This window comes from Pseudarthrobacter sp. 902506025 (assembly GCF_040702325.1).
Lineage (GTDB): Bacteria > Actinomycetota > Actinomycetes > Actinomycetales > Micrococcaceae > Arthrobacter.
This window is the reverse complement of record NZ_JBFBKW010000013.1, coordinates 55,530-112,239: the sequence shown is the minus strand read 5'-3', so window position 1 is coordinate 112,239 and position 56,710 is coordinate 55,530. Positions and strand designations below refer to the sequence as shown.

The 56,710-nt window shown below is 65.8% G+C and carries 55 protein-coding genes (2 of these 55 only partly in view); 21 read left to right on the top strand and 34 right to left on the bottom strand.

Going from position 1 to position 56,710, the window contains the following annotated elements:
- Together AB0280_RS19580 and AB0280_RS19575 are read right to left on the bottom strand one after the other, a co-directional pair.
- Positions 1-228, bottom strand: the start of a protein-coding gene (locus AB0280_RS19580; RefSeq protein WP_366368447.1) for an alpha-hydroxy acid oxidase. The gene continues 558 nt to the left of window position 1, outside the view; the window shows 228 of its 786 coding nt (coding positions 1-228); it begins with the start codon at positions 226-228; the stop codon falls past the left edge of the window.
- Between the two features lie 54 nt (positions 229-282).
- A complete protein-coding gene (locus tag AB0280_RS19575; RefSeq protein WP_366368446.1) occupies positions 283-504 on the bottom strand; it encodes a hypothetical protein in 222 nt (73 codons plus the stop codon).
- Between AB0280_RS19575 and AB0280_RS19570 the strand changes: the two genes are divergently transcribed.
- A complete protein-coding gene (locus AB0280_RS19570) occupies positions 496-822 on the top strand; it encodes an FCD domain-containing protein (RefSeq protein ID WP_366368445.1) in 327 nt (108 codons plus the stop codon). The two genes, AB0280_RS19575 and AB0280_RS19570, sit on opposite strands and share 9 nt — an antisense overlap.
- 1,474 nt (positions 823-2,296) lie before the next feature.
- Here the strand turns inward: AB0280_RS19570 and AB0280_RS19565 are convergent.
- A complete protein-coding gene (locus tag AB0280_RS19565) occupies positions 2,297-3,010 on the bottom strand; it encodes a hypothetical protein (RefSeq protein ID WP_366368443.1) in 714 nt (237 codons plus the stop codon).
- Positions 3,011-3,191: 181 nt separating this feature from the next.
- Here AB0280_RS19565 and AB0280_RS19560 point away from each other — a divergent pair, with 181 nt between their 5' ends.
- Complete coding sequence (locus AB0280_RS19560; RefSeq protein ID WP_366368442.1) at positions 3,192-3,542, top strand: hypothetical protein; 351 nt, start codon at positions 3,192-3,194, stop codon at positions 3,540-3,542.
- Here AB0280_RS19560 and AB0280_RS19555 read toward each other — a convergent pair whose 3' ends face one another.
- From AB0280_RS19555 to AB0280_RS19545, 3 genes are all read right to left on the bottom strand, one after another.
- Positions 3,543-3,683: a hypothetical protein gene (locus tag AB0280_RS19555; protein WP_364396873.1), complete on the bottom strand. Its 141-nt coding sequence runs from the start codon at positions 3,681-3,683 to the stop codon at positions 3,543-3,545. It abuts the gene before it with no gap.
- Positions 3,684-3,827: 144 nt separating this feature from the next.
- A complete protein-coding gene (locus tag AB0280_RS19550; protein ID WP_366368441.1) occupies positions 3,828-3,959 on the bottom strand; it encodes a hypothetical protein in 132 nt (43 codons plus the stop codon).
- A gap of 368 nt (positions 3,960-4,327) precedes the next feature.
- A complete protein-coding gene (locus AB0280_RS19545; protein ID WP_159630997.1) occupies positions 4,328-5,488 on the bottom strand; it encodes an acyltransferase family protein in 1,161 nt (386 codons plus the stop codon).
- Positions 5,489-5,721: 233 nt separating this feature from the next.
- On the opposite strand from AB0280_RS19545, the gene AB0280_RS19540 reads away from it, so the two are divergent.
- Complete coding sequence (locus AB0280_RS19540; protein WP_366368439.1) at positions 5,722-7,122, top strand: glutamate decarboxylase; 1,401 nt, start codon at positions 5,722-5,724, stop codon at positions 7,120-7,122.
- Positions 7,123-7,138: 16 nt separating this feature from the next.
- Positions 7,139-8,008, top strand: coding sequence for a class II glutamine amidotransferase (locus tag AB0280_RS19535; RefSeq protein WP_366368437.1), 870 nt, complete (start codon positions 7,139-7,141; stop codon positions 8,006-8,008).
- A 19-nt stretch (positions 8,009-8,027) separates the two neighbouring features.
- On the opposite strand, the gene AB0280_RS19530 is transcribed toward AB0280_RS19535, so the two are convergent.
- Positions 8,028-9,092 (bottom strand): sodium:calcium antiporter, encoded by a 1,065-nt coding sequence (locus AB0280_RS19530; protein WP_366368435.1) that lies wholly within the window; start codon positions 9,090-9,092, stop codon positions 8,028-8,030.
- A 183-nt stretch (positions 9,093-9,275) separates the two neighbouring features.
- On the opposite strand from AB0280_RS19530, the gene AB0280_RS19525 reads away from it, so the two are divergent.
- Positions 9,276-9,788, top strand: coding sequence for a hemerythrin domain-containing protein (locus AB0280_RS19525; protein WP_366368434.1), 513 nt, complete (start codon positions 9,276-9,278; stop codon positions 9,786-9,788).
- Positions 9,789-10,136: 348 nt separating this feature from the next.
- On the opposite strand, the gene AB0280_RS19520 is transcribed toward AB0280_RS19525, so the two are convergent.
- Positions 10,137-10,880: a glycoside hydrolase family 16 protein gene (locus tag AB0280_RS19520; protein WP_366368433.1), complete on the bottom strand. Its 744-nt coding sequence runs from the start codon at positions 10,878-10,880 to the stop codon at positions 10,137-10,139.
- A gap of 312 nt (positions 10,881-11,192) precedes the next feature.
- Between AB0280_RS19520 and galE (AB0280_RS19515) the strand changes: the two genes are divergently transcribed.
- Entirely contained in the window at positions 11,193-12,218 is a 1,026-nt protein-coding gene (gene galE / locus AB0280_RS19515) for a UDP-glucose 4-epimerase GalE (protein ID WP_366368431.1), read from the top strand.
- 76 nt (positions 12,219-12,294) lie between these two features.
- Here the strand turns inward: galE (AB0280_RS19515) and AB0280_RS19510 are convergent, their stop codons facing one another.
- From AB0280_RS19510 to AB0280_RS19485, 6 genes are all read right to left on the bottom strand, one after another.
- On the bottom strand, positions 12,295-13,200 hold the full coding sequence (locus AB0280_RS19510; RefSeq protein ID WP_366368429.1) for a multidrug DMT transporter permease: 906 nt from the start codon (positions 13,198-13,200) through the stop codon (positions 12,295-12,297).
- Positions 13,201-13,241: 41 nt separating this feature from the next.
- Positions 13,242-14,009: a VOC family protein gene (locus AB0280_RS19505; protein WP_366368427.1), complete on the bottom strand. Its 768-nt coding sequence runs from the start codon at positions 14,007-14,009 to the stop codon at positions 13,242-13,244.
- 124 nt (positions 14,010-14,133) lie between these two features.
- A complete protein-coding gene (locus tag AB0280_RS19500; RefSeq protein ID WP_366368426.1) occupies positions 14,134-14,697 on the bottom strand; it encodes a copper resistance CopC family protein in 564 nt (187 codons plus the stop codon).
- Between the two features lie 13 nt (positions 14,698-14,710).
- Positions 14,711-15,445 carry a YcnI family protein gene (locus tag AB0280_RS19495; RefSeq protein ID WP_366368425.1) on the bottom strand — a complete coding sequence of 245 codons (735 nt, stop codon included), beginning with the start codon at positions 15,443-15,445 and terminating at the stop codon, positions 14,711-14,713.
- 128 nt (positions 15,446-15,573) lie between these two features.
- Entirely contained in the window at positions 15,574-16,164 is a 591-nt protein-coding gene (locus tag AB0280_RS19490) for a hypothetical protein (RefSeq protein ID WP_366368424.1), read from the bottom strand.
- Between the two features lie 173 nt (positions 16,165-16,337).
- A complete protein-coding gene (locus AB0280_RS19485) occupies positions 16,338-16,544 on the bottom strand; it encodes a hypothetical protein (protein WP_159631017.1) in 207 nt (68 codons plus the stop codon).
- A 695-nt stretch (positions 16,545-17,239) separates the two neighbouring features.
- Here AB0280_RS19485 and AB0280_RS19480 point away from each other — a divergent pair.
- The 6 genes from AB0280_RS19480 (at position 17,240) to AB0280_RS19455 (ending at position 22,306) form a co-directional block, all read left to right on the top strand.
- Positions 17,240-17,824 (top strand): response regulator transcription factor, encoded by a 585-nt coding sequence (locus AB0280_RS19480; RefSeq protein WP_366368423.1) that lies wholly within the window; start codon positions 17,240-17,242, stop codon positions 17,822-17,824.
- 143 nt (positions 17,825-17,967) lie between these two features.
- Positions 17,968-18,792 (top strand): diacylglycerol/lipid kinase family protein, encoded by an 825-nt coding sequence (locus tag AB0280_RS19475; protein ID WP_224027205.1) that lies wholly within the window; start codon positions 17,968-17,970, stop codon positions 18,790-18,792.
- 420 nt (positions 18,793-19,212) lie between these two features.
- Positions 19,213-19,653 carry a hypothetical protein gene (locus AB0280_RS19470; protein ID WP_224026822.1) on the top strand — a complete coding sequence of 147 codons (441 nt, stop codon included), beginning with the start codon at positions 19,213-19,215 and terminating at the stop codon, positions 19,651-19,653.
- Between the two features lie 96 nt (positions 19,654-19,749).
- The gene (locus AB0280_RS19465) at positions 19,750-20,016 is read left to right on the top strand and encodes a hypothetical protein (RefSeq protein ID WP_224026821.1); all 267 of its coding nucleotides are present in this window, start codon (positions 19,750-19,752) and stop codon (positions 20,014-20,016) included.
- Between the two features lie 104 nt (positions 20,017-20,120).
- A complete protein-coding gene (locus AB0280_RS19460; protein WP_159631023.1) occupies positions 20,121-20,612 on the top strand; it encodes a hypothetical protein in 492 nt (163 codons plus the stop codon).
- A gap of 212 nt (positions 20,613-20,824) precedes the next feature.
- A complete protein-coding gene (locus AB0280_RS19455; protein ID WP_366368422.1) occupies positions 20,825-22,306 on the top strand; it encodes a DUF4832 domain-containing protein in 1,482 nt (493 codons plus the stop codon).
- A 34-nt stretch (positions 22,307-22,340) separates the two neighbouring features.
- Here the strand turns inward: AB0280_RS19455 and galE (AB0280_RS19450) are convergent, their stop codons facing one another.
- From galE (AB0280_RS19450) to AB0280_RS19430, 5 genes are all read right to left on the bottom strand, one after another.
- Positions 22,341-23,369 carry a UDP-glucose 4-epimerase GalE gene (galE, locus tag AB0280_RS19450; protein WP_366368454.1) on the bottom strand — a complete coding sequence of 343 codons (1,029 nt, stop codon included), beginning with the start codon at positions 23,367-23,369 and terminating at the stop codon, positions 22,341-22,343.
- Complete coding sequence (locus AB0280_RS19445) at positions 23,365-24,447, bottom strand: putative glycoside hydrolase (RefSeq protein ID WP_224026819.1); 1,083 nt, start codon at positions 24,445-24,447, stop codon at positions 23,365-23,367. Before AB0280_RS19445 ends, galE (AB0280_RS19450) begins: the two co-directional genes overlap by 5 nt.
- Positions 24,444-26,186, bottom strand: a complete 1,743-nt coding sequence (pelF, locus tag AB0280_RS19440; protein WP_366368420.1) for a GT4 family glycosyltransferase PelF — start codon at positions 26,184-26,186, stop codon at positions 24,444-24,446. Before pelF ends, AB0280_RS19445 begins: the two co-directional genes overlap by 4 nt.
- Positions 26,187-26,263: 77 nt before the next feature.
- Positions 26,264-27,724 carry a hypothetical protein gene (locus AB0280_RS19435; protein WP_366368418.1) on the bottom strand — a complete coding sequence of 487 codons (1,461 nt, stop codon included), beginning with the start codon at positions 27,722-27,724 and terminating at the stop codon, positions 26,264-26,266.
- A gap of 467 nt (positions 27,725-28,191) precedes the next feature.
- The gene (locus AB0280_RS19430) at positions 28,192-28,707 is read right to left on the bottom strand and encodes a DedA family protein (protein WP_366368417.1); all 516 of its coding nucleotides are present in this window, start codon (positions 28,705-28,707) and stop codon (positions 28,192-28,194) included.
- Between the two features lie 270 nt (positions 28,708-28,977).
- Here AB0280_RS19430 and AB0280_RS19425 point away from each other — a divergent pair, with 270 nt between their 5' ends.
- Together AB0280_RS19425 and AB0280_RS19420 are read left to right on the top strand one after the other, a co-directional pair.
- A complete protein-coding gene (locus AB0280_RS19425; protein ID WP_224026816.1) occupies positions 28,978-29,649 on the top strand; it encodes a peptidoglycan-binding protein in 672 nt (223 codons plus the stop codon).
- A 6-nt stretch (positions 29,650-29,655) separates the two neighbouring features.
- Complete coding sequence (locus tag AB0280_RS19420) at positions 29,656-32,118, top strand: hypothetical protein (protein WP_366368416.1); 2,463 nt, start codon at positions 29,656-29,658, stop codon at positions 32,116-32,118.
- Between the two features lie 564 nt (positions 32,119-32,682).
- Here the strand turns inward: AB0280_RS19420 and AB0280_RS19415 are convergent.
- From AB0280_RS19415 to AB0280_RS19395, 5 genes are all read right to left on the bottom strand, one after another.
- Positions 32,683-34,803, bottom strand: a complete 2,121-nt coding sequence (locus AB0280_RS19415) for a beta strand repeat-containing protein (RefSeq protein ID WP_307488863.1) — start codon at positions 34,801-34,803, stop codon at positions 32,683-32,685.
- The gene (locus AB0280_RS19410) at positions 34,800-35,291 is read right to left on the bottom strand and encodes a hypothetical protein (protein ID WP_307488861.1); all 492 of its coding nucleotides are present in this window, start codon (positions 35,289-35,291) and stop codon (positions 34,800-34,802) included. The genes AB0280_RS19415 and AB0280_RS19410 overlap by 4 nt, the downstream gene beginning before the upstream one ends.
- A gap of 1 nt (position 35,292) precedes the next feature.
- Positions 35,293-36,429 carry a hypothetical protein gene (locus AB0280_RS19405; protein ID WP_366368415.1) on the bottom strand — a complete coding sequence of 379 codons (1,137 nt, stop codon included), beginning with the start codon at positions 36,427-36,429 and terminating at the stop codon, positions 35,293-35,295.
- Between the two features lie 77 nt (positions 36,430-36,506).
- Positions 36,507-36,959, bottom strand: coding sequence for a hypothetical protein (locus AB0280_RS19400; RefSeq protein ID WP_366368414.1), 453 nt, complete (start codon positions 36,957-36,959; stop codon positions 36,507-36,509).
- 370 nt (positions 36,960-37,329) lie between these two features.
- Positions 37,330-37,791 (bottom strand): Lrp/AsnC family transcriptional regulator, encoded by a 462-nt coding sequence (locus AB0280_RS19395; protein ID WP_366368452.1) that lies wholly within the window; start codon positions 37,789-37,791, stop codon positions 37,330-37,332.
- A 160-nt stretch (positions 37,792-37,951) separates the two neighbouring features.
- Between AB0280_RS19395 and AB0280_RS19390 the strand changes: the two genes are divergently transcribed.
- From AB0280_RS19390 to AB0280_RS19375, 4 genes are all read left to right on the top strand, one after another.
- A complete protein-coding gene (locus AB0280_RS19390) occupies positions 37,952-39,178 on the top strand; it encodes a thiamine pyrophosphate-dependent dehydrogenase E1 component subunit alpha (protein WP_366368412.1) in 1,227 nt (408 codons plus the stop codon).
- Complete coding sequence (locus AB0280_RS19385) at positions 39,175-40,287, top strand: alpha-ketoacid dehydrogenase subunit beta (RefSeq protein ID WP_366368410.1); 1,113 nt, start codon at positions 39,175-39,177, stop codon at positions 40,285-40,287. Before AB0280_RS19390 ends, AB0280_RS19385 begins: the two co-directional genes overlap by 4 nt.
- Positions 40,288-40,289: 2 nt before the next feature.
- Complete coding sequence (locus AB0280_RS19380) at positions 40,290-41,780, top strand: dihydrolipoamide acetyltransferase family protein (protein WP_366368408.1); 1,491 nt, start codon at positions 40,290-40,292, stop codon at positions 41,778-41,780.
- Between the two features lie 126 nt (positions 41,781-41,906).
- Positions 41,907-42,836 (top strand): lipid kinase, encoded by a 930-nt coding sequence (locus tag AB0280_RS19375; RefSeq protein WP_366368407.1) that lies wholly within the window; start codon positions 41,907-41,909, stop codon positions 42,834-42,836.
- A gap of 18 nt (positions 42,837-42,854) precedes the next feature.
- On the opposite strand, the gene AB0280_RS19370 is transcribed toward AB0280_RS19375, so the two are convergent.
- The 6 genes from AB0280_RS19370 to AB0280_RS19345 all read right to left on the bottom strand — a co-directional run bounded on the left by AB0280_RS19370 (position 42,855) and on the right by AB0280_RS19345 (position 49,642).
- Complete coding sequence (locus AB0280_RS19370) at positions 42,855-43,937, bottom strand: DUF1648 domain-containing protein (protein WP_366368405.1); 1,083 nt, start codon at positions 43,935-43,937, stop codon at positions 42,855-42,857.
- A complete protein-coding gene (locus AB0280_RS19365) occupies positions 43,934-44,326 on the bottom strand; it encodes a GntR family transcriptional regulator (protein WP_224026805.1) in 393 nt (130 codons plus the stop codon). Before AB0280_RS19365 ends, AB0280_RS19370 begins: the two co-directional genes overlap by 4 nt.
- Before the next feature lie 302 nt (positions 44,327-44,628).
- Positions 44,629-46,188 carry an ArnT family glycosyltransferase gene (locus AB0280_RS19360; protein WP_366368403.1) on the bottom strand — a complete coding sequence of 520 codons (1,560 nt, stop codon included), beginning with the start codon at positions 46,186-46,188 and terminating at the stop codon, positions 44,629-44,631.
- Positions 46,185-47,831, bottom strand: a complete 1,647-nt coding sequence (locus AB0280_RS19355) for a glycosyltransferase family 2 protein (RefSeq protein WP_366368401.1) — start codon at positions 47,829-47,831, stop codon at positions 46,185-46,187. The genes AB0280_RS19360 and AB0280_RS19355 overlap by 4 nt, the downstream gene beginning before the upstream one ends.
- A gap of 222 nt (positions 47,832-48,053) precedes the next feature.
- On the bottom strand, positions 48,054-49,331 hold the full coding sequence (locus AB0280_RS19350) for an RNA polymerase sigma factor (protein WP_366368400.1): 1,278 nt from the start codon (positions 49,329-49,331) through the stop codon (positions 48,054-48,056).
- Positions 49,307-49,642 carry a YciI family protein gene (locus AB0280_RS19345; RefSeq protein WP_366368399.1) on the bottom strand — a complete coding sequence of 112 codons (336 nt, stop codon included), beginning with the start codon at positions 49,640-49,642 and terminating at the stop codon, positions 49,307-49,309. Before AB0280_RS19345 ends, AB0280_RS19350 begins: the two co-directional genes overlap by 25 nt.
- A 187-nt stretch (positions 49,643-49,829) precedes the next feature.
- Between AB0280_RS19345 and AB0280_RS19340 the strand changes: the two genes are divergently transcribed.
- Positions 49,830-51,284 (top strand): FAD-dependent monooxygenase, encoded by a 1,455-nt coding sequence (locus AB0280_RS19340; protein WP_307488828.1) that lies wholly within the window; start codon positions 49,830-49,832, stop codon positions 51,282-51,284.
- Positions 51,285-51,612: 328 nt separating this feature from the next.
- Here the strand turns inward: AB0280_RS19340 and AB0280_RS19335 are convergent, their stop codons facing one another.
- A complete protein-coding gene (locus AB0280_RS19335; RefSeq protein ID WP_366368397.1) occupies positions 51,613-52,350 on the bottom strand; it encodes a GAF and ANTAR domain-containing protein in 738 nt (245 codons plus the stop codon).
- 143 nt (positions 52,351-52,493) lie between these two features.
- Between AB0280_RS19335 and AB0280_RS19330 the strand changes: the two genes are divergently transcribed.
- Positions 52,494-53,672: an acyltransferase family protein gene (locus AB0280_RS19330; RefSeq protein ID WP_366368396.1), complete on the top strand. Its 1,179-nt coding sequence runs from the start codon at positions 52,494-52,496 to the stop codon at positions 53,670-53,672.
- Here AB0280_RS19330 and AB0280_RS19325 read toward each other — a convergent pair.
- Genes AB0280_RS19325 through AB0280_RS19315 form a run of 3 tightly spaced genes read right to left on the bottom strand, consistent with a single transcriptional unit; the run spans position 53,669 to position 56,373 of the window.
- Positions 53,669-54,451, bottom strand: a complete 783-nt coding sequence (locus AB0280_RS19325) for a cation diffusion facilitator family transporter (protein ID WP_366368394.1) — start codon at positions 54,449-54,451, stop codon at positions 53,669-53,671. The genes AB0280_RS19330 and AB0280_RS19325 overlap by 4 nt on opposite strands.
- Positions 54,448-54,774, bottom strand: a complete 327-nt coding sequence (locus AB0280_RS19320; protein ID WP_275179743.1) for an ArsR/SmtB family transcription factor — start codon at positions 54,772-54,774, stop codon at positions 54,448-54,450. Before AB0280_RS19320 ends, AB0280_RS19325 begins: the two co-directional genes overlap by 4 nt.
- Before the next feature lie 60 nt (positions 54,775-54,834).
- Complete coding sequence (locus AB0280_RS19315) at positions 54,835-56,373, bottom strand: LCP family protein (RefSeq protein WP_366368392.1); 1,539 nt, start codon at positions 56,371-56,373, stop codon at positions 54,835-54,837.
- 202 nt (positions 56,374-56,575) lie between these two features.
- Here AB0280_RS19315 and ftsW point away from each other — a divergent pair, with 202 nt between their 5' ends.
- Positions 56,576-56,710, top strand: partial view of a putative lipid II flippase FtsW gene (gene ftsW, locus AB0280_RS19310; RefSeq protein ID WP_366368390.1) — the 5' portion only. It continues 1,191 nt past the right edge of the window; the window shows 135 of its 1,326 coding nt (coding positions 1-135); its start codon is at positions 56,576-56,578; its stop codon lies beyond the right edge, outside the window.

The following is a 56,710-nucleotide window of genomic DNA, read 5'->3' as shown; positions in this document are numbered from 1 at the left end:
GCCGCCCACGGCGTCGACGATGGACGGCAGGACGTCGATGGTGGCGGGCTGGGAGTCGAACTGCCGGCCGCCGTGATTGGAGACGAAAATGCCGTCCGCGCCCTCATCCACGGCCCGGGCCGCGTCCTCGGGGTCCGTGATGCCCTTGATCACCAGGTTTCCCTTCCACTCGGAACGGAGCCTGCCGAAGTCCTCCCAGCTGGCGCCCGGGTTCTTGTTGGACGCCATTCAGTTGTTCATCTCATCCATGCGCAGCGGCCGGCCGTTGATCTGGTAGTTCCCTTACGTCATCTTCCGGCCGGTGAGCCAGCGCCACAGCCACGCCGGGCGGGTGGCCGCGTCAAAGTAGTCCGCCACCGGTGGCCGCGGCGGCATGGACAGCCCGTGGTGAAGGTCGCGTTTCTCGCTTGCTAGGGGACCCGACGCCACCACCAGCGTCTCCACGCCCACGGCTCGTGCCCGGCTGACGTAGCTGGACCACGGGGATGGTGCAGCGTGACGCACTGCCCGTCTACAAGGTGGGCGAGGCAGCCTACTGCGAGCGACATCGCGGCGCTGCTGACTTCACGGCAGATCCTCGAGCCGGCGTGCACAAGCATCGCCTGTACCAACTCGACGGAGAAACTCGTGGGTGACCTGGAACGATTCCACCGGGACCTAAGGCGTCACGCAACGGCGGCGATACTTTCACCGGTACCGGGCCTACTGGCAGGCGACGAAAACTTCCACTGGCGCATCGTGGAGGCCACCGACAACGAGTTCTGCTCCGGGCCTACGGCTCCATCGAAGGCACATCCAGCGGTTTCGTTTGATGGTGCATAACGACATGAGCGGCGACCATACAGTGCAGGAGCACCAGGCCATCATCAACGCCGTCAGGGCGGGGACTGCGCCTTAGCCACGGCGGCGATGAACAATCATATCGAGGGAATCAGGTCCCGCTCACTGAGCCTTAAGAAGTCCGGTCAGCAGAGCTGACCGGTCGGAGCAATGCCGGACGCCGTAGATACTGCTGACCTGCACAAACACCCTCCGAGGCCTCCTGCCCGCAGGTATCCGGGCGGGAGTAAATCAGGTATCAGTTACTGGTCATATTTGCCGGGCGGCCACCTAACCTGCATTCATGCTGAAGACCGTGTTTAGGATTTTTCGACCGGAGCCAAAATGCAGGTTTTGCGGCGGAACGCTACCGCATACTCCCTCTGCGGAATTCTGCTCCCGTGACTGCTACGACAGTTATCAGTACCTAGACGGTAATCCGGGCTATGTGCAATAGCCTGATTGTCCTGGCTGGCCTGCTGGGTTTCGTGAGGCTGCCGGAACCAGCCGAGTGCCTGCTGCGATTATGCTCGAACCATGGAAATTCACATCCACATCCGCCGCCACCAAAGCCCGTGGTTTCCGACGGTGGCGGGCTTCGCGGGAGAATCGTGCATGGCCATGGTTCGAGCCTAATCGGCCCTCCAGGCGGGCGTGGTAAGGACCAGGAATATAGCCTGCATGAATGTTGCGGATCCTCATTCGAATTGTGGGGCTTGGCCCGCACTGCCGATTTTGCGGAGTAGCACTCAGTCGTACCCCCTCCCGTATTTTTTCCTTGACCCTGATTGGAGAGCTGGCAATATCGGCGGGAGCGCTTTCCCCAAGAGCTCAAGGTTCCCCGCTTTGAAGGCATTGACGGACTGGCGGTCAAGTACGCACCGGACTAAGCGCTAACTCTGGAGCTCCGGGATTTCGGCAGCTGCCAATTTGCTCGTCGCAAGCCGGATGCCAGCGCCACGCGGGGCGCTCAACTTTAAGGGCCGCTTATCTTCTCACAACCGACTTGCGTGCAACCGAACAAGTTTGAGAGGTATGGCCGGCACGGCCAAAAACAACGCTTTTGCCCTGCCCTTAGGAGTTCCACTCCCGAACCCGGAAGCCGCCTCAATTACGAGCAGAAACTAAATACAGTTTGGTCTTCCGCGTTCGCTGCCGTTTGGGAGGGCGAAATCCGCGAAGGGCACCCAAAGTGCAGGACATTCAGTTATCCTGACCCGCAATGAGGTGGACCATGCCCGCCGGCACCCCGGGCAGTGCCGGATCGGCGTGTGGTCCGGCATGCGCCTGATAGACGGAGTGGTGGATTCAGAGGCAGGTACATTCAGGGTTATTGACCTTGAACCCGACGACCGCGATCTCCGTCCCCGCGATTACGACTGGACGATTCCTACGGCACCGCAGTGATGCGACGACGCGTGGCGGATCCCCGGCCTCAGCCGGGGACCCGCCGTCGAACTTTCCCTGCACCGATTCCCTACGTGCTGGGCGTCGCAACCTTCTTCTGCAGCGCTTCCGCCATCTTCTGCACCTTGGCACCGTAGCCGCCGTTCAGCGCCGCGTCCTTGATCTTGTTCGCCTGGGCGTCCAGGTCTGCCGGGGCAGCGTTCTTGAGTGCCGTCAGGTCAGCCTGAAGATTCGCGGGGAGCTTGGCGAACATCTTCGGGTGGCTGATGAGCTGGTCGGCCACCTGCTGCAGCCCGGCGCCGGGGTTGTCCGAGCTGAACGCGGTCCGCAGCTCCTGGCGCAGGCCGGCCAGGCCAGTGGCAGCCTTCTCGAGCGCCTCGGCGCGCTTCTGGATCTCGGCGCCGTACCCGCCGGAGAGGGCGGTGGTCTTGATCTTGTAGGCGTCCTTCACCCGGTCAGCCGGAGCGGCATCCTTTAGCGTGGTCACGTCCGCCTGCAGGGCGGCGGGCAGCTTGGCGAACAGCTGCGGGTGGTTGACCAGGGCTGCGGCTGCCTTGGCCGCACGGTCCCCGGCAGCCTGCGGGCTGTCCGCGTTCAGGCTCAGGAACGCCTGCAGGCCGCCAGCACTTGCCGCCTTTGCCCCGCCCGTGGCGGCATGGGAGGGGGAGGCAGCCGAGACCGGCGCCGTTGTGCTGGGTGATGCGGACGCGGCACCCACGCCCGCCGCGGCCATGGCGCCGGCGGCCAGGAGAGCTGCCACTCCGACTCCAATGCGGGTCTTCATTGATGGGATTGATGGCTTCACCACGGTGTGTCCTTCCACAATTTGCGCGTGCGCCCAGGCCCGACTGCATGGACCGGCACGGGTTCACTGTAAAAGCGCAGGCTGGGGAAAAGCTGAATGCAGGCTCTGACTTTGACCCGATCCTTACCCGCCCGTCTGGAGGGCCGATTATGCTCGAACCATGGCAATGCACGATTCTCCCGCGAAGCCCGCCACCGTCGGGAACCAAGGGCTGTGGCGGCGGCGGATGTGGATGTGGTTTGTTGCTGCCGGATTGGACGTGTACATCCTCGGTTTCGTCATCGGACTCCAGCCATCGGGCCCGCTCTGCGGCAGCCCGCTGCTGCGGGAGAGCCACGCGGCGGAACTGATCGGCCTGCAGAAGGCGGGCATCGGGGCGGCGGCCGTCTGCTACAAGAACATTGACGCCGATTCCGTCCACGTCTGGACCCTCATGGCCCTGGGAGTCTTCATGGTTATCGCGGGAGTTGCCGTCCGGATCATCATCATCCGGCGTTCCGCACGCGTTTAGTCAGCCCTTCATTCCACCGCCAGGACCGCCCGTTTCCGTGGAAGTCACGGTGAAGGAAGCGTCCAGGTAGACGGTGGCGCGCGTGCCGTCCGCCGTGATGATGTGCGCCTCGTAAACGGCACCTTCGGCATCGTTTTCCACCCGCTGGATCGTGGCGCCGGGGTTGGCGGCCAGCGCGGCGTCGGTAACCTTCGTTGCCGTGTCACCGGACAGCAGCGTTTTGGTGATCCCGTTGGTCTGGTGGCCGCCCTTCGACTCGTCGCGCGGCTAGGCCTGCGTGGTGGACTAGCTCGAGTCCGCCTGGCTGGAGTCGGTGCTGGCGGCGTTCGCCGGCAAGGCCGTGGTTGCCAGGGCGCCGCCGCCGATCGCTGGCGCGAGGACCAGGCCGGCCAGCGTTGACTTCAGGGTGTTTTTCATTGTGGGCTCCTTAGATGTGGCCCTCCCGCTGGAGGGAATACACCAAGCATCGGGGCCTTGCCTGTCACCGGTTTAGGGCGGCCCTGTGCGTGCGCTGTGCATGCTGCCGCCCGTCCCAGCGCGCTAATGGTGCGGAGTGCCGGACGTGGAACCGCGGCGTAAAAAATTCGTCGGTTTCGGCCGTGACGGCCGGATCCCGGCTGATCGAGTGTGCCCGGGAGTACCTTGGATGCAGTGCCGCTGCCTCATAACCCCTCAAGTTGAGGCGGCGGCACGCTTTACTTTCCGCCGGCCCGGTCAGTCGCCGGTGTCTTCCGTGGAGCTCGCATCAAACGCCAAGGGAAACGCAGCGCGAGGGTTCATGGCCTTCAGCTTAGGGAAGAGCTCATGACCGGCGTTGCGTTTGCGTCGCTCAGGGATCGATCGGGATGAACAGGTGCCGGTGAGAGTCCCCGGCTGAGGGCCTTCTTGAACGGTGATGCGAAGCGCCGCTCGATCAGTCTGTGGATTAGCCACGCCAGCGTGACGGCGAAGGCCGCGGCGAGGGCAACGGAAGGCCAAGGGCCGAGGGCGTGATGCACGGTCCTGATGATCCACCAGCCCCACATCTCGTGGACCAGGTACAAGGGGTACGTCAACGCTCCGGCCACGCTCATCCATTTCCAACCGCGGTGGCGCAGCGGGGTGGTGGTGATCAGAGCCACAATAGCGACGAAGGCCAGGATCGCCAGCCACATCACCCCAAGCGAAAGGTCCTGGCCTGTGCTGTGAGACATGGCGGGGAGGAAACCCACCGATGTCTGGTGGCAGGAGAGCAGGACGTTGACGGCGACGGCCAGCCAACGAACCAGGTTATGTCCATAAGCATGGATCAGGTAGATACCCATGCCAACGGCAAAAAGCGGTGAATAAACGGGGATGAGGAGTGCCTGAACCATTTCGGCGTCCGCTTGGATGGAGAGCATCCCAAGGAGTGGCCAGAGAAAAATGAATGCGAGTAGTTTCCGCTCCGTCATTCCGCGCCAGAGAAAGAGAGCAATGGTCACGTAGAACAGCAACTCGACCCAGAGGGTCCAATAAACCCCGTCCAAGGACGGGACATTGACGGCCTGCTGCAGCATAGTGAGGTTGAGTGCGGCATCAGCCCACGACACCGTATTAAGGTTCCCGGGGCTGATGACGAGAAGCAGAACTGCCGCCAGGATTACGGCAGTCCAATAGGCCGGGAAGAGCCTGGAGATGCGGGAAGCGGCAAATTGGCCTACAGACCGCCCGTAAGCAGACATGAGGATCACGAATCCACTGATGATGAAGAAAAGCTGGACCCCCAGCGCCCCGTAAGCAGTGATTCCAGACAGGCGCGGAAACACCTCCTTGGCAGGAACACCCCAGAATTCCGAGCCGGCGAAAGCTGTGTAGTGGTAGAGCACCACCCCCATGGCCGCCGTGAGACGCAGGCAGTCGAGGAGGAGAAGCCTCGGCCGGGCTGTGTTCAGCACGGCCGACGTGGACTGCGGGAGTCGCGGCATGGGTCTACTTTCGCGGAAAATTGTGATACTGGAGCCTAGTGATGCTATCAAGCCCATTTCGGTTGTAAGAACAAGCAAAAGTCTTAAAGCCGCGAACGGCGGATTCAGGATTCATATCACCGCCGTTCCTGCTGCCGTTCTCCCCGGGTGCATGAATAATACGGAGTGCTGGGAACAGCGGATCTGCAACGGCAGGGGCAAGCCTGCCACGACGGCGGGCGAAGGAAGCAGACATGGCCAGGTCACACCGGAGCGCAGGGCATGAGCCCGAGGCGAGCGTTGAGCTAAACCCCCTTTTCAGCCGGCCGGGGGAGTCCACCATCTTCCCGCGCTTTACCATTCCGGACGGGGAGTCCCTGCCGGGCACCGCCTACCAGGTGGTCCACGACGAGGTGATGCTGGACGGCAACTCCCGCCTGAACCTGGCCACGTTCGTCGGCACCTGGATGGAGCGGGAAGCCTCCCAGCTCTATGCGGAAACGTTCGACAAGAACATGATCGACAAGGACGAATACCCGCAGACGGCGCTGATCGAGACCCGCTGCTGGCGGATGCTCGCGGACCTGTGGAACGCCCCGGACCCGGCCGCCGCCGTCGGCACCTCAACGGTGGGGTCCTCCGAGGCGTGCATGCTCGGTGGCTTGGCGCTCAAGCGCCGGTGGCAACACCGCCGTCGTGCCGCCAAACAGCCCACGGACTCACCCAACATCGTCCTCAGCTCCGCCGTGCAGGTGTGCTGGGAGAAGTTCTGCAACTACTTCGAGGTGGAAGCCCGCTACGTGCCCGTGTCCGCCGACCACCCCACGCTGGATGGCCATGACCTGGAACGGTACGTGGATGAAAACACCATCGGCGTGGTGGCCATCATGGGCGTCACCTACACCGGCGCCTACGAACCCGTGGAACGGATTTCCGCCGCCCTGGACGCCATCCAGGCGAGCACCGGCCTGGACATCCCCATCCATGTGGACGGCGCGTCCGGGGCCATGGTGGCGCCGTTCCTGCAGCCGGAACTGGTGTGGGACTTCCGGCTCCCCAGGGTTGCCTCCATCAACACCTCCGGCCACAAGTACGGGCTGGTGTACCCGGGCCTGGGCTGGATCGTGTGGCGGGACGCTGACGCACTGCCCGGGGACCTGGTGTTCCACGTCAGCTACCTGGGCGGGGACATGCCCACCTTCGCCCTGAACTTCTCCCGGCCCGGCGCCCAGGTGTTGCTGCAGTACTACCTGTTCCTCCGGCTGGGATTCGCCGGCTACCGGTCCGTGCAGGCCAGCTGCCGTGACGTGGCCCGGTACCTGTCCCACGAGATCGGCGTCATGGACGCCTTCACCCTCTGGAGTGACGGGTCCGACATCCCGGTCTTCGCCTGGCAGCTCACCGACGGCCACACCAAGAACTGGAACCTGCACCACCTCTCCGAGCGCCTGCGGATGAACGGCTGGCTGGTCCCGGCCTACCCGCTGCCCGACGGGCTGAGCCGCATCACGGTGCAGCGGATCGTGGTCCGCAACGGCTTCACCCGCGACCTCGCCGGCAGCTTCCTGGCCGACCTCCAGAAGGAAGTGGCCTACCTGGATGCGCTGACGGCGCCCATGCCCACGGAGCAGCAGAAGGAAGCATTCCACCACTAGCTTGTGAGGAGCGGCCATGTGCCGGTTGTTCGGGCTCCACGCCGGGTCCCGGCCTGTCCGCGCCACCTTCTGGCTGCTTGACGCCCCGGACAGCCTGTCCCAGCAGAGTAGGAGGGAGCCCGACGGCGCAGGGATCGGCACGTTTGAGGCCGACGGCGGCGCACGGGTCAGCAAACGGCCGCTCGCCGCATGGGAGGACCACGCCTTTGCCCGGGAAGCCCGGCAGCTGGTGAGCACCACCTTCCTGGCCCACGTCCGGTACGCCAGCACGGGCGCACACACCCTGGTGAACACGCACCCGTTCGAGCAGGACGGGCGGCTGTTCGCCCACAACGGCGCCTTCCACGGGCTGGACCGGCTCGACGCGCGGCTGTTAGAGCTGGGCGTGGCGGGGCTGGTGCAGGGCCAGACCGACAGTGAACGGCTCTTCGCCCTGATCACGGGGGAGAGCCGCCTGGCCGGCGGGGACGTGGCGGAAGGAATCGCACGCGCCGTGGGCTGGATCGCCGCGGAGCTTCCCGTCCTGGCCCTGAACCTGATCGTCACCACGGCGACCGATCTCTGGGCGCTCCGCTACCCGGCAACCCACCCGCTGTTCATCCTGGAACGCGACCCGTCAGCCGAGCCGGCCCCGGCGGCCCCGCTGGATGCGCGGAGCCACCGGATCCACTCGCGAAGCACGGAACTGTCCGGTTCCCGTTCTGTGCTCTTTGCCACCGAACCCATGGACCACAATCCCGGCTGGCGTCCCCTCGCGCCGGGGGAGCTGGTGCACGTTGGTCCGGACCTTGCGGTGACCTGCACCTTCCCGTTCCCGGACCAACCTGCCCACCCGCTCACGCTCGCCGACCTCGATGCGTCCGCGGCGGCGTCGCAAACGTCCTGACGGGGCGGGCCTGTGGCGGTCAGGACATGGTGGCTACGGCGAACAGTCCGGCGACTCCCACGAGGTACAGGATCAGGACCACCAGTGAGTCCATGCCCATGCCCAGGTGCTTCTTTTTCGGGCGGAACAGCAGGCCCAGCAGGTAGGTCAGGGTCAGCAGGATCGCCAGGGCGGTGAGGTAGATGTCTGTCGCCTGGGCCTGGGGCAGGACCGGTTTGCCGGTGATGAGGACCGCCACCAGGAACAGGACCGGGAGGAACGCGTTGCCGCCGAAGATGTCGCTGAAGGCCAGCTTGTAGTCGCCCTGCTTCACGGATGCCAGGCCGGTGGAGATCTCGGGCAGGGAGGTGGCCAGGGCCAGGAAGGTGGCGCCGAAGAGGACGCCGGACAGGCCAATATGCCCGGCGATGGCATCGCCGCTGCGCTCAAGGACGACGCCGGCGCCCAGGGTTGCCAGCGCAGCCACAGTGAAGATCAGGGCGGACTTGGCCGTGCTGATGTGCCGGCTCTTTTCCTTCGCCTTCTTCTTGGAGTGGCCTTTGGGCTGGTCCTGCCCGCCGGGGGCGTCGCCCTGCTGGTGCCAGGGCAGTCCCTTCTGGGAGCGCTGGACCAGGACCAGCCCCAAGACCCAGATCACGGCGATCAGCACCGCCGCAGGGGTCAGGCGGAAAGCAACCAGCGAGCCCGGCATCTGGCTGCCGGCGATCACCACGCCCAGCACCGCGATGACCGTGACTGCTTCGATGACCAGGGTCAGGGACGTCGCCTTGTAGCTGAGGGGATCGGCGCCTCTGGTGCCAAACACATCCAGGATCACCAGCACCACAGTCTGGATGGCGATGCCGCCCAGGATGTTGCCCACCGCCACCTCGATGTTGTTGGACGCGGCAGCGCTGACGGTGATGGCGATCTCCGGCAGGTTGGTGGCGATAGCCAGCAGGATCAGGCCGCCCAGCGCCGAACCAAGGTGGAGCCGGTCATCAAGGACATCCGTCTGTTTCGACAGCTGGATGCCGGCCACCCAGATCACCGCCGCGGCACCGGCGAAAATCAGGAGCAGTACCGCTAGGGGCAGTGCTTCCATGTCTCGTCCTCCCTGCGTGGTTCTTATCAGCGTCCCAGCGAAGACGTACCCAGCGGGCGGCCCGCATCCGTGGTTGTTTGCTGGGAATGCGCTGGGAATCGTGTTCCGACGGGTGGCAGGTGGTGGCATAGGGGCTCGTTGGGGGTAAGGGTTGTTGCGTACCTGCCCTGCGAAAGGACCCCCATGGACATCGTTGAAGTGATTTTGAATGACCACCACGAGCAACGCCGCCTGTTCGCCCTGCTCGATGAAATGCACAACTGCGAACAGCCGGACCTGGAAGCGGTGTGGAAGCGGATGCGCATCCTGCTGGAAGTCCATGCCAAGGCAGAAGAGGAGCTCTTCTACCCGGAACTGCTGGAACTGGGGAAGGGCGCAGGCGGAAAAGACTCCGCCGAGGACGAAACCACCGATGCCATTCACGACCACAACGAAATCCGGGACGCCATCGCTGACGTTTCCAAGCACCCAACGGGTACTCCGGAGTGGTGGTCGGCGGTGGCGAAGGCCAATGAAGCCAACGGCGACCACATGGCAGAGGAGGAACGTGAAGGCCTGACCGATTTCCGGCAGCACGCGTCCCTGGAGCTGCGGCACCGCCTTGGCCTCGCGTTCAGCATTTTCGAATCACAACATGCCGCGGGGATTGAACCCCAGGATGTAAGCCCCGAGGAATACGTGCGCGGGCACGAATAGGGCTTGGACCCAAGCCAACGTGGAGACTCCCACTGCGATATCTTGCTCCCGTGACTGCTATGACAGCCATGAGGCCCTGGGAGAAGACCCCCGCCGGAGACAGTAGGTGCTTAACAAAGGCGTCGCCTTGAGGAAACGTTGATGGCATGCCTGGTCTGCAGCGATGGTTAAATATGGGGAAGCTACGATGCCCGCTACTTACGCCGGGAGCTACGACGGCGGCGGCGGGTCCCGTCGCGAATTCAGGTGCGCTGTTCGTTTTGGCTACATCACGGACCGCGCGGCCGCCCCACGACTCCTGATATGTCCGGCACCTGAGAGAAAGCCCCTTGGTCGCCACCATGGATGCTAGTTTTTGTAGGACCAAACCCGGATATAGTCGATCTGGTAGTCCGCGTAATCCTTGGTCACTGAGCTGTTGTGGGGATCGGGCATGCCCCAATAAGGGGAGCCGTACTGCAGGTTCAGCCGCATGTGGAACTTCGCCGACGTTTCGAACGCCTCCTCATAGGCGGGGTTGTGGAAGCGTTTCACGGACTTGTAGGCCTTCCCGTCGAACAGCCACGTCATGCCTTGCGGGGTCCATTCAAAGCCCCACGTGTGGAATTGGTTGGACAGCCCGGGCGTGAGCGATATCCAGGACGAGGACTTGTTTGTGCCGCTCTGGTCATAGTGAATCGTCCCCTGGGCGCGGTCCTGGGGATCAACGGGAGCCGCCGACGGGGTTCCGTACGCTTCCATGATGTCGATTTCGCCGTCCGTGGCGCCACCATCAGGGCGCAGCCAGAATGCCGGCCAGATGCCCTGGGAATTGCCGGCGGTCAGCGGCAACCTTGCGCGCATCTCCCACCGGCCGTACTTCTGGGAGAACTTGCCGGCACTGTCGGCGTAGCCGGTTGAGAACCAACGAGCTTCGCTTTTGTTCACCGGCCGGCTGAGTTTCTTGCCTTCCAAATGGAGAACACCATCGGCAACCCGCACGTTGCGCGAGTCGATGACCGCGCGGTCATAGGAGAGAGCACCGAACGTCGCATCATCGCGCACGTTCCAGCGCGCCGGGGAAAGGGAATTGAATTCGTCGTCGTAGGCCAAGCTCCATGTATGGTCCGCTCCCGAATAGGGGGCACCGGGGACCGGCGCCCCTGCAGAACTGCCGGCGGCCAGGAGTGCTGTTACCAGGACAACGATCGAGGCGTGAAAACGTTGTTTGGGCAATCTGATTGATGGAATGGCGTACCTGCCTCTCCGCGGGTGGCACGGTCTCTGTGACCGAGAGTACGCCTTTTAGGCTGCGAGATATACACTTCCGCGAGGCTGGCCGATGGCGTCCCCCCGCAGTGTCGACTCGCAATCCCTGGAGTCGTTTTCCAGTCAGTCCTCTACGGCGCCATCTAGACTAACCGCATGAAGGTATTGGTAACCGGGGGTGCCGGCTATATCGGATCACACACTGTGCTTTGCCTGCTCGAAGGCGGCCATGAAGTCGTAGTGGTGGACAACCTGATGAACTCCAGTGCGGAGTCCCTGCGTCGGGTTCAGGAGCTCACCGGTCGGTCGCTCCGCTTCCAGAAGTGCGATCTACTGGATCGGGATGCTCTTGACGCTGTCTTCCGAGAGGATGAATTCGATGCAGTGATTCACTTCGCGGGTTTAAAGGCCGTGGGCGAGTCCGTCGGGCAGCCTTTGTGGTACTACCGGAATAACGTTGTGGGGACACTGAACCTACTTGAGAGCATGGAAAGCGCAAACGTTCGGAAATTGGTCTTCAGTTCCTCGGCCACCGTCTACGGCGCTTCGGAGCAGGTTCCACTCATCGAAAAGTCCCCGCTGGACGCTACAAACCCTTATGGCAGGACCAAGGAGCAGATCGAAGACATTCTTTCGGATCTCTCCGCCGCGGATGCTCGTTGGAGCGTGGCACTCCTTCGTTACTTCAACCCGGTTGGCGCCCATGAATCCGGGCGAATCGGGGAAGACCCGCAGGGAACACCGAACAACCTGCTGCCATTCGTGGCGCAAGTTGCTGTGGGACTGCGGGAAAAGGTACAGGTATTCGGCAAGGACTATCCGACGCCTGACGGGACTGGTATCCGGGACTACATCCACGTCATGGATCTTGCCAGCGGGCACATAGCGGCTTTGGACTACCTGCGGAGCAGGACTGGAACCTTTCGCTGGAATCTCGGAACCGGTAAGGGGACTTCGGTCTTGGAGGTCATCGCGGCCTTCAGTGCCGCTGCTGGCCACTCCATCGCCTACGAATTCGCACCACGCCGCCCCGGTGACGCTGCCATAAGTTATGCAGATGCATCCGCTGCCCTCGCCGACCTGGGCTGGTCGGCGCGCCGAAACCTTGCTCAGATGTGCGAGGACCATTGGCGGTGGCAGTCATCAAACCGCAATGGTTACGGGTCAATGCAGAATTCTTAAGTGCAGGGGACGTGCTGCTGGGGAAACTAACCCCCGGTTCGGCCGCAGGTGGCACAGTGGCGTGGTGCCGTGGGTGCTACGCCGTTTCGGCCATTTTCTTGACAGTGGCCAGCAGCAGGACACCGGCGACGGCGGTGGCCCCCGACAGGAGGAACAGGACGATCGCCAGCGGCGGGGCTGCGTCCGCCTCGCCCAGGATGATAATGCCGATGGCGACGGCGACGAGTGGATCGATGACCGTCAGCCCGGCCACCACCAGCTCGGGCGTGCCCCGGGTGTGGGCGTTCTGGACCAGGAAGCTGCCGGCCAGGCCGGCAATGACCAGCCCCGCCAGGCAGGTCAGGGACAGCCATTCGAAGTCGCCCTGGAACAGCCGGGCGATCACGGTCTTGGCCAGCGCCGCGACGAACCCGAACAGGATCCCGGCACCGGCGGTGAAGACCACGGCACCTGAGCGGTGCCGCCACAAGAGATAGGCCACGGCCACGCACACCAGGACCACGGCGAGAACGATCAGGATGGTCACCAGGTGCCGGTCGCTTATCTCCACGTCCTCCGCGGACAGCGCCGCCACGGCAACGAACACCCCCACCCCGCCAACGCAGAGGGCGACCGCGGTGAGCGCCCGGCGCCCGGGCCACCGGCGGTTCATCCGGGCTGTGGCGAGCGTGGTCACCACCAGGGCCACGGCACCGATGGGCTGCACCACGATCAGGGGCGAGAACCGGAGGCTGGTCAGCTGGAGCAGGATCGCGGCGCCCAGCATCGCCGTCCCGGCCAGCCACGCCGGTTTCCGGACCAGCGCCTGGAGGCGTCCACCGCCCATGCTTCCGGCCGCGCGCCCCGACGCCGCCGGCTGGTTTTCCACGGCGCGGTGCTGGAACAGCGTCCCCAGGGCAAGCAGGACGGCGCCGGCGGCGGCGATGGGAATCCCGAGCCAGTGGTAGGACGTCAGCGCGGACACGGCCGCAGCCTGGATCATGGACAGACCTTACCCCCTCCAGGACCGGAGGAAACCCGGACCTACCGCTGGGCGATCCTGAACAGTGCACCTGTGGGGTCGGTCAGGGCTGCAATGCGCCCAAACGGGGTGTCCTCGGCGGGGTGGACCACCTGGCCTCCCAGTGACGTGGCGATCTCAACGCCCGCGTCGGTGTTCTCAATCGCGAAGTAGGTCTGCCAGTTGGACGGCACTCCCTCCGGCAGGTAGGTGGAGGCGTCCATGATGCCGGCCCGGGAGTTCCGTCCGGACCCCAGCGTGGTGTAGCGGAAGTCCTCGGTGTCGCTCATGACGTCGGTATCCCAGCCAAAGACGTCCTGGTAGAACTTCACGGACGGGGCGTAGTTGCGGGTGTGGAGTTCATGCCAGTACGGGGTCCCGGGTTCGCCCGTGGACTGGAATCCGGTGTGGCCGCCGAACTGCCAGGCGCCAACTGCTGCTCCGCCCGCGTCCGCGATCATCGCCATGTGTCCTTGTCCGGGAACCTCCATGGGCGGCATGAGCACCTGGCCGCCCGCGGCCAGGGCCGCCTCCGCGGTCGCGTGAATGTCCTCCACGCGCAGGTACGTTGTCCAGACGTCGGGATATCCGGAGTCGTCGTCGTTCTTCATCATCCCGGCCACCGGCGAGCCATTGGCGAAAGCGGTGATGTAGCCGCCGTATGTCTCCTGGTCGCCCTCTTCATAGGTCCACCCGAACAGCCGGGTGTAGAACTCGCGGGATCTTTCCGGGCGGGACGTCATGAGGTCGATCCAGCAGGGATCACCGGGGGCGATAGTGGGCTTGGGCATGGGGACTCCTGGTGTGTGCAGGTGTGGACCGGGCAAGGCCCACCCTAGCGCTGCACGCCCCAAAAGCCGAGGAGCGCCGGCACGGCTACATTTCTGGCGGTTGCCGTGCCGGCGCTGGCCATTATCAGGCCTCGTTTTCCGGGTTCCGCAGCCGGCGCCTGATCATGACCCCGGCAACCAGCAGCCCGATGACCAGCACGCCCGCGACGATCCCCACCACAACCAGCTGCCCCGGCAGCCCGGAGCTCGCCGCAGCAGCAGGCGTGGCAACTGCGGCGGCGGGTGCGGTGTTCGGTCCGCCGGCTGTGAAGGTGAAGGTTCCCTCGATGGGGTGCCCGTCGGAGGACACCACCCGCCAAACCACGGTGTACTTTCCTTCGGGAGCACCCGGTTTGACCGGCTGGCTGACCTGGTTGTCCACGATCTGAACCGGCCCGTCCGCATGGTCGGTGCCGGTGGCGTCCTCCACCCGCACGATCGAGTTGATGGCGATCGGGGTGTGGTCGAAGGTCAGCTCGATCTTCGCGGGCATCGCGCTGACCGTGGAACCATCGGCCGGGTTGCTGGATTCGAGGGAGTCATGCGCCTGCGCCGGTGCCGATGAAGCGAGCACGAACGCGGTTGTGGTGAGCGCCAGCAGTACCCATGCCAGCCAGGCCGCCGGGCTCTTGCGGGACGTTGTCTTCATTCGGTTTCCCGCTCTACTTGCCGGCAGTGCGGGTCCGGCGCCCGGCAAGGACCAGCCCCAGGGCCGCTGCGCCGAGCACGAAGCCTGCCGCGCCCAGGACCAGGCCCCACACGGACGTGGCGTCGGTGGAGACCTGCTTCGTCTCCGACACTGCCTCGGCGCCCGGTGCCGCTGACGCACCGGCGGCGGCAGCGCCGTCGTCGGCCGTTGTCACGAAGGACGGGGCCGGATGCTTGGGCTCCGGCTGCCCCTCAGCGCTCTCTTCGTCCCACTTCACCACGCTGCCGTCGGTGTAGCTCTGGGCTGCCTTCAGGGTGACCTTGGTGCCCTCTGCGGGAAGCCGGCCCACGGACAGCGAGAAGGACTGGTACTGGTTCTGGCCCAGCTGGTGGGCATCGTCCGCGGTCCAGACCACCGAGACCGGCGCCTTGGTGACCGTGGCGCCAGCCACCGTGACCGGCTTGGGAAGGTCTCCCGTGACCACCTGCGCGGTCCAGCCCTCCACGGGCTTGACCGAGACGGAGGTGAACGGCGTATCGGTGGGCAGCGTGACCTCGAGCTTGGTGGTCTTCGCGGTGGGGGACTCGTTGGGGACGTTGAACGTCAGGTGGGAGTAGCCGTTCGCGGCGGTGTCATCCGGGTCCACACTCACGTGGGCGGACGCGGCGGTGGCGCCTGCAGCGATGATTCCCGCGGTGGCAGCGGCGGCGGTGAGGGACTTGAGGGTACGGCGGAATGAGGTGTTCAAAGCAAGCCTTCCGAAGGGTGCGCCAAAAAGGACCGCCTACGGCGGCGGCGCAAAAAATAGGGACAACGCGGCCCGCCCACGCCTGCCAGGGGGCAGGTGGGGGACGGCGCGGAAAGTCGGGAGCCGCGTTAGGTCGCGGCGTGGAAGGCCGGCGGCCCGCGCAGCGCAGGCAGGCGCAGGTTCCGCCACCGGGACGGAATCACGACGGCGGCCGGCGCGCGAAGGTGCGGCCACTCAGGAATGGCGGCGGCGGACAGGATCCGGACCAGTGGCCGCAGCCAGGCGGCCAAGGCCCAGACGGCTGCTTCGCCCTTGGCCAGGACCAACGCCGTGGCCAGGGTTGCCGCGGCGTGCAGGGCCAGCATCAGGGTACCCGGTACGGCGGCATGTTCCGGCAGCAGGGCCGCGGCCGCAGGGGACACTGCTGAGGCGTCATGGACGTGGCTGCCGGCGGTGGGAGTGAACGAGGCGGACACCGACAACGCGTCGAAGGCCCAGTGCAGGACCAGTTGGCTGGAGCCCAGGAGGCCGATCATCGCGGGCATGCTGATCTTGGTCTTTGACAGGATCGTGACCGGCGCCAGGACCAGCGCCACGATGCCAGCGACGATGGCCGGCTGCGGCAGCAGGCCCCCTGCGAGAACGTGGGCTCCCGCGGCAAGGGCGAACATGGCTGCGGTGAACGCCATGGCCCGGGGGACGCGGAACGGAGCACTCATGCCACTCGCCACCCTTCCCTTTACAGTTGCCACCCTCCACTGTAAGGAACCACCCCCATGGGCAGGTAATCAACTTCAGGATGTGGAGGAGGCCCGGAACGCCGGCTGCGGGGTTAAACAGCAAAGCCCCTGGTGGAGGCCAGGGGCTTTGCTTCGAACTGCGAGGGGGCGCGCTACTCCGCGAGCTTGGCGACCGAGTGCGCCCAGATGAAGAACTTGTTGGTGCCCAGATCCTTGACGGTCTTGATATTCAGGGCCTCTTTGAGCTTCTGGGCGTCGCTCTCGGACAGTCCCTTCAGGGCCTCGACCGGCGCTTTAGCCAGATCATCGATGCCCTTGTCGAGATATTCCTTGTCGAACTTCGCGTTGATTCCAGCCATACTGTCTGTCCTCCTGATGCTCGTTGGGGCCTCATTGTGCCGTGGGGCACAATGGCCATTGAACCACGGCGATTCTCAAATGCACCAGTATTCAATATGGCCATTCCTTATCCCCCTCCTGCGGCGGCTCCCAGCAATTACCCAGCAACCGGAACGTGGACGCGGAGACTCCTGTCAGGATGGGCCAGGGCAGGTAGGGTCGCCATCTTGCCGGGCCGCCACGTCATCAACTTCGCTTGCGTAGTAACCCTGCTTACCATTGGGTAAACTGCGGGTTAACCTGCGGCTTCATGGTGTGAGTGCGCGTGAGGGCAAGTAGTCCCCTCCCGGAAGACAGGTAGCCACTACGGGGGCCCGTCCCCGGCAAACGCCCTTATTCTGCAATTCGATGGAGCTCCGGCATGCGCCGGCGCAGGGGCGCGGGACAGGCGGAAATGACGAATTGCGTGAGTTGCATAACTTTGGACCGATCCGCCACATGCACGGCTTCGAATGCCTACTACCGTAGAAAAGGGCCAAAAAGAGCTTGGCTGCGGGCACATTAAGTTTTGGAATTTGTTGTCTGCGGAAATCAGCCGGGTTTGGCCAAGGATTTGATCGGGGGAATTGTTGGAGCGCGGGACGGTAGTGGTTGTGGAGGACGATCCGGACATCAGTGTTCACAACAGGATGACAATGAGGAGCAGCTCAGGCTGATGCGGCGGGCCATCCAGGGGTACACAGCCTACAGCCGTCGTTTCCAGACCGGCATCCTGGCTCCGATCCAGGCTGACGGAACGAACGGGCCCGACGCCCGGTTGGGGATGCTTTCAAAGCAGGAAATGAAGGTGGCGGGCGGGGTTGCCCGGGGGTTGACCAACGGCCAGATCGGCCAGGAAATGTTTTTGGCCGAAAAGACCGTGAAAAACATGGTCTCATCGGTGCTGATGAAATTCGACATGTCGCGCAGAACCGAGGTCGCGGTGTTCGTCTCCGGGGAACTTGAGCACACAGGGGACCTCGCCCAGGAGTACCGGAGCAGCCGTGACACAGACCTGATCGCGGAAGTCACCGCGGCGCTGGTTATCTGCACCAGCGAGGCGGGCAGTGTTCCGCCGTCCAACAGAATGCTTTTATTGGACGCCATGCGACTTGCTGATTCCCTGGCGGCTACCCGCGCCCGGCCTCACGCCGTTAGACTCTTGCAGGAACGACGGACGAACGTGCATGGCCCTGAGGCCACCACCTCAAGGCCAACCCCGCGCGGCACTGACAACGCTCCCGAGCGGGGCCAGAACTAAGGGGCCGGACAGTTTCCCACTGGCACTCCTCTGCCGGAGCAGAATCTGGGTGACAGCGGTTGGAAGGGCGGCTATGTCGAGTGAGGGCGCCCGTGGACCGTTTTGATCGGGTAGTCCTGGTCTTCAATCCGGGTAAGCCCGGCATGGTTGCCAGGATCGATGAATTACGACAGGGTCTGACTGCCGGATTGCCGCAGCTGCCGATTGAGTTGCTGCCAACGGAGTTTGCCGGGCACGCCCGTGATCTTGCACGCTCCGTGGCGGCGAAGGGAACCCCTCTCATTGTTTCCGTCAGTGGTGATGGCGGATACCACGAGGTCGTCAACGGGGTAATGGACGTTCCGGGCAGCAGGGCGGTGTGCACTGTTGTTGCGGCAGGAAACGCCAATGACCATCACCGCAGCATGCCCGCGCCGCCGTTGCCGGAGGCCGTCCGCCAAGGCCCGGTCCGCCACATCGACCTGTTGCGCATCACGTTCGGCGGGGAACACCGCGAGCGGATTCAGTACGCCCACTCCTACATAGGTTTCGGGCTCACACCGTTGATGGCGATCGGCATCGAGCGGGGCGGCAAGGGGAAAATCCTCGAACTCCTGTCCGTCGCCCGCACACTCTCTGCGTTGAGGCCCTTTGAACTCGTCCGTGCAGACGGGGCCACCGCGCGCTTCGACAGCCTGATCCTCGCCAACATTTCGCGTATGGCCAAGTACGGGACGGTCAGCGAGATGGGCAGCCCCGACGATGGCCTGTTCGAGGTCGTGACGCTGCCGCATGCCGGGCGCTGGAAGATGGCGCTGATGACCCTGCGGGCTGTGACGCTGGGACTGGGCCACCAGCCCAGCGTCAGCAGCTATTCCTTCACCACGCGGGATGCTGTCCCTTGCCAGATCGACGGCGAAGTCATCCACCTTCCGGCGGCCACGCAGGTGCTGGTGGAGAGCGCGAAGGGCGCCCTGGCTGTTATCTGACCCTCGGCACCCTTGCTGTGTCTGTGGATTGTGGGAACGGGACGTAGCCAGGGGCAGGTCCGGGTTTGGAAGCGGACAGAACTGATTGGTGGGTTTTCACCGGTCGCGGCCCACGAGGGCGTACAGTCAGAGTATCGGGACGTTGTGACTGGACATCCGGTTTCCCGGGCAATGAAACCAACTCCGCGTGCGCCGCCGGCGCATCGGCGACTGTGACATCCCGTCACTGCGCTGAACACGTGGTGATGAGTTGGGACAACGAGGGCGGCCCTGGCCGTCCTGCTACGCAGGCCGGCCCTTCAGCCCGTGCCCTCCCAATATAAGGGGCCCGGTTTCGAGTCCCTAGAACCCCAGTCACAGTCAATCCGCCCGTATCTGCGGTTCTGACAGTGCATCTCCAAGAAACGTTGGCGCAATGCCATGACCACCACCCAAGAGCAGCCTGTCCACGTCGAGGGGCGCCTCGCGCTCAGCGGCGTCCTCGCTTCCGCCCTGCCTCACGACCTCGGTACGGCAACGGCCGCCTCCCGGTACACCGTCCCCGTCGTTTTTTCCCGCAGGCCCCAGCCGCGGGAACTCGATTTGTTGCACGACAAGAGCGTCACCAAGCGCCTTGCGGAGGAAGGATACAGTGACGTCGAACTGCGGGTCTCCGACCGCCGCCTTTTGATCACCAACACCAATCTGCAGGACCTCAAGTCAGGGCTTGCCCACCTCGTGGGCACGATACTAAGGGACATCTCCGTACAGGCCGAAGCCGAGCGCGCCCACAGGTCTGAAGAAATGGATGCCCTGGGGCTGCTTGAGGAACAACGACTTGAAGCTATCCGTCAATCCGCGGCAGAAATCCACTTCGACTAACACCCGTAACCAGCACCGCGGAGTCGACAGTAGGGACACGCGCATAGGCGCGCCTCCTCAAAGTCTCCACACAAACCCAAACCCGCAAAGGAAACAATGACTTCCATGCACCTTGAGAAGTACTGGCACCGGCTGTCCCCGGCCAGCAAGCAGTGGCTCCTCGACAATCCTGGTTGTGTAATTCTGCCCCGGACCATCTCGGCAGAAATAAATGCCGAATCCGGAGAGGACGCTGATTCTGATAGTCACGGCGAAACTGTCCTGTCACCGGAAAACATCGAGTTCATCCGGTCCAAAACGCGCCAGGAAGAACCGTCCCCGGCACAGCCGACCTACCGGTTCTTCGACTCTGTACAGCCCTAAACCCACGGGACCCCGGCCACCCAAACCGGGCCGGGGTCCAGCCATTAACGTACTGGGCGAGGCCCCTGCGACCGAAAGGGGGCCGGGCGGGGCATAGTTGGAGTATGGCAACCTACGATTCCCGGAGTTTTTACACGCGCGGTGATTCCTTCAGTGTTGGAGCTTCGCGGGAACACGTGGAACGCTCGCTTCTTGACTTCGGGGCAACCGATGTTCTTTTCAGCCAACGTGGCCACCTCAACGCCATCTCGTTCAGAGCCAGCGGAAGGCAATTTCGGATTGTCCTCTCATTACCGCAGACCGAGCGAAGCCCTGCTGTTCCGGGTGGAGTGTCCGACGTCCCCGGCAAGGAGGTTAGCGCAAAAGTGCTCGAACTCGATGCCCGGAGGTTCTGGCACGCCTTCGCCTTGTCCACCGACGCCAAACTCGCAGCGGCGGCAGCCGGTGTTGCAACACTCGAATCCGAATTTCTGGCCCATGTGGTGCTCCCCGGCAACCATACGGTGATGGACGAACTCGAACCCGTCATAGCCTCTGCCTACAGGTCCGGGCAGCGTCCCTCCATCAGTGCTGCTGCTGGACCACGAACCGATTGAAAAAATGGGCCATGACCCAGCCAGGAAGGACCGCGGCAGGCCGGAAGGCTCATCGTGTTGGGGACCGGGGCGCGTTGAGAAATGATGGAAACCCCTTGGCCACTTGTGGAGCCCTGCGTTTTCAGTTTGAATTAGCGCCGTCGCACTGGGCGACTTTCGTGCAGTTCTTGGTCTCGCAGGTGCCCTGGCACCGCCCTTAGGAAGAAGCTTCAGTGAAAGCGTTGCACAGGCTGGGTGCTGTTCCGTTTCCGAATATTGTCCGCCCGCGCGGAAAGGCCAAAGGGATAGCCAACGCTGCCGCGGCGTTGTCCTTGTTGGCGGGGCTGATATCCCTCACCATCCCTTCCGCCGGCACTGTACCCAGCGCGACAGCCGCAGACATCAAACCGGGGGAGTGGGTTTCCCTGGCGGCCGGTCCGGCGCCGGCCAGCAACCCGCTGCAGGGCTTTGTCCCCTACGCCGGGAAGTACGGTTCCCTGCCCTATTCCATGGAATGGTTCTACATTCCGGTGAACGCAGTGGTCACGGGACCCGGCAACTACGACTGGTCCGCCCTGGAATCCCAGCTGAACGCCATTGCCGCCCGCGGACACCAGGCCGTCTTCAGGTTCTACCTCGACTACCCCGGCAAGCCAACCGGCGTTCCCAAATACCTCCTGGACGCCGGATTGGCCACCCACTCCTACACCGACTACGGCAACCAGGGCATCAGCGTTTCCCCCGACTACGACGACCCGCGCCTGGCACAGGCGCTGGACGGCTTCATCGCGGCCTTTGGGTCAAAATACGACGGCGACCGGCGCATCGGCTTCATCCAGGCGGGCCTGCTGGGGTTCTGGGGCGAATGGCACACCTACCCCCACGACGGGTGGGCCTCGCCGGAAAACTGGTCTGCCTCGGCCACCGAGCAACAACTTGTCCTGCAGGCCTACACGGCCGCCTTCACCAGGACCAAGCTGCAGGTGCGGTACCCCACCACCGCGAACAGCAGCCTCAGCGTGGGCTACCACGACGACTCGTTTGCCGCCGAAACCATGCCCGGAACCGGCTGGAGCTTCGTGGACAAACTGCAGCAGGCCGGCGCAACCGGCAAATGGCTCACCCAGCCGGTGGGCGGCGAACTCCGCCCCGAGCTGCAGCCCTGCCTTTTCGACGCCGTCCGGTGCCCCTGGGTGGCCGACCCGGCCCAGAAGGACTTTCCGGGGAGCGTGGCGGCAACGCACGCCTCGTGGCTGCTCAACCAGTACGCCTTCAGCCCAGCGTACGCAGGGGCTGCCCAAAGCAATGCTGCCGCAGCCTCCCAATCGCTGGGCTACCGGTTCCAGGCCACCGGCTTTTCCCTGACGCCCGGAACCGTGAAGGGACAGAGCGACCTCAGCGTCACCATCCGCAACACGGGTGCGGCGCCGTTCTACTATGACTGGCCGGTGCAGGTGGCTGCCGTGGGCGGCGACGGGAAGATCGCCAGGACCTGGACCACTTCCTGGCGGCTCACCTCGATCAAACCCGGCATGGCACCCACCCTGGGAGCGCCCCTCAGCACCGCCGGCCTCCCCGCCGGCTACTACACGCTGGTGCTGCGGCCGGTGAACCCGCTGGCCAATGGCGTCCCGCTGCGCTTTGCCAACGCTGCCCAGGACCAGACGCTGCCCGGATGGCTAACCTTGGGACGCAACTACTTCCCCGCATCCTGACCACCGACCACCGCCAAGCCGCGGCCGCCGACTGCTAACTGGCTGCCGCCTCCATGCGGTACCCGTTCGGGTTGTTCTGCTGCCAACGCCAGGCATCGGCGCACATGTTCTCCAGCGTCTCCGCAGCCTTCCACCCCAGGTCGCGGAAGGCCGCCGTCGGATCCGCCAGGCTGACCGGGGCGTCTCCCGGGCGCCGCTCCGCCAGGCTGTAGGGGATGGCAGTCTGCGCAGCCTTTTCAAAGGCGCGGATGATTTCCAGGACGAAGTGGCCGCTGCCGCTGCCCAGGTTCCAGGTGTGGACCCCCTCGCGGGCAGCGAGGTAATTCAGTGCCGCCAGGTGTCCGGCGGCCAGGTCCATTACGTGGATGTAGTCGCGGATCCCGGTGCCGTCGGATGTTGGGTAGTCGCCGCCGAAGACGTTCAGCATGTCCCTGCGGCCCACCGCCACCTGGGTGACGTACGGGAAGAGGTTGTTCGGGGGACCCTGCGGGTCCTCGCCGATCTGGCCGGACGGGTGGGCGCCCACCGGGTTGAAGTAGCGGAGGAGGGCCAGCCGCCACCGGCCGTCAGAGGCCTGCACGTCCGTGAGGATCTCTTCAATCTGCTGCTTGGTCCGGCCGTAGGGGTTGGTGGCCCCCAGCCTGCTGTCCTCCTTGAGCGGCATCTGAGGGTTGCTCCCGTACACCGTGGCGGAGGAGCTGAAGACGAGGGTCCGCACGTCATGGGCGTCCATGGCCTCCAGCAGGTTCAGCGTCCCGGTGACGTTGTTCCGGTAGTAGCGCAGGGGCTGGGACACCGATTCGCCCACGGCCTTCAAACCCGCGAAGTGGATCACCGCCTCAGCCCCGGCGGCGGCGAACACCCCGTCCAGCGCCGCGGGGTCCGTGATGTCGGCCTCGTGGAAGGCCAGGCTGCGTCCGGCGAGTTTCTGGACGCGCAGCAGCGACTCCATCTGGGAATTGCTGAGGTTGTCCACCGCCGTGACGTCGTGCCCGGCCTCCAGCAGCTGGAGGATGGTGTGGGACCCGATGTACCCGGCGCCGCCGGTAACTAGAACCTTAATGTCTCTGCCCTCGCTGATAGACAACCCCGCTCTGCGGGGCCAGGACCACATGGTGGGGTGCCGGTTGCCCGGCGGCATCAACCAGCCCGGACGGGACTTTGATGCGGCGCCGGCTGCGGCCGTCGTTGTTGAAGTTCACTGCCGCCCAGCCGCCGCTGAAGGTCCGCGACCATACGTGCCGGCGGCCCTGGGGCTGCCCCTCGGGGTGCCCAAGGGGCCAGTCCAGTTCCTCGATGTGCTGGGTGCGGCTGTAGTCGTCGTGGCCGGTCGCCGTGTAGGAACCCGCGCCGCCGCCGAAGATCCAGAACGCCGCCAGCCCATACCGGAAGTTGGGGTGGGCGTCATCGCCGTCGGTGGGGACGCGCAGGATCGAAATTCCGGGCCCGTCTGCCTGGGCAAGCTGTGCCTCGGCCGTGCGGGGATCGAACAGGTTCGCCGGCCCGTAGCCCAGCCACACCTCCTCGAAGCCGCCGCCGTACGCCGCGTGGGAATCCCAGCGGCCCGGCAGGCGCCGGGATTCGGCAATGTTAGGCACCAGGACCTTGCCCACGCCGTTCAATGCAGCCCCCGCAGCGTGGACCAGTTTGTCCAGGCCGTCCCGGAAGTCGGCCATGGATGCCGCGTCCTGCACCGGGGGCCGGATGCCGTAGTAGTCGTCAAAGACGTCGTTGTCCGCCATCACGCCGTCAAAGGGAGAGCCTGCCAGCTCGCTGGTGACGTTCTGCACCCAGCGGGCACGGTACTCCGGGTCCCACACCTTCATCTGCCAGTGTCCGCCGTACCCGTTCCACTCGATGCGCGCGCCGTCCAGCCGCGTGGCGAACCATGTGCCGCCGTCGTCCTCTGCCTCCCGGTACGTCACCCCGGAACTGAAGATGGGCCCCGGTTCATAGGCACGGGTGGAGGACAGGCACTTGTAGCAGAGCACCGTCATGTCCGGGCGGCGGCGCTTGAGCTCGGCTGCCGCGTCCAGCTCCCACGGCTGGAGGATGGCCGCGCGGTAGTGCTCCGCGGCGAAATCGATCTGCGCCGGAGAAATGGGATCGCCGTAGCGGATCCACGCACCCACTCCCGTCACAGCGGCACCACGGTAAGGGCTTCGGTGGGCAGCTCTTCCGCAGCCGCCATGTCCAGCGCTGTTACGTCCGCCGCAGCCGGCTCCACCACCGGCAGGTCTCCGAGGGCGCGGTAAATCTGGTTGTAGGACGACATCACCTCGTGCATCTGGAAGAACTCCTGCACGCGGGTCCGGGCGTTGGCTGCATACTCGCCGTAGGAGTCCAGGTTGCCGATGACGGCCTGGACCGCGTCCGCCATCTGCACCACGTTGCCCGGGGTCACCGTTTCGCCGCAGGCGCCGATGGTCTTCCCGTCCGTGGTCAGCAGGTCATCGGCGATGAGCTGGGCCACGCCGCCAACGTCGGAGCCCACCGTGGGAATGCCGGCGGCCATGGCCTCCAGGATGACGATGGGCTGGCCCTCGTTATAGCTGGGGAGCACCAGCAGGTCGAACTGGTCAAGCATTTCCCTGACGTTGACGGTGCCGTGGATGGTGACCTTGTCCTGCAGGCCCAGGGCCTCGATCTTGGCCAGGCACGCTTCGTAGTATTCGGGCACGTGCTCGGTGGGGCCCAGGACGTCCAGGTGCAGGTTGGGATAGCCGCGCTGCGTGAGGACCTCCATGCTCGAAAGCAGGTCAAGCAGCCCCTTGATGGGCACCACGCGGGCGATGTAGACCAGGCGCCAGACGTGCTCCGCGGAGTCCTGCCGGAGGTTTTCCAGGACCTGCCGGCGCGCCCGGTACTTCCCGTCGAACTCCTCGATGACCATGCCGTTGGGCACCACGACGGACTTGTCGATGTCCGTTCCCAGGCGGGCTGCCTCTGTGATGGCGCTGGGGTAGAGGTAGGTAATCAGGCGGGCGCTGGGGTAGCAGAAGCGTCCCATTTCCGTCCACCAGGCCATCCAGGCGCGCTGTTCCGCCGTGACGTCGAAGAGCCGGTAGTCATCGGCCGTGATGGACAGGGCCATGTTGCGGTCCAGCAGGGTGTTCACGGTGTCCCGGACATACAGGTTGTGTTCGGTCAGCAGGAAGGCGGTGTCGTGGTCCCGCGCGGCCGCTGCCCCCAGCAGGGATGCGTAGCCGGTGGTGTGGGCGTGGTAGACCCTGGCGCGGGGCATGGTCTCGCCGGTGATGGCATAGGCCAGGGAGAAGAAGTTCCGCAGCACCCAGAAGGATTCGGCCAGCGGCAGGTTCAGCTGCGGCATCCGGTCCTGCAGCGCCTGCATGAATTCCCGGGATCCGAGCAGGGCCCACAGGGGGTACTGCCGGGTCCGCTTGTTGAGGCCCTCGTCAATCAGGTCCCACAGCGGCTCCACTTCGCCGTGTTCTGACAGGGCGTAGATGGCGTCAAAAAGCCGGTGAGAGAGTTCTTCGCGCTGTTTGGAGTCCATGCCCAGGTCCTTGACGGTCACCGACATGTAGTCGTGCCGGTGTTCCTCCATGCTGAGGAAGACCGTCCGGACCCAGCGGACGTTCCCGGGCATGCCGTAGAGGTCCGTCAGCGGCGCGCTGGAGTCCCAGGTGATGTGGATGATGCCGTAGCTGAGGTCCGGGTTGTGCGTGACGATGTCGTGCACCACTGCCGAGACGCCGCCCTTGAGGTAGGGGTAGGTGGACTCCATCACGATGGCCACGTCTACGTCCTGGTACTCGACATCCCGGGGCGCCGGGGCGGCTGCCGGTCCCGCCGAAAGCACTGACGGGGCCGGATTGCTGTTCCAGCGGGTCTTTAGGTTCTTAAGGGTCGAGTACATGGTTGTTTCCTCACCTGGTGTTCTGAAGGCTCAAGAGTTTCGGACTGACTGAGGGACGTGCGGTGGCGGGAGCCACGTCACCACGTGGTGGCGTGCCGCCAAAAGAGGGTGTATTCGGGCTGGCTCCAGTGCCGCTTGTAGAGCGACCAGCCGACGGCGATAAGGACGAAGTCAGCGGCCCCCAGGATCAGGTAGCTGGCGGAATGCAGCGAGGTGCCGATCAGGTGGGCTCCGCCGGCGAAGGCTGCGATGCACACGGCCAGGTGCACGGCGCCGAGGATCTGGGGCGTGATTTTCTCCCCGATGAAGTCCAGCTCGTAGTTCAGGAGCGTGAGCATCATGAAGGACCACGAGGCCAGGGCGGCGGCAACCGTCAGTAACGTGTTGGCCGGGTCCAGGCCGGACACTGCCAGCGACACCGAGAGGGTCAGCAGCCCGGCGATGGCTCCGGTGAGGACCACCGAGCGGTCCAGGACACGGACCAGCCGGCTGGAGCTGCCCTTCAGGACGCTGACCGGGGCGGTGGCGATGTCCTTGTGCAGCCTGCCGAGGGCCCGGTCCACGCCAGGTGCCAAGTGCACGAAGTAGAAGTTGTAGGCGATGACTGCCGGGAGCATGGCAGCGAAAACAGCCACAACCTGGAATGCCCCGCCTGTCACCAGGAACAGCGCATACTTGTCAGCCCAGAGGACCGCACCCATAAGCAGGCCGCGGACCAGGTCAGCACCGAACACCCGTGCGCCCAGGTGCTTGGTGATGCCCAGGTGGCGCAGGCCCGAGCGCATGGCAACGAGCTGCGTGACGGTTCCGACCACAGGCGGCAGCCACCAGGCGGCGGGAGCGAGGAACAGTGCGGCCGCGTAGCCGGACCAGGCGGCAGCCCACAGGCCACGGCGGTTGGCCACGTTGGCCAGCACCAGTGATTGCACGAACAGCAGGTGCAGGACGCACAGGACCACGTAGTGCATCATGGCGTCCCAGGACCAGCCGGTGGCCAGCCACAGGGGAACCGCGAACACCGCAACGAGAGGCAGGGACTGGACGAACATCAGCGGCCAGTACTGGCAGAACCGGCGTGTGATCTCCCCGAGGTTGCGCTCGGCCATGAGGTCACCGAGCACGCGGTAAATGGGGAGGCACGCAGCCTGGGCCAGCCACGGCACGGTGACCGACGATGCCAGGACCACGTAGGTCAGCGGCACCCCTGCAACATTGATGCCGGCCATGGCAGGACTCACCAGCGGGTAGACGGCGTTCAGCAGGAGCACCGGGGACAGGTACAGGAGCAGGGCCGCGCCCAGGCGTTCCTGCGAACCGCCTGCGGCCTGCTGGTCTGCCTTGGAGATCCGGGGCGTCACGATGAGCGCTACCGCCAGCAGCAGGGGAAGCACTGCCGCCGCCAGGACAAGGACGGGTGAGCCGCCGGTAAGGAACCTGCTGCCGAACGGCACCATGGCGGACAAGGCCAGGCCGACAATAACGAACACGAACATTTGGCGGGCATAGGTGTCTTGCAGCAGATGTTTCAGTGACGTCATGTCTTCCTTCGGGCGGCAGGCGGGAGCTGCGAAACCTGTTGCCCCGGGAACACGCGCGGCCGGTCAGCCGCGCCCAGGGCAGCGGGTGACGCCAGCGTCGTGAAGCGTAAGGGGTGTGGATGGTGGCAGGAGCTGGGGGACCGACGGCGACTGGGGGGATGCGCCCTGGTCTCAGGAGGGCACACACCGCCGCCGGCCCCGGTAAAACCCGGGTGGACCCCTGCGGGGAAACCCGGAAGCTTTTTGGGTGCGCGGAACGCGTTCCGCTCCAGGGAGGAGCGGCCCGGACACGACAATAAAGGCCCTACATCAAGAACTGACCATTGAATTGATTAATAAACATCCAATGATTTGAGTAAAGCGCCGCATTAAGGAGTTCCTGCAGGCGCGGAAGAAGACCGTCCCCGCCCGGCTTTACGTCGCTTTTGGGCTGACCAGGAAACAGTGCGGCGGGCCTGCGAGGCTTACTACTGTAGGCCACTCCCGGTCAGGGATGCGCTCCTTGGGGCCGTCTTTGGGCCAACTACTGGCTGCGTTTCCGCCGCCGGTTTTGAGCAGTCCACGCCCACCGGGACGAAGGAAGCCAGTACGATCCCGACGAAGATCATGTGGATGTTGGCCCCGATCCGGTCGTACCGGCCCAGCCAGAATCCCAGGCTGACGCTGACGCCCCACAGCAGGGCGCCCACGGCGTTATAGGCAAGGAAGGCTCGGTAGCTCATCTTTCCCACGCCTGCAGTAACGGGAAGGACGGTCCGCACAATCGGCACGAAACGGGCCAGGACCACGGACCGGCGCCCGTATTTGAGGAAAAAGGTGTGGGCCTTGTCAGCGTATTCGCCGCGCAGGAGCCTGGAGCCGGGCCGGTTGAAGACGGCAGGCCCCGCCTTCCTGCCGATGAGGTACCCGGCTTGGTCCCCGCCGGGCGCGGCAAGAAACGCGGCGCCCGCCAAAACCGCGATGGGCACCTGGATGGTTCCCATTGCCGCCGGGAGGCCCGACGGTGGAGGCAGCCAGCGTGACGGGGTGCATGGGCCTAACCTATGCCACCAACCTCAATCCCGGCTTGCGGATGTACCGGTCACCGTCTGGTTCCGTTGCCCTGATGCTGTCGCCGCAGGTCATCGGCCTGCGCCGGCCGGTGCAAAGCTGTCCCGGATAGCTTCGCAAAACTACTAATCATGCTTACCATTGTGGGGCGCGGGCTGCCCGCTGGGGGCAGAGCACCCGCGCGGCACCGGAGGTCTCTAAGCATGGACAACGAAATGCGTCCCCTTACCGATGATGAACTGATGTCCGAACAGGCCACCGCCCTGCCGGACAAGGAAGTAGCATCCGTCCTGGACCTGAACGCGGACCTGGACCTGGGCATCAACGCTGCGGCCCCGATTGACCTGGCCGTCGCCGCCAACGCGAACGTGGCCGCGCCCATCGACGCCGCCGCGTCAGCCAACATCCTGTCGTTTGGCTCGGACGCGCAGGCTTTGTCCAGCCAGGACGCTGCCATTGACCAGGGGATCACAGCCGACGCCAACGCTGACTCCACCCAGGACAGCGTGATCGGCCAGGGCGACGGCACCGCGGACGCGGGCACAACCGACGCCGGGACCACGGACGGCGGGGCAGGCGCCGGGACGGATCCCACCAGCACCGGTGGCCTGACCGACGCCGCCGGTGCACTGAACGGGAACCTGCTCAACGTGGACGTCAACCTCGATGCCGACGCCGCCATTGCAGCCCCCATCAACGGTGCCGTCGCGGCGAACGCCAACGTTGCAGCCCCGATCGACGCGGCCGTGGCCGCCAACATTGGCTCCATCGACAGCCAGGCGTACGCCATCTCGGACCAGAGCGCCACCATCTCGCAGCACATCGACGGCGCCGCCAACGCCGCGGCCGGCCAGCAGTCCGACCTGCAGCAGTAAGCCCAGATGACCCAGACCCAAGGCGGCCCGCCTTCCCAGGCGGGCCCGCCGTCGTCGACCGCTGCCCTTTCCCAGGACCCGCCGGACCGGACCATCACGACGGCGGGTGCCCACCTTCCTGCCCTGGCCGACGGCGTGCAGTTGCTTGGCCCAGCGGAAGGCTCCGGCTACCGGGAGCCGCTGGCTCTGGTGCGCCGCGCCGACGGCCAGACCCTGCAGCTGACCCGGCTGCTGTACCTGGTGCTGGAGGGTGCCGACGGCACCCGTGACTTTGACGCTATCGCCAAGCACGCCAGCGAGGGCTCGGGGCGCCTGGTCAGCGCAGACAACGTCCGCACGTTGATGGACTCCCAGCTGCTGCCAATGGGTCTGCTCCGGCTCGCCGACGGCAGCCAGCCCGAGGTCAAGAAGGCGAACCCGCTGCTGGGCCTGCGGTTCCGCTACGTCGTTTCCGACCCCGAGCGCACGCGCCGGATCACGGCGCCATTCGCCGTGCTCTTCAACCCGCTGATCGTGGTGGCCGTGACGGCCGCGTTCCTTGCCGCGTGCTGGTGGGTGCTCATGGTGAAGGGACTGGGTTCGGCCACTCACGAGGCCTTCGAGCAGCCGGCCCTCCTGCTGCTGATCCTCGCGGTCACCATCCTCTCCGCCGGGTTCCACGAATTCGGCCACGCCGCAGCCACCCGCAAGGGCGGGGCGACGCCCGGAGCCATGGGAGCGGGGCTGTATCTGCTGTGGCCCGCGTTCTTTACGGACGTCACGGATTCGTACCGGCTGGGCCGCGGCGGCAGGATCCGCACCGACCTGGGCGGACTGTACTTCAATGCCATCGTGGCGGTGGCCATCATGGGCCTGTGGTGGGCCACCGGCTTCGACGCGCTCCTGCTGGTGGTGGTCACGCAGATCCTGCAGATGGTCCGGCAACTGATCCCTCTGGTGAAATACGACGGCTACCACATCCTGGCCGACGCCACCGGAGTGCCTGACCTGTTCCAGCGGATCAAGCCGACCCTTCTGGGGATCCTTCCGTGGCGGTGGGGAAACCCGGAAAGCAAGGTGTTGAAACCGTGGGCGCGGGCCGTGGTCACCGTTTGGGTCCTGGTCACGGTGCCGGTGCTGCTGTTCAGCATGGTGATGATGGTGTTGTCCCTGCCGAGGCTGCTGGCCACCGGTTGGGCCAGCGTGGGCAAACAGCAGGAGGCGCTCTCGGCGTCGCTCGCCAGCGGGGACTTCCTGGGCGTGGCCGTGCGGGCACTGGCCATGATCGTGGTGGCCGTCCCGGTGCTGGGCGTGCTGTATATCGTGGCGCGGCTGCTGCGGCAGCTGGTTAGCGGGCTTTGGCAGAAAACCCGCGGCAAGGCCCTGCAGCGCACCGCTGCGATGACCGCCGTGGCAGTCCTTCTGGGCTGCCTCGCCTGGGCATGGTGGCCTGACGGCGGGACGTACCGCCCGGTACAGGCCTATGAACGCGGGACGCTGGGGGATGCCACACGGGCAATCCTTCCCGCGCGCGACGGCGGGGCATTGCGGCAGGGCGCTGCCGGACGAACCGTTGTGCTGTGGCCCGCCGGGGCTGCGAAACCGACCCGGGACAACCCGCAGCTGAGCATGGTGCTGGTCCCGGCGGGTTCTTCCGCCGCTCCATCTTCCGGCGGCGGTTCCGATGCAGGTCCCGCTGCTGCGGCGCCCTCCTGGGTGTTCCCGTTCGACCGGCCGGCTGCCCCCGAGAGTGACGGGAACCAGGCGCTCGCCGTCAACACCACCGACGGCTCCGTCCAGTACAGCGTGGCGTTCGCCCTCGTGTGGGCCGAGGATGGCCAGCCCGTCACCACCACCAACGAGGCCTACGCCTTCGCCAATTGTTCGGGCTGCGCGGCGGTGGCCGTAGGGTTCCAGGTGGTGCTGGTGGTGGGACAGGCGGACGTGATCGTGCCGCAGAACCTTTCGGCGGCGGCCAACTACAACTGCCTGGACTGCCTCACCTACGCCCTGGCCAGCCAGCTGGTCCTGACACTTGACGGGCCGCTGGACGGGGACAGCAAACAGCAGCTCGAAGCGCTCTGGGCCAAAATCGCCGAATACGGGCGGAACATCCGCGACGTACCGCTCTCCGATATCCAGGCCACGCTCAACGGGTATAAGGAACAGATCACGGCCATCGTCAAGGGTGCTTCGGTTGCCGGGGGTACTTCCGGGGCATCGTCTCCAGCCACCTCCGTCCCCAGCGGCGGACCCGGCCTTGGTCCTACCTCATCATCGTCCCCTGGTAACCAGTCCGCTCCGGCGGGGGTACCGGCAGAAACCTTCGCTCCTGACCCAGCTCCGACTGGGGTGGCCACGCCACCGACGGGGCAATATACGGAAGGCCCGCAGCCGACGTCGTCCGTTGGCTATGCGACGCCGGCACCCGGCGCGGACTACGGGACGGGCGAGACCCCGGCGCCGGCGCCCACTTCGGGCGCCGGGTAAAAGTGGGGGGCCGGCAGCTTTATTCGAATCGACGCTGATCCGTTGCCTCCGCCGCCGGCCCCTGGTCCGTGGTGAACGTGGAATGGGTTGCCTGGCGGCGCCACTGGTGGTGCCGCCAGGCGTCTGAGACCATCGGCAGTAGCCGACGCGGGGTGCGGTTGACTGGGCCCCAGTACCCAGTTGCAGCAACGCTGCATTCCGTCCCCTTGGGCATCACTTTGCCCGGACCGCCTCAAGGGTGGGCTTGGATTTGCTCAAGAATGCATCAAGGTCGCCTCACTTTTCCCACGGCCGCCAACGCGGAAGGAGCCCTGTAGGTATGGCGGCAATCTGGATTGGAGTATTGATTACTGGTCACATCTGCGGGGCGGGCACCTACCGTTCTTTCATGCTGAAAATCGTGAAGCAGATCCTGCGATCCAAGCCAAAGTGCAGGTATTGCGGGATGGCCCTGCCCCCATCTCCATCGGCGGCATTTTGCTCCCGCCACTGCTATGACAGCTTCCAGTACTGGGGCGGCGGTTCCTCCCACGGATAAATGGCATCCTCCTGCGGCCCGGACCGTCAGAAACCTGAAGTTCCCCAGATGCCCAGTCCAGGTACGGCCGCGTTGCCCGCCACGTCAGTGAGGTTCGACGACGGCGTATAGGAGGGCTGCCCCGCGGTCACATTCTGCAGGGTGCTGCCGTTGGCAGAGTTCCCGAGTTTGATGGTGAACGTCTTCGCAGTGGGGTTCCACGTAAGAGTGGACGCCCCACCGGATCCGTTACCGTTGGGCCCAAAGGTGGCTGTTGCCGAAACGTAGTTGCCGCCCAGTGAGATGTTGCCGATGTTGAGCCCCGTGCAGTCGGTCGTTGAGAAGCTGAGGGTGTCGTTCAGGTTGTTGTCAGACAGCGTTGCGATGCCGTTGAAGGTGGTGGCACCGCTGGTGCTGGTGCAGAATTTGGCCGGATCCAGGGCCTCGGAGTATGTGATGGTCAGGGTGTCGCCCTTGTCCGCGGAATTCTGCTTCGGCCCGCCGTTGGTGAGGACAACGCCTGTGACGGACGGCGCGGCGGTGTCCTTGGTGACCGTGGTGCTGACAGAAGCGGTGTTGCCCGCGGCGTCACTCGTAGTGGCGGTGACCGTCACCGTGACGATTGGATTGCTTGTTGAGGTGTCCCGGAGGTTGGTCAGGTCTAATGCGGGCGTGGTCCAGGCTGAGCCCGAGGCGGTTGCCGGGACGCTGGTGGCAGAGTCGGTGACCGCAAGGTTCACGGTGGAACCGGAGTCGGTGGTGCCGCTGACCGGGTAGTTTTTGACGTTGCCCGAAAAGATCGTCGGCAGGGGATTGAGCTTCAGGGACAGCACGGTGTCCTTTGTGTCCGATGCAGTGACAGCGCTACTGGTGTTGCCCGCAGGGTCGGCGACGTTGATGGTGTAGGTGATTGCTCCTTGGCCCAGGGGTCCGAGGTTCAGGTTCAGCGACCAGGCACCCGTTCCGGAAGCAGTGGCGGTGCCCGTGACAGGGGTGGTGCCGGCGGTGTCGGCGGCGCTTACGGTCACCGTAGACCCGGCTTCGGCGCTGCCGGTGACAGGGACGGACAAGACGTTGCCGGTGTAGACGTAGGTGGGCACGCCCACACTGGCAGCCGGGGACGGGGCGACGGTGTCCTTCGCGCTCGTGGCCGTTTTGGCGGCGCCTGTGTTGCCTGCGGCATCCGTGGCGGTTGCCGAGTAGGCAACGGTGCCCTGGTCCAGGCTGGTCAGGTCAACTTTGACGGACCAGGAGCCCAGCGTAGCGGTGGCCGTCGCCGGCACTGAATGCCCGGCGCCATCTCTGGCTACGAGGTTGACCGTGGCCCCTGCTTCGGCGGTGCCGCTGACCGTCACCCCGGAAACCGTCGCCTGGCTTACGTAGGCGGGAACGGTGGTGAAGGCCGGAGCAGCCGGCGCCTGGGTATCGATCTTGACCGTCTGGCTCTGAGCGGACCCGGCGTTGCCCACCTTGTCCGTCGCGAAGTAGGACAGCGTGTGCGTACCGTCTCCCATGACCGGACTGGTGGCAACGGCCGCGCTGACCATCTGCTGCACGCCGCCGTCGACCACGTAGGTGATGGAGGCGACGCCGGAACCGTTGGTGCCGTCGTCGGCCGTGACCGTCACAGTGACGGGGCTGGTGTTGTTCCAGCCGGCTGCGTTAGGGGTGGGCGAAACTGTTGCTGAGGCGGTCGGCGCAATGGCATCGCTGCTGACGCCGTTGCTGCGCGGGCTCTCGGCCCCGGTCCAGAGCGCGATGGCCGGGGTCACGGTGTAGTACCAGGTGCCGCCCGGGACATTCTGCTCGGTGCAGGTGAGCGTGGTGACGGTTCCCGCGCAGCCGCCCGTGGCCGGGATGGCGGTCCCGCCGGTGGCGGCTGAGTAGCGGGCGACGGTGTAGCCGGTGGCGGGATGGCCGTTGACGGTGGTCCCGTTGGCCCAGGTGACGGTCAGGGACGTGTTGCTGGCGGTGACCGAGGGCTTGGAGCCGGGTGAGAGCGTGTCGGCTGCGGCGGCTGCGTTGTTGCTGCTGGTGGTGGAGGCCCAGAACGCGTAGGCCGCGGTGCCGGTGCCGAGCAGGAGCAGGACCGCGGTGATGATCCAGGCCAGCCTGCGGGACGGGCGGCGGCCGATGAAGAGGGACACGTTGCGGATGGCGAGGCTCATTTCCGGACCTCCGCCGTGACGGGGAGGCTGAACGTGGCGCCCTGGCAGGCTGCGAGCGAGGTGGTATCCATGGCGGCCGCTCCGGGGAGGGTGATGAGTGCTGACGAATTAGCGGGAACATATGTGGCGGGAGACAGCGGCGCGGCGGACCCGGTAAAGCTGACGCCGGTGGTGGTGCAGCCGGGGTGCGACGCGTCGGCGGCCGCGGGGCCGTTGCCGGCGACGCTGTACACCTGCACCGAGTACGGGTTGGGGTTGGTCAGGCGGAGGACGACGTCGGCGCTGCCGCCAGGATAGAGAGCCGCCTTGGGGTTGTCGCTGGCGACGAGGGCGTCCACGGTGACGGTTTGCATGGTGGCAGCGGCTGCGGATCCTGCCCCTGTTCCGGACGCTGTCCAGTAGGCGTAGGCGGTTCCGGCGCCGGCGGTGGCCAGGAGCCCGACGAGGGCAGCTGCCTTGAGGCCCCGGCCTCTGCTGGTGTTGGTCATCTCAGTTCCCCTGTCCTGATCCTGAGTAGCTGAGCTGGAGGGTTGCACCTTTGCAGCCGTCCTGATTGGTGGACGTATCCAGCATTCCCACCCGCGGCCAGGCGGTCTGGGCGACGTTGAGCCCTTGGAGCGAACCGCCCGTGGCCGGCACGGCCATCGGGTACGGGCCGCTGTACTGGGTGACGGTGAAGTCGGCCGGCGTGCAGGGCAGGTTGCCTGCCACGGCGGCCGCACTCCGGGTGACGCCCGCGACGGCGACCGAGAGGTTGGTCAGCGACAGCGGCTTGTTGATGGGGTTGCTGATCTGCAGGTTCAGTCCGGCCGACGTGCCGGGGGACAGGGTTCCGGGGACGTTCCCGGAGATGCCGAACTGCTTGATGGTGGAGTCCAGGACCAACTGGACATTCGCGTAGGCGTACTGCGCCTTCCCGGAGGAGTCCTTGCCGGTGCCCACCAGGTACAGGCTGGAGGATCCTGTGGGGGAGGCGCTGGTGGTGGCCACCTGGAGAGTGGTGGAGTTCCCGGTGGCCGGGTTGGGCGAGAACGATGCCGTTGCACCGGCCGGCATTCCGCCCAGGACGCTGAAGGTGACGGGGCCGGTGAAGTTGTTGCGGCTGAGCTGCAGCGTGTAGACGGCGGTGGCGCCCGGCGGCATGCTGACGGAGTCCGGGGTGGCTGTCATCGAGAACGAGCTGGAGATCTTGTAGTTCACCGTGAGGCTGGCCGTCACGCTGCCGGAGACCTTGCCGCTTGCCGCGGTGATGATGATTGAGCTGGTTCCCGCCGGCGTGGTTGCGGCGGTGGTGGCGTTCAGGGTGGCCGTTGCGCTGCTGCCGGAGTTGAGGGTGATGGACGACGGCGTGAAGGCACCCGCTGCCCCGGCCGGAAGTCCCGCGGCGGCCAGGTTGACTGCGCCGCTGAAGCCTCCAGTAGAGGTGGCCGTGACCGTGTAGGAGGCTGACTGGCCCTGCTGGACGGACTGGCTTGCGGGGGAGACCTGCACCGTAATGCCGGGCTTTGGATTGTTTGCCGCCGCAATCAGCGATCCGGCCCCCGCCAGCAGCAGCACCAGCGCCACCAGCGCTGCCTTGATACCGATCCGCCTGCGACGCCGCGCATGCCCGTCCTGCTCGTGCACCCTGTGCCCCTCTTTCTTCGGTGCAAATGACGGCAAGCCGGGGGCGGATTCGCACCGCCCCCGGCCCGCTCGCTTAGTTAGTGGCTGGTGACGTTCACCGTGATGGTTGCGTTCTTGCAGGCATCCTGGTTGTCCGCGGTGTCGACGAAGGTCAGGGTGCCGGTGCCGACAGTCGTTCCGGTCGTCTTCGCCGGAACCGTCGCAGGCGTGGCGGTAGCGTCTACGGTGAACCAGATGGGGAGGCACTTCGCGTCACTGGTGGCCACCGTCGGAGCCAAGCCCGCGACAAGCGTGCTGGAGGTGTTTGAGTTATCTGCCGTGTAGGTCACCACCCTGGACTCACCGGGGGCAATGTCCTTCGCAAACGAAGAATGCAGAGTTACCACGTTGTTTCCCGATGAGGCCGCAGCTTCACCTGAACCCGAACCCGTGGTGCTCCAGTAGGCGTATGCGGCGCCGCCGCCGGCTGCCAGCAGCGTCGCGGACAGGGCAACAGCGGCGATCTTGTTCTTCTTGGTCATAGGACGCATGGAAAGACTCCTTGATGAGTGTGTGTGAGAACCCGTTCCCCCATTGGTGGCTCCATCCTGGTGCCTTCCGGTGGATCGATGACCCAATATTTGCCGGAGCGAATAGGCGCAACAACAGGTGCCGGTACCCGAGTTTCTGAAACCTCAAGAAGCCGGGTACTCGGTAAGCGCTGCCACTACCTGCGTTCTCCGAGCTGCGTTGCCGTGGAAGTTTCTCCGCGCACCGTGAAGACTCAAGGGGAAAAGGGGCAACCCAAGTAGTAGTCCCCGCTGACTTCGGGTACTGCTATGGTGCGCTCACATTGAGGAAATCTTGCGCACCTGGAACATCAATTTCGGGAGTAAGTACTGCCCTCTGCGCTGAAGTTCCCTACCGCGTATCCACGTCCTCGAACACCAGGAACGTCTGCGTATCGAGCACGCCGGGCATGGTCTGAAGTTGGTCGAAGATGACCCGGCGGAGGTCGATGTTGTCCACGGCCCGGACTAGCAGGATCACGTCGAAGTCGCCGCCCACCAGCGCGATGTGGTGCACTTCCGGGATGGCGCCCAGCTGGTCGCGGAGCTCGCGCCAGGAATCCTGCTTCAGCTTCAGCGTCACGTAGGCCGAGGACTTCAGTCCCGCCTTGATGGGATCCACCAGCGCCGTAAACCGCGTCAGCACCCCGTCCCCGGTCAGCCGGGCAATCCGCGAGTACGCATGCGCCCGCGAGATGTGCACGTTGTCGGCCACCTGCGTGACGGACATTCGGCCGTCCCGGGTGAGCTCGGCAATGATGCGGCGGTCAATATCGTCCAGCGGAACCTCGGCAGCAGCATCCTTGCCCGGCATTTTGTCCACGACTCCCGTCGGTAATCCACGTCACAGTTACAAATCGTCTCCCATAGTAGGCAGTTTTAAGCAGCTTCTCCACGATTCGCGCAACTGCTGGATACGAAAACGCCGTCAGGACAATACTGGGAGGGAATAGTGGCTACCGAAGGACGGACCAATGACGATCTCCGCAGACCACACCGCGCCGGACACCACCAGCACCGAAGCGCCAGAGAACGCGCTCACGGAAGCTGTGAAGAAGTTCGGCATCACGGTGGAGGACTACATGCTCCCCGCCCGGCACCAGATCCAGATGGTGGACCCGGACGGCCGGCTCATCCCCGAAGGTGAGCAGGGCACCCAGCCCGGCCACGAATACCCCGTGCCCGGCGATGCTGAACTGCTGGCAGCGTACGAACAGCTCGTCGTCGGCCGCCGCGTCAACGACCAGAACTCCGCCCTGGTCCGTCAGGGCCGCATGGCCGTGTACCCGTCCAGCCACGGCCAGGAAGCCTGCCAGGTAGCCGCGGCCCTGTGCCTCTCCGGCCACGACTGGATGTTCCCCACCTACCGCGACGCCGTGGCCGTGATGGCCCGCGGCGTGGACCCGGTCCAGGTGATGACCATCTTCCGCGGCGACTGGCACGGCGGCTACGATCCCCTCGAAAACAAGGTGGGCATCCAGTGCACGCCGCTGACCACCCAGCTGCTGCACGCCGTCGGCGTTGCGCACGCGGCCAAGCTCCGCGGCGAGGACACCGTGGTGCTGGCCATGTGCGGCGACGGCGCCACCAGTGAAGGCGACTTCCACGAAGCCCTGAACTTCGCCGCGGTGTTCCACCTGCCGGTGATCTTTTTCGTGCAGAACAACAAGTACGCCATCTCGGTGCCGCTGGCGCACCAGTCCGTGGCGCCGTCGCTCGCGCACAAGGCCGTGGGCTACGGCATGGCCGGTGAACGCGTGGACGGCAACGACGTCGTGGCGCTCCTGGCCGTCCTGGACCGCGCGGTGAAGCTGGCCCGCGAAGGCTCCGGCCCCCTGCTGGTGGAGGCCAACACCTACCGCATGCAGGCCCACACGAACGCCGACGATGACACCCGCTACCGGGAAAGCACCGAGGTGGCGGAGTGGCGGGCCAAGGACCCGGTCAACAGGATGCGCACCTACCTGACGGGGCGCGGGCTGTTGGACGACGACGGCGAGGCCCGGATCCGTGAGCACGCTGAGGCGGTTGCCGCGCAGCTCCGCGAGGGCCTGGGCGAGGATGTGCCCGTGGACCCACAGGAGCTTTTCCGGCATGTCTTCGCTGTAAAGACGCCCCAGTTGAAGGAACAGTCCGCCATGCTCGCCGACGAGCTGGCCCGCGACGCCGCAGCTACTGATTCGAAGGAGGCCGGCAAGTGAGCCCCACCATCACCACCTCGTCCGAGGCCAATGGCAACGTGTCCGCCGCCACCGCCCGCGCGGCAGCGTCAGCCGCGGCGTCCGCCGAAGCCGCCGGGCCGCAGCCGGTCACCATGGCGAAGGCGCTGAACACCGCGCTCGCCGACGCCATGTCCGCCGACTCTTCCGTCCTGGTGTTCGGCGAGGACGTCGGCATGCTGGGCGGCGTCTTCCGCATCACCGACGGCCTCACCGCCACGTTCGGCGAGCAGCGCTGCTTCGACACCCCGCTGGCCGAATCCGGCATCGTCGGCATGGCCGTGGGCATGGCCATCAACGGCATGCGCCCCGTCATCGAGATGCAGTTCGACGCGTTCGCGTACCCGGCGTTCGAGCAGATCGTGAGCCACGTGGCCAAGATGCACAACCGCACCCGCGGCGCCGTGAAGCTTCCCCTGGTGATCCGCATCCCGTACGGCGGCGGCATCGGGGGAGTGGAGCACCACTGCGACTCCTCCGAGTCCTACTACGCCCACACCGCCGGCCTGAAGGTCTACACCCCGGCCACCGTGGCGGACGGCTACCGCATGCTCCGCGAAGCCATCGACTCCGACGATCCGGTGGTCTTCATGGAGCCCAAGAAGATGTACTGGACCAAGGACTCGGTGGACCTGTCGGAGCTGCGGCGCCTCCATGAGGAAGGCACGACGGCGGGACGTGGCACCGAGGGGCGTGCCGCCGTCGCGCGTCCGGGCACCGACGCCACGCTGATTGCGTACGGTCCGTCCGTCCCCACCGCATTGGCGGCCGCCGAGGCGGCGGCGCTGGAGGGCCGTTCGCTGGAGGTGATCGACGTGCGGACGATTGTTCCGTTCGACGATGAGACCGTGTGCGAATCTGTCCGGAAGACGGGCCGGGCCGTGGTCATCGCCGAGGCGCACAGCTTCGCGTCCGTGTCCTCCGAGATCGTGGCCCGGGTACAGGAGCGCTGCTTCCACTACCTGGCCGCACCGATCCGCCGCGTCACCGGGTTCGATGTCCCGTACCCCGCGCCCAAACTCGAGAAGTACTACCTGCCCGGCGTGGACCGCATCCTCGACGCCGTTGACGACCTTCAGTGGGAGAACTGACCATGATCGAACCACGCGTGTTTTTGCTGCCCGACCTGGGCGAGGGCCTCACTGAAGCCGAGCTGGTTTCCTGGCATGTTGCCGTTGGTGACGAGATTGCCGTTGACCAGCCGATCGCCGAGGTGGAGACCGCCAAGTCCGCCGTAGAGGTGCCGTCGCCGTATGCCGGGATCGTGGCCGAGCTGCACGGCCGGCCGGGGGAGACCATCGACGTGGGGAAGCCTCTGATCTCGGTGACGCCCCTTGGATCTGCTTCGGTGGCCGCCGCGGATGATGCCGCCCCTTCGCCGACGCAGCCCGAGGTGGAACCCGCTGAAACTGAGCTGGGCGGCTCCGTGGCTGAGCCTGCAGCGTCCCATCCGGAGGCCGAGGCCTACCGCGAGGAGGAGAAGGCCGGGTCGGGGAATGTGTTGATCGGTTATGGCACTCCTGGCGGCCATGGTCAGGCGCGGCGTACCCGTGCCCCGAAGACCGCCGTCGCGCTTGCTGAACCCGCCGAGGCCAAGCCCGCCGAGGACGATCCCACGCTGCTCCGCACCCGGGTGCCCGGCAAGCTCGGCGCCGTGATCTCGCCGCTGGTCCGGCGCATGGCCCGCGAGCACGGCGTTGACCTCGGCGACATCTCCGGATCGGGAGACAGCGGGCTGATCATGCGCCGCGACGTCGAGGCCGCACTGCGGACAGCTGCGCCGGCGGCTGAGCCTGACGAAGCTGAGCCGGAAGCCAAGCGGGTTGAAGCGCCGGAGCGTCCTGCCGAATCCCGCGAGGGGCGCGATGCCCGCACCGGGCTCGCCATCGCCGCCCGGACACCGGTCCGCGGCGTCCGGAAGACGGTCGCCACCAACATGGCCCGCAGCCGGTCCGAAATTCCCGAGGCCACCGTGTGGGTGGACGTGGACGCCACGGCTCTGGTGGAACTGCGCCAAGCGCTCAAGGCCAACGGCGGAGAGGTTCCCGGCCTGCTCGCGTTCATTGCCCGGTTCGTTACCGCGGGGCTGAAGAAGTACCCGGAACTGAACACGCGGATCGAAACCGCGGACGACGGGTCGCAGGAGATCGTCGCATTCGACGGCATCAACCTGGGATTCGCCGCGCAGACCGACCGCGGCCTGGTGGTGCCGTCCGTGCGCGGTGCCGAGAAGCTCACTGCCCGGGAGCTGGACGCGGAAATCCGCCGGCTCACCCAGGTAGCCCGGGATGGCAAGGCGACCCCGGCTGAGCTGGGCGGCGGAACGTTCACCCTGAACAACTACGGCGTGTTCGGCGTCGACGGTTCGGCGGCGATCATCAACCACCCGGAGGTGGGGATCCTCGGCGTGGGCCGGATCATCGACAAGCCGTGGGTGGTGAACGGGGCGTTGGCCGTCCGCAAGGTCACCGAGCTGACCCTGACATTCGACCACCGGGTCTGCGACGGCGGCACGGCCGGCGGCTTCCTCCGCTTCGTGGCGGACGCCATCGAAAACCCCACGTCCCTCCTGGCGGATATCTAGCCCGCCAACCACTCGCATAGTGGGCGTACGACGGCGGCCGCATACCGCCGTCGTACGCTTCACCTCTGCCGGTGCCAGTCTGCGCGTGCAGGGACCTCCCAGCTCCATCAACCTAGGATGGTCCCCATGAAGGCTGCCCGAGACGCCAACTCCGTTGCCGTGGTGATCAATGCCGGCGCGCGCCGGGCGGCGCTACCCGACCTGGCGGTGGAGAAGCTGCAAAAGGCCGGGTTGCCCATTTCCTCTGTGCATCACGTCCGGCAGGGCAGCGAACTGCCGGGGACACTCAAGCGGGTGGTGGCGGGCGGCCACGACATGGTGGTCGTGGGCGGTGGGGACGGCACGGTGTCCTTCGCCGCCGGCCAGCTGGCGGGGACGGGAACAGTGCTCGGGATTCTTCCGCTGGGAACAGCAAACGACCTTGCCCGCACCCTGGAAATTCCGGGCGGCCTGGACGCCGCGTGCACTGCGCTCGCAGACGGGAAGGTAGTGGATATTGACCTGGGGCGGGCGAACGGCTGGCCTTTCCTCAACGTTGCGTCGGTGGGGCTTTCGGTTGGAGTTACGGAAAGGCTCAGTCCCCGCCTGAAGCGGTACCTGGGACCAATGGCGTACGGGGTTGCCGCCGTACGCGCCTATTCCCGGCACAAGCCCTTCCGCGCCCGGCTCGAATTCCCGGATGGCGACCATGGAACGCTCGAGCTGCCGGATGTGCTGCAGGTGGCCGTCGGCAACGGCAGGCATTACGGGGGCGGCAACGCGGTTTCGCCGACGGCAGGCATAGACGACCACATCCTGGACGTGTACGCCATTCCCGGGGCGCCGCTCCGGGAACATGTGCGGATCGCTCGACTGCTCAAAGATGGCAGCTTTGTGGAGCGCGACGGCGTGTACCACCTGACCACCCGGCACGTCCGGCTGGTGACGCAGCCATCCCTGCCGGTTAACCTCGACGGCGAAATCGCCACGGCTACTCCCGCCGACTTCACCATCGAGCGCAATGCCGTGCATGTGGTGGTGCCGCGGGCAAGCAACGCTGCGGTGCTCGACGGATAGCGCCTGAACAGTAACCGCTTAGACGGCGAAGCGGAGGGCAAGCACCAAGCCGATCAGCGCAACCACTCCAGCCAGCAGCATCGCGGCCCTGGGGTTCCCGAAGTTCAATGTCCATCCAATGCCGAACCGGCGCGGCACCAGCAGCACCGGATCCTCCCGGTTGACGTAGATCAGGCCGCCGCGCCAGTACCTGTCATCGTCGCGGTGCGTCAGGCCCGTGTCCTCCCCATTTTCGCTGCGGTCCCTGTTGTTCCTGGCCAGGACCGCTACGGTTGCCGCCACGGAGGCCAGGACCGGGATCACGATCACCAGCGGCGCCCACCGGGTCACCGTTCCGGTCCACATCAGCAGCGACGATCCCAACAAGCCCAGATCGATCATGGCCACCAGTCCGAGCAGGGCCTTGGCGCCAAGCGACATGTAGTGCCGGGCCCAGCGCGAGGATCCCATCGGGCGGGCGGGGTCAAGGTCGGGCCTGCTGCGGACGATGCCCGCCGCAATGCCCGCCAGGAATGCTGTGAGGCCCAGCTGCAGGAAGACCAGGGAAAAGGCCGAGCCCACCGACTTCGCTTCCACCCTGTTGGGGACACCGTTGGCGCCAAAGTGCACGGCGAGGGTCTGGGGCATGGACGGGTACATCAGGATGCCAATTACGGCGGTGGAGGCCGTGATGACCGCGGCCGGTGCCAACCAGAGCCAGGGGAACCGCGGGGGATTGGTCCTTAGTTCCGTGTCCACGGCGATGCCCTGGTGCAGACCTTCGAACCAGCCGCCGGCAAGCTTCGCTGCCCGGATCTCCTGGTGGGCCAGAAAGAAGCAGCCGTACCAGGTGGCCACCAGCACCAGTACCGACAACGGCAGCAGCAGGGGTTGCCCGGTCACCGCCACGCTGACCACGCCGGCTGCCGCAATGATGCCCCCGCAGATCAGGACGCGCCGCCGGTACAAGTGCGCCTGCCCGGTGATGACCGGATCGGCGGCATACCGGGACGGGATCCGGACTCCGAAGGGGATGGTGTTGCTGGTGACGGACGGCAGCAGCAATGCCAGCAGGAGAACCAGCCCCAGCAGTACAAAGCCCAGAACGGCGGAAACAATCATCGCGTGTCCTCCTGATCCGCGGCACCAAATGAATCGAGCAGGGTCCGGCAGGCCTGGAGCACGTCGTCGGCGGGCATTCCGCGGGCCACGGCCTCCGCCAGGAGCGTCCTGGCCCTCGCGGTCCAGTCGGACGGAAGGAGCTGGCCGGTGGCCGCCGCGGTCACTACCGCCCCGGTACCGCGGCTGAGACGGATCAGTCCCTCTTGGCGAAGGAGATCGTAGGCCTTGTTGACTGTGTGGAAGTTGATGCCGAAATCGGCGGCGAGCGTCCGGGTGGGCGGCAGCGGGCTGCCTTCGGTCAGTGCGCCGTGTGCGATTGCTTCCACGATCTGGTCCCGGATCTGCTGGTAGATCGGCACATCAGCAGCCAGGTCGACGTTGAGGATCAACGACCCTTCACCTTCCTACCTTTGTTCTATTAGTTATAGAACAAAGGAGCCGCGATCGCCAGACCTCCTTCCCGCGCCCGGCCCAGGCCGCCGCCGTCGTGCTTTATTTTCTTGATTAGGGTCTTTACGCACTGGCAGCAGCTTATTAAAGTGGACAGCGTCATAGTCCGGATGGGCGCCGGGGGCGTCCGGGAAGGGGGATTGCGCATCACCGCTGACCGATACCAGAAGACAAATGACCACTACGTTGAAGGCCCCTCCTAGGAGGGGCCTTCCCTTTGTTGTGCAACGGCCACACCAAGTCACTGGGGGATGTGGTCAAACCTCTGGTAGATCCGCCAGGTGTGGCCGGACGCGGCGTCGGTGACCGTGTCAGTCTGTGCGGAGCCGAACTCCTCCGGCTGCAGCTGTTGGCCGATCGGGGTGCTCCGGTCAAGGACGACGAGCTGGAAGTAGTTGTCCTCCAGCGCGTGCTGGTAGGCCTCGAGCCCCTGGAAGACCCTGTCGCCTTCATCGGGGTCGTCGTAAAAGAACGAACCGTCGTACGTCGCCGTCCACTGCCAGGGTCCGGTCTTGTCCTTCAGCGAATACATCAACGGCTCAGGGACTTCAGCGAGCGTGCGGATCCAGGGCATGGAGTCCACGGCGAACTCGACCGTGTTGTGCAGGGGAGTGGTGGCAGGCCACACGTGGAACAGCTTCTCGGACTGCATCAGTCCCGTCACCAGCACGGTGTAGCATGCCGCCGCAACGAGCAGAACGGTGACCTTCCGCCCGGTGCGTACCAGGGCCGATAGCACTGCCCCGGCCAGCGGGGCACCGAAAATGATGCCGAGGGTGAGGTGCTTGTGCAGGGACACGGCCTCGCCCATCCAGATCTGGTAGCCGGTGGCCGCGATGGTACCGGCAAGCATCAGCACCGCGAGGACCGGTTGGCGGCGCATCAGGTAGATGGCGCCGGCGATCATGAGGGCGAAGGTGAGACCGGCCCATACCCCCACCTGGCTGACCAGCGTGAGGACAGAAGTCTGGTGCACCATGGCGGCCCGGTCCGTGGTGGTCTTCTGGAGGCCCGCCAGCAGCGCCGACCCCCAGGTCAGCGCCGAGCCCACCAGCAGGACCAGCGCGGTGAGCCCGGCCACCGCGCCGCGGGCCACCGCCCTCGCCCGGGTGGAGCGGACCGCCCACCCCACGACCAGGGTCAGCAGCATGACGAACGGGACGTCGATGGCCGAGGAGTATTTCAGCAGCACGGCCAGGGAGCAGAGGACCCCGATGGGCACGCCCCACACAATGGAGCGGTTGCGCTTGCTGGACCAGATGCTGAGCGCGGCTGCCCAGGCGATGAGGGCGAAGCTGGGGGCGTCGAAGGTGGCGAAGTTGGACAGGAAGATGACCGGCGCAGAGAGGGCGAAGACGAAAGCGGCGAAGATGCCCGCGGTGCGTGGCCGGGCGTGGTGGTCGAACAGTACGTTTGTGCCCCAGTAGACCGCCGCCGTAGCGCTGAGCATGCAGACCGTGGAGAACAAACGGGCCAAGGCCAGGCCGCCGAGCCGGTCCAGCAGTGCACCCAGCACCGGGTAGAGCATGGGTGCACCGGAGAAGAATGACTCCGGATGCGTGTACACCACCACGTGCGGATCCGCCCAGGACTTCAGGATCCAGTCGCCGGTGTACAAATACAGCGCTTCGTCCTGGAAAGCGGTGTTGCTGAGCCGGAGCGCCGAGACCGCCTGCACCAAAAGGATCAGGGCGATGGGAATGCGCCGGATGTACTTGTCCGCGCTGGGCCGTTTGGCGGCCGGAAGGAACGACTCCAGCGCCGCCCGCCACGTGGGACGGGCGGCGACGCCCGTGCTCATGCGCTCTCCGCCATTGCCACAACGGCTGGTTCGGCTGCGGCGGAGCGTCCCCGGCCCATCGCCAGGATCCCCACCGGAACGAACACGTAGGACGAGAGCGCGAAGAGGACAATGGCGGCCCAGAACTGCTCGATCCCGTATTGGTTGACCCCCAGGCACAAACCCACCAGAGTCAGAGCCTGGGTGGCCAGGATGTATGGACCCATGAAGGACCTTACCCGCCGGGCGACGGGGATCTGCGCCGATGCGCTGCCGGTGGGCACCCATTCCGACACCAGGCCCCGGAACATATCGGCGATGCAGAAGAGGTGGGCGAAACCATAAATGGTTTGGACGCGCAGCACGTCCAGCCGCCAGCGGCCCAGGGAAACCACCGGCAGCACGATCAGCCACTGCACAATCGCGCCCAGCAGGGGCAGGGAGTTGAGCGGCGTGATGTTCGCCGGGAAAAAGAACGCCATGACGATCAACGGAATGGGTGCGAGAAGCGCAAGCATCGCCGTACTCATGTAATACAGGAAACCTGACCAAAAGCTCATCCGCTGGGGCAGCGTCAGCGACGGGGTGTCGTGGAATGAATCCGCCGCCACGAGCGACATCGATCCCTCACACCAGCGGTACTGCTGGGAAATAAACGAATCGATATCTGTAGGGCACTGGCCCCGGGAGAGCAGCACCGGCACATACTTGAGCTGGTACCCCTGCTCCTTCATGTGGAGGCCGGTGTAGACGTCCTCGCTGTGGCCGATCTGCGGGAAACCTCCGATGGCCTCCAGCGCCTGGCGGCGGTAAACGGCTGATGTGCCCACGCAGATCGCCCCGCCCACCGCATCCCGCGAGGGCTGGATGAAGCGGTAGAACATCTCCTGGGTGGCTCCGGCACACCGCTCCAGCCAGGACATCGACTTGTGGGTGTAGAAGTGTTGCGGGCTCTGCACGATGCCCACCGTGGGATCGTCCAGGTACGGCACGAGCTCCAGCAGGAAGTCCGGCCGGGGCACGAAGTCCGCATCGAAGATCACCACGTGATCGCCGGACGTGCGCTCGAAGGCGTGCTGAAGGTTCTCGGCCTTCTTGAAGGCGTTGCCCGGCCGGGCCACGTAGCCAAAACCGCTCCCAACGGCGAGTTCACGCACTTCCTCGCGCCCGGCGTCGTCCAGTACATGGACCCGGAGCACACCCGGCCACTGCAGGCTCCGGACGTGGTGCGCGGTGTTGGCCAGCACCTCCAGATCTTCCCCGCAGGTGGGAATGAAGACGTCGACACTCGGCACCTGGGTGGGTTCCCACAATTCGACGGTGGCCGCGTGGTCAGCCATTGAAATGCGCCGGCGGTAGGTGGAGGTCCGCAGGCTCAGGCACTGTTCGGTGACCAGCAGGACGAGTGGCAGAAGGAAGACCAGCGTCCAGTCGGACTGGATGGCCAGGCCGACGAAGCTGACCGCAAAACCGGCCATGGCCAGCGCAGACAGCCAGAACACCCAGCGGTGCTGCGGCGTGCGCAGATAGGAGTATTTCTCCCCGTCCTGGGGCGGCATGAGCCATGCCAAGCCGGTCCGGCTGGGGACGATGGTGGGGCTGTCTGCCGCATTTCCGAGGGCTGGTGGGCCGCCGGGCCGCAGCCGTTGCACGTCAAAAAACATGGTTGCTCCCGATGAGTCGCAGTCTTCGCTTCCAGGCTGGTGTGCTGCGATGGCGACTTCTAGTTCCAGTGTTGCTACCTTGGCGGTGAAGTCAGCCTAGGTTGCGGTCTGCAGGCCTCGATACAAGAGGTGGTACCTGTCTTTTCGGCCGCGAGGCGCCATAGAACTACTTGGACTACTGGCAAAAGCGGACGCGGGAGCGGACCTTCAGATGCGCGGCCGTCACTCGCCCAACGCGCTCAACCGGCCAGTGAGGAACCGGCGCTCAGCGTCGTTGTCCGTGAGGATCAGCGCCTCCTCGAACGCCACCCGTGCCTCTTCCGGGCGGCCAAGCCGGACCAGGAAATCCCCGCGTGCGGCAGCCAGATACGGGTAGCGGGCCAACTGCGGGTCGCCACCCAGGACGTCAAGTTCCGCCAGGCCTTCCGCGTAACCCACCGCGAAGCCCAGGGCGATGGCGCGGTTGAGCCGGACCACCGGGGACGGCCACCTGTCCATGAGCAGGTCGTAGAGACCCAGGATTTCCTGCCAGTCGGTGTCCAGCCAGGACGGGCTCTCGTCATGCACGGCTGCGATCGCCGCCATGAGGGCGAAACGCCCCGGAGGCCGTCCGGCAAGTGATTCCCGCAGGAGCGCCACGCCTTCCGCGATGGCCTGCCGGTCCCACTTGGACCGGTCCTGGTTCTCCAGGAGAACCACCTCATGCCGGTCATCGACCCGGGCGTCCCTGCGGGCCCCGGTGAGCAGGACCAGGGCCAGGAGTCCGGCCACGTCGCGGTCTCCGGGAAGCAGGACGCGCAGCATCCTGGCCAGTTCCAGCCCGCGGTCGGCGAGGTCCCGGCGCATCAGGCCAGCGCCCGACGGGGCGGTGTGCCCGGTGGTGTACACCAGGTACACCACCGACAGCACGCCATCCAACCGCCCGGGCAGCTCGGCTGCCGGCGGCACCCGGTACGGGATATTGGCCGCCGCGATCTTCTTCTTTGCACGGGTGATGCGGGCCGCCATCGTGGCGTCGGGGACGAGGAACGCCCGTGCCACCTCCGCCGTGGACAGCCCGCACAGCAGCCGCAGCGTCAGGGCCACCCGGGCGTCGAGTGCCAGGGCTGGATGGCAGCAGGTGAAGATGAGCCGGAGCCGGTCGTCGGTGACCTCTTCGGGCGCCATGTCCGGCAGGCCGCCGTCGTCATCCTCCCGCCCAAGCAGCTTGGGCAGCGCCCGTTGCGCCGTCGCAGCACGCCGCTGCATGTCCAGTGCCCGCCGTCGTGCCGCCACCGTGAGCCACGCCCCCGGGTTCCGGGGAATGCCGCTCGTGCCCCAGGTGGCCAACGCGCTGGCGTACGCCTCCTGGACGGCTTCCTCGGCGGCATCGATGCTGCCGGCAGCACGGACGGTGGCCGCCAGGACGAAGGCCCATTCACGGCGGTGCGCGTCAGCGACCGCCGCGGCAACCTCCGGGCTGGCGGCCTCCGGCATCAGTTCGCCACCCGTACGGGCCACACCTCAACTCCGACGCCGGCCGGAACTTCCTTGGCGATCTCAAGCGCCTCATCGAGGTCAGCTGCCTCGATGAGGTAGTAGCCGCCCAGGGTTTCCTTCGACTCGGCGAACGGGCCGTCCGTGACCAGGAACCCGCCGGCCCCGTCGCGGCGGACTGACGTCGCCGTGGAGGAGGGATGCAGGGCCGCGCCGCCGAGCAGGGACGTGCCGTGCCGTTGCTGGAACTCCTGATAGCTGGCGCTGATGGATTCCCCTTCGGCCTGCCGGGCCACGGCCTCGTCCTGGTAGATCAGGATCAAATACTTGGACATGTCATGCTCCTTTGCCGTTTGTGCAGAGCCCCTTCACCGGGCTCCTACCCATACGACGTGCACGGGACGCACAAATCGACAACAGCACGCAAAGTCTCCCCGCATTTCCAAGGTACCTCGCCGTGGGGGCCTTGCCGCAAGGCCCCCGTCCGGCCGCATACTGGCCGTCGAACAGAAGGGGGACGGTATGCATGATGCTGTGATTGTGGGCTGCGGGCCCACGGGGTTGATGCTGGCGGGGGAGCTCCGGCTGGCGGGAGTGGACGCCGTTGTCCTGGAGCGCCGGACCTCCCAGAAGCTGGCCGGCTCGCGCGGGGGCGGAATCCATTCGCGCAGCATTGAGCTGCTGGACCAGCGCGGCATCGCTGAGCGCTTCCTCGCCGCGGGGAAGACTGTCCAGACGGCCTCCTTCGGCAACACACAGCTGGACCTGGGCGGACTGCCCACGCGCCACCCCTACACGCTGGCGCTGTTCCAGAACCACATCGAGCGGCTGCTGCTGGAGTGGGTAGAGGAGGAGCTGGGCGTGGAGATCCGGCGCGGCGTGGAAGTCATCGGAGTTTCGGCGGACGACGACGGCGTGGAGGTCCAGCTTGCCGCCGGCGGGCCTGTGCGTGCCCGCTACGTCGTGGGTGCGGACGGCGGGCGCAGCATGGTGCGGCGGGCGGCGGGCATTCCGATGGTCGGTCCGGACGCGACGCGGAGCAGCCTGATCGCGGAGGTGGAGGTGGCGGGGGAGCCCGTCCAGCAGGGGAAGGTGGACGGACGCGGTATTCATGGGCTGTACCCGATGGGTGGCGGCCTGGTCCGGGTGGTGGTGACCGAAGCCTCCCTCGGCCCGGCCACCGAGCCCACCCTGGCGGAGCTGCGCCAGGCACTGACGGACGCGTTCGGCACCGACTTCGGGGTCCACAGCCCCACGTGGCTGTCGCGCTTCACGGACGCCACCCGGCAAGCGGAGTCCTACCGGAAGGGCCGGGTGCTGCTGGCCGGTGATGCCGCCCACGTCCATTCACCCACGGGCGGGCTGGGCATCGGCCTGGGGCTGCAGGACGCCGTCAACCTGGGCTGGAAGCTGGGGCAGGTGCTGCAGGGCATCTCCGGCGCCGGGCTGCTGGACACCTACCACGCGGAGCGCCACCCGGCGGGGGAGCGGGCGCTCAAGTACACCATGGCCCAGTCCCTCTTCCAGAAGTCCGATCCGCGGCAGGAAGCCCTGCGCGACCTGCTCGGCGAGGTGCTCCGCGTTGACGGTGCAGGAGCACCGATCGCGGCACTCATCACCGGGCTCGATGTCGCCTACGACGTGGGTCCGGGCCACCCGCTGCTGGGCCGCCGGATGCCGGACCTGGACATGGCCACTGGCGCCGGGCCGGCCAGGGTGTACGGGTTACTGCACCGGGGCCGGCCAGTGCTGCTGGATTTCGGTGGCCCGGGGCTGGAACCTGGCGCGTGGGCCGGGTACGTGCAGCACGTCCGGGCAACGTACGACGGCGCGTGGCAGCTTCCCGTGCTGGGCGCGGTTGCCGCACCAACGGCAGTCCTGGTCCGGCCCGACGGCTACGTAGCCTGGGTGGGCGAGGGCTCAGCGGACGGGCTCGCCGAGGCCCTCGGCACGTGGTTCGGCACATTGGGCCGGTGAAGCGTTCATGAGGCTTCCGGCGCCACGGATGCATTAATCGCAGGAAATTGATCAAAAACTGCGGAACCGCCCCCTATTGCCACGCGGCACGCGTTTGTTAGGCTGATCCCCGGGTCAGGCAGGCGGCCCATCTGTTGCCGCTTGAGGAACCCTTTTCCAGCGCCATACCGCCATTTCGGCCGGCTGTTGGCCAACCATTCCCAGGCATGCGACCGTCCGTGAAGCCGACGCGGATGTGGCCCAGGGTATCCAATTTTCGGGGGTGGGCCACATCCCGTCTTACACTCCGGGGACCAGCAGCGTCGCTGGCCCCCGGGCCACGGACTCCTCAGTCGTCGAAGTGGGCCTTCGCATCCTTGGGACCCGAGAAGCGGTTCACCAGTCCCTCGGCGAGCTCGTTGAGCTTTTGGTTCCTGCTGTTGGAGGCGCTGCGGAGGACGTCGAACGCTTCGTCCTTGGTGCATTTGTTTTGCGCCATGATGATCCCGCAAGCCAAGTCGATGACGGTCCTGGTGTCCATCGCGGCTTTCAGGTTATCGGCGCGCTGCTCCGCTGATGCGATCCGCACGGCCAGCCGGAGCGCCTTGCCCGCCATGTCGCCGAACCTCGCCGCGTCGGCGATCGCCCGCTCACTGAAGAGTCCGCTGACAGGAGCAAAGAAATCGAGGACCGCGCCGGCGTCGTTATCCAGTTTCATGGGTACGCCCAGCGAGCTGGCCACGCCCGCGGCGGAAAGCGCCGTGCGGTACTCAGGCCACCGCGGGTCCGAGGACACGTCATCCAGGAGGACAGGAACCCCTGTTTCGAGAGCCTCGATGCAGGGCCCGTCTCCCAGCGATTGTTCAATCCGGTCCAGCACCACGGCCTTGCCGCTGCTGCCGCCGATGGTGGCTGTACGCTTGCGGCGGTGCAGGGTGACGGCACACTCAATGGGCTTTCCCGTGGTGCTGGTCATGGTGGCCGCCGCATATGCGGTGAGATCCTCGAGGACGGATTTGATGTCCTCCATTCCGGCGATGAGGTCCACAAGCTCTTCGAAGTCTTCTGCCATATCCTGGTCCACCATGCCTTCAATGTAGAAGCGGCGGCCAGCCTCCACAAGGGCGCTCCGGACCCTCTCTTGCCAGCCGCCGCCCAGCCGCCGTCCAGCGCAGTTATGGAAACGTTATATATGCTTGCTTAGTGGTTTTGAGGTCAAGCAGCGCAAATTTGTCAGCACCAGCAGGTCCGGCGGCGCCCGGAACAGGGCTCCTCGCCGGGCGCAAGCATGCCCTGGACGGGCTCCGGATTATCGCCGTTGCCGGCGTGTTTTTCTTCCATACGGCAACCGAGTCGATGCCGGGTGGCTCCATCGGCGTGGACGTGTTCTTCACGCTCAGCGGCTTTGTGATCACGCTGCTGATCATGAAGGAACGGATCGCCACCGGCAGGCTGCACCTGGGCATCTTCTACGCCAAGCGCCTGGCCCGCCTCTGGCCGGCGCTATTGGCCCTTTGCGCTGTGATCGTGGCGGCAGGCATCGTGTTTCCCGGCTCAGGCTGGGGCGGGCAGGCAGGGTTCGTCCTACCCGCTGCCGGCTACGTGATGAACCTGGCGCACTTTGGCATGTTCGGCGACTCCATTGCCGGCGAAACCCTGGGCCCCACGTGGACGCTGGCCGTGGAGGAGCAGTTCTACCTGGTGTGGCCGCTGCTGTTGCTGGTGATGCTCCGGTTCTGGAAGGTCCGCACCACAGCCATCGCCACCGTGGCCCTGGCCGCAGGCTTCGTGCTGAACCGGTTCCTGCTGGTCAACGCCGGCCAGCCGCTGGACCGCCTCTACAACGGCCCGGACACCCGGGCCGACGAACTGCTGATCGGCTGCGCGCTGGCGCTGCTGTTCACCGCGGTTCGGCAGGGTTCCCGGCTGCACAACGCCATGGCATCGGTGGCCCGCTGGGGTGCCCCGCTTGCCGGCCTCGCCCTGGTGGCCGCGCTCTTCCTGCTGAAGGAGCCCGATACCCCCAGCGCCTGGTTCAACACATTCTGGACCGTGGGCCCCACGGCGCTCGCGCTGATCTCGGCCGTCTTGATCGGCTCGCTGGTCCTGCAGCCTGCCGGTTTCCTGTCGCGCATCCTCAGCCATCCCTGGCTGGCCCGCCCTGGCCGCGATCTCTCCTACGCCATGTACCTCTGGCACCTGCCGGTTTACCTGCTGCTGATGCCCCTCATCCCGGACCTTCCGCTCCGCATCGCCCTGACCGCAGCCTTCACCGTGCTGCTGGCGTACGCGTCCTTCCGCTTCGTTGAGCGGCCGCTCCGGCTCTGGGCGAACCGGAAGCTGGAGCCCGCCGTCGTGCCTTCCTCCGCCGGCCCTTCCCGGGCATCCGTAGGGGCGTCAGCAGGCTAAGTGCCGCTGGTCCTCTGTCCGCTGCCTGAAAACCCGTCTTTCCTGACGGTTGGCAGGCCCAGGGGCTGTCCGCCGGCAGAAGCGGAAGCGGGACTGGACGCGGAGCAGCCCGGGCAGCAGCCCGTACTTTCTTCCAACGCGTCCACGCGGGGCGGAACAGCGCAGCAGGAGTCCCCGCGCCAGGCGTTGATGCCTTCACGGACGGCAATGGCGGCGATGACCAGTGCTGCTCCGGCGTCGGCCCACCACCAGCCCAGGCTGCTGTTCAAGACCAGGCCCACCAGCAGCACTGCGGAGAGGTACGTGCACAACAGCGTCTGCTTGGAGTCCGCTACAGCCGTCCTGGAGCCAAGTTCCCGCCCGGCACGGCGCTGCGCCCAGGACAGGATGGGCATGATGGCCAGGCTCAATGCCGCAATGATGATGCCCGGCACCGAATGCTGCGCTTCCCCGGCCCCGACCAAGGACCGGATGGCATCCACCGCCACGAAGGCGGCCAGGGCGAAGAAGGAAACGGCGATGATCCGCAGCGTCAGATGCTCGCGCCGCTCGGGGTCCTTGGCGGAGAACTGCCAGGACAGCGCCACGGCGGAGGCCACTTCGATCACGGAATCCAGGCCGAAGCCGATCAGCGCGGAGGAATCAGCCGCGCCGCCGGCCCACAGTGCCACGATGGCCTCAATGATGTTGTAGGTGATGGTGGCTGCTGCCAAGAGCCTGATCCGCCGGGTCAGAATCTGCCGGCGATCCGTGCTGGGTTCAGTAGGTGCCCCGGTCACGCCAGGCACTCCCCGTCAGGCGCGCAGCACGCAGGGTCAACAGCCAGGACAACGTTCAGCAGGTCCTTGATGGCATGACCGATCCGCGCGTCCGCCAGCTCGTACCGGCTCCGCCGCCCATCCGGCACGGCAACCACCAGGCCGCAGCCACGCAGGCAGGTGAGGTGGTTGGACATGCTTTGGCGGGACACCTTCAGGCTGTCCGCCAGGTCCGAGGGATAGGACGGCGATTCTGCAAGAGCCAACAGCACCCGCGCACGGGTGGGGTCCGAGACCGCATAGCCGAAGCGGGCCAGCACGGGCGCATGGGTGAGTGTCTGCATCCTCCCAAAGTACAGCCGTTGCTGTATTCAGGCAAAAATGGATCCCTTGCGTGGGCTGGTTTAGTAGCCGGTGGGGTTGGCTGACTGGCAGGTCTGGTCGCTGCCGGTCTGCGCCACCACGCTGCCGGAGGAGTCAGCGGACGACGGCGGTGCAGCGGGCTTGTCGCCGGTGGCAAAGTCCGTGCCGGCGTACAGCTGCACGCCCTGGATGTTCGCCACCTGCTGGACGCTGGTGGCCGGCAGGCCGAACAGTGCTGCCACATCGGCGGCGACGTCCTCGAACCCGGCGGAGTAATAGACCATGGTCTGGCTCTGCGCCTGGGCCTGCAACTTGGTCAGCTTGGTGAAACCGGCATCCGAGAGAAGCCCGGCAATCGCGTTGCTCCGGCCCGTGACCCCGGTGCCGTTGGCGATGGAGACCGGCTGCAGCGACTTGTCGTAGGCCGGGGCGGCGGGTGTTGCGGGCGTCTCCGTGGGCGCTGCGGGGGCAGGCTGGCTCAGGTCCGGGCTGTTGCGCAGGGCGGCGAAGAAGTTGGACGCCGCGGGTTCATCGAGGGTCAGCCGGTTGGGGTCCTGCGGCGACGGGACCGTGGGGGTGGTGATGAAGTTGATGTTGGCAGGATCGATGTTCTTCAGCCGGTTGGCGATGGTGAGCAGCGACGGTATGGAGGACAAGCCCGAATCGACCGTCAGGTTCTTGGTGATGGTATCGGCGATGGTCAGCGTCTTCTGCGGGTTGCCCAGGGTTCCCTCGGACTTGAGCTTGCGGCTCAGTGAGGCCAGGAAGCCCTGCTGGGCCTGGATGCGGCCCAGGTCCCCGCCGTTGGCGAAGGCGTGCCGGGTGCGCAGGAACGCCAGCGCCTGGTCGCCCTGCACCTGGGACTTGCCGGCGGGCAGCGTCAGGTGCGAATCGGGATCGCTGACGGCGGCGGTGACGCAGACCTCTACGCCGCCCACTGCGTTGGAGAGCTCCTTCACGGCGTTGAAGTCAGCCATCATGAAGTGGTCCACTTCCAGGCCCGTGAGCTTGTTCACCGTGTCCACGGCGCAGCCGATGCCGGCCTGGGCCATGGCGCTGTTGATCATGGCGCTCTTCTGCTCGGGATACTTCTGGTTGGTCTTGGAATCCGTGCACGCGGGCACGTCCACCAGCAGGTCACGGGGGAAACTGATGACGTTGACGTGCTTGTTGTCCGCCGAGATATCCAGCAGCATCATCACGTCTGACTGCCCGTACCCGGAGGACTGGTCCGCCGTGCCGAACTGGCTGTTGTTGCCTTCCCGCGTGTCCGAGCCCAGCACCAAAATCTGCAGACGGTCGGTGCTGTCATTCACGGCGCCCTCGGTGCGCTGGCCGCCGGCGGTCAGCTCCGAGGTGCTGATGTTGGACTGCAGGCGCCAGGCCCAGTAGCCGCCGAACGCCAGGACGCCCAGGAGCAGCACCGACACCAGTGCGGTGACGGCCTTGACCCAGCGCGGGGCACGGCGGAAGGGGCGACGGCGGCGGGAACTGGCGGCGTACAGCTCGCCTTGGCCTGGGTAGGCGGCGGGGCTGGCGGCTTCCTGTTCCGGGCCGGGGGATTTTTTGGAACCGAACACGACAAAATGACCTTCGGGAGGGGACAGGTTTCCGCTACGCTACACGCCCAAGCTGGCAATTCGCCCAGAACACGTGGCCTGGCGGGTGTCCCGGTGCCGTGCGCCGGGCGCAGGGGCGTACTCTTTCTTCTCGGCGGTACCCGCCCTGGAGATGGGCCCGGCCATGGGGGAAGCCCTGGTGTGCAGGCTGAGGAACGGACAGATGAATACAGGACAAAAGCAGCGCGGGACGGGCCGTCCTGCCCGGCGCGGGTTGGGCAAACTGGCGGTGTGGCTGGAGGACGACTCTCCGGGACACCTCCGGCCGCTGATCCTGGCGGTGGTCCTCACGCTCTCG

Bases quoted from the DNA above. Each gene is read 5' to 3' on its own strand.
- AB0280_RS19565 (WP_366368443.1), bottom strand. From the start codon at position 3,010: ATGAAGACCCGCATTGGAGTCGGAGTGGCAGCTCTCCTGGCCGCCGGC.
- AB0280_RS19560 (WP_366368442.1), top strand. From the start codon at position 3,192: ATGGCAATGCACGATTCTCCCGCGAAGCCCGCCACCGTCGGGAACCAA.
- AB0280_RS19550 (WP_366368441.1), bottom strand. From the start codon at position 3,959: ATGAAAAACACCCTGAAGTCAACGCTGGCCGGCCTGGTCCTCGCGCCA.
- AB0280_RS19545 (WP_159630997.1), bottom strand. From the start codon at position 5,488: ATGCCGCGACTCCCGCAGTCCACGTCGGCCGTGCTGAACACAGCCCGG.
- AB0280_RS19540 (WP_366368439.1), top strand. From the start codon at position 5,722: ATGGCCAGGTCACACCGGAGCGCAGGGCATGAGCCCGAGGCGAGCGTT.
- AB0280_RS19535 (WP_366368437.1), top strand. From the start codon at position 7,139: ATGTGCCGGTTGTTCGGGCTCCACGCCGGGTCCCGGCCTGTCCGCGCC.
- AB0280_RS19530 (WP_366368435.1), bottom strand. From the start codon at position 9,092: ATGGAAGCACTGCCCCTAGCGGTACTGCTCCTGATTTTCGCCGGTGCC.
- AB0280_RS19525 (WP_366368434.1), top strand. From the start codon at position 9,276: ATGGACATCGTTGAAGTGATTTTGAATGACCACCACGAGCAACGCCGC.
- galE (WP_366368431.1), top strand. From the start codon at position 11,193: ATGAAGGTATTGGTAACCGGGGGTGCCGGCTATATCGGATCACACACT.
- AB0280_RS19510 (WP_366368429.1), bottom strand. From the start codon at position 13,200: ATGATCCAGGCTGCGGCCGTGTCCGCGCTGACGTCCTACCACTGGCTC.
- AB0280_RS19505 (WP_366368427.1), bottom strand. From the start codon at position 14,009: ATGCCCAAGCCCACTATCGCCCCCGGTGATCCCTGCTGGATCGACCTC.
- AB0280_RS19500 (WP_366368426.1), bottom strand. From the start codon at position 14,697: ATGAAGACAACGTCCCGCAAGAGCCCGGCGGCCTGGCTGGCATGGGTA.
- AB0280_RS19490 (WP_366368424.1), bottom strand. From the start codon at position 16,164: ATGAGTGCTCCGTTCCGCGTCCCCCGGGCCATGGCGTTCACCGCAGCC.
- AB0280_RS19485 (WP_159631017.1), bottom strand. From the start codon at position 16,544: ATGGCTGGAATCAACGCGAAGTTCGACAAGGAATATCTCGACAAGGGC.
- AB0280_RS19480 (WP_366368423.1), top strand. From the start codon at position 17,240: ATGCGGCGGGCCATCCAGGGGTACACAGCCTACAGCCGTCGTTTCCAG.
- AB0280_RS19475 (WP_224027205.1), top strand. From the start codon at position 17,968: ATGGTTGCCAGGATCGATGAATTACGACAGGGTCTGACTGCCGGATTG.
- AB0280_RS19470 (WP_224026822.1), top strand. From the start codon at position 19,213: ATGACCACCACCCAAGAGCAGCCTGTCCACGTCGAGGGGCGCCTCGCG.
- AB0280_RS19465 (WP_224026821.1), top strand. From the start codon at position 19,750: ATGACTTCCATGCACCTTGAGAAGTACTGGCACCGGCTGTCCCCGGCC.
- AB0280_RS19460 (WP_159631023.1), top strand. From the start codon at position 20,121: ATGGCAACCTACGATTCCCGGAGTTTTTACACGCGCGGTGATTCCTTC.
- pelF (WP_366368420.1), bottom strand. From the start codon at position 26,186: ATGTACTCGACCCTTAAGAACCTAAAGACCCGCTGGAACAGCAATCCG.
- AB0280_RS19435 (WP_366368418.1), bottom strand. From the start codon at position 27,724: ATGACGTCACTGAAACATCTGCTGCAAGACACCTATGCCCGCCAAATG.
- AB0280_RS19430 (WP_366368417.1), bottom strand. From the start codon at position 28,707: ATGGGAACCATCCAGGTGCCCATCGCGGTTTTGGCGGGCGCCGCGTTT.
- AB0280_RS19425 (WP_224026816.1), top strand. From the start codon at position 28,978: ATGGACAACGAAATGCGTCCCCTTACCGATGATGAACTGATGTCCGAA.
- AB0280_RS19420 (WP_366368416.1), top strand. From the start codon at position 29,656: ATGACCCAGACCCAAGGCGGCCCGCCTTCCCAGGCGGGCCCGCCGTCG.
- AB0280_RS19415 (WP_307488863.1), bottom strand. From the start codon at position 34,803: ATGAGCCTCGCCATCCGCAACGTGTCCCTCTTCATCGGCCGCCGCCCG.
- AB0280_RS19410 (WP_307488861.1), bottom strand. From the start codon at position 35,291: ATGACCAACACCAGCAGAGGCCGGGGCCTCAAGGCAGCTGCCCTCGTC.
- AB0280_RS19400 (WP_366368414.1), bottom strand. From the start codon at position 36,959: ATGCGTCCTATGACCAAGAAGAACAAGATCGCCGCTGTTGCCCTGTCC.
- AB0280_RS19395 (WP_366368452.1), bottom strand. From the start codon at position 37,791: ATGCCGGGCAAGGATGCTGCTGCCGAGGTTCCGCTGGACGATATTGAC.
- AB0280_RS19390 (WP_366368412.1), top strand. From the start codon at position 37,952: ATGACGATCTCCGCAGACCACACCGCGCCGGACACCACCAGCACCGAA.
- AB0280_RS19380 (WP_366368408.1), top strand. From the start codon at position 40,290: ATGATCGAACCACGCGTGTTTTTGCTGCCCGACCTGGGCGAGGGCCTC.
- AB0280_RS19375 (WP_366368407.1), top strand. From the start codon at position 41,907: ATGAAGGCTGCCCGAGACGCCAACTCCGTTGCCGTGGTGATCAATGCC.
- AB0280_RS19370 (WP_366368405.1), bottom strand. From the start codon at position 43,937: ATGATTGTTTCCGCCGTTCTGGGCTTTGTACTGCTGGGGCTGGTTCTC.
- AB0280_RS19360 (WP_366368403.1), bottom strand. From the start codon at position 46,188: ATGAGCACGGGCGTCGCCGCCCGTCCCACGTGGCGGGCGGCGCTGGAG.
- AB0280_RS19355 (WP_366368401.1), bottom strand. From the start codon at position 47,831: ATGTTTTTTGACGTGCAACGGCTGCGGCCCGGCGGCCCACCAGCCCTC.
- AB0280_RS19345 (WP_366368399.1), bottom strand. From the start codon at position 49,642: ATGTCCAAGTATTTGATCCTGATCTACCAGGACGAGGCCGTGGCCCGG.
- AB0280_RS19340 (WP_307488828.1), top strand. From the start codon at position 49,830: ATGCATGATGCTGTGATTGTGGGCTGCGGGCCCACGGGGTTGATGCTG.
- AB0280_RS19335 (WP_366368397.1), bottom strand. From the start codon at position 52,350: ATGGTGGACCAGGATATGGCAGAAGACTTCGAAGAGCTTGTGGACCTC.
- AB0280_RS19320 (WP_275179743.1), bottom strand. From the start codon at position 54,774: ATGCAGACACTCACCCATGCGCCCGTGCTGGCCCGCTTCGGCTATGCG.